The organism is Enterococcus sp. E4-150 (assembly GCF_035726465.1).
GTDB classification, from domain to species: Bacteria; Bacillota; Bacilli; order Lactobacillales; family Enterococcaceae; genus Enterococcus_B; species Enterococcus_B faecium.
In genome coordinates this window covers 173015-230685 of record NZ_JAPRGK010000003.1, presented here as the reverse complement: position 1 = coordinate 230685, position 57671 = coordinate 173015, and the positions used below count along the sequence as shown (strand labels likewise).

General features: G+C 38.7%; 54 protein-coding genes, 1 riboswitch and 1 other annotated feature (1 of these 56 cut by a window edge). Of the genes, 40 read left to right on the top strand and 14 right to left on the bottom strand.

The features are described from left to right. Window positions 1–225: the beginning of a replication-associated recombination protein A gene (locus OZ002_RS04505; protein WP_125179002.1), read on the bottom strand. It extends 1062 nt beyond the left edge of the window; 225 of the gene's 1287 nt are visible here — the first part of the coding sequence; the start codon lies at window positions 223–225; its stop codon lies off the left edge, out of view. 137 nt (window positions 226–362) lie between these two features. Here OZ002_RS04505 and OZ002_RS04500 point away from each other — a divergent pair, with 137 nt between their 5' ends. The 7 genes from OZ002_RS04500 (at window position 363) to OZ002_RS04470 (ending at window position 7546) form a co-directional block, all read left to right on the top strand. After that, the gene (locus OZ002_RS04500) at window positions 363–1034 is read left to right on the top strand and encodes a DNA-3-methyladenine glycosylase (RefSeq protein ID WP_002297596.1); all 672 of its coding nucleotides are present in this window, start codon (window positions 363–365) and stop codon (window positions 1032–1034) included. Continuing rightward, the gene (locus OZ002_RS04495; protein WP_002289091.1) at window positions 1000–1488 is read left to right on the top strand and encodes a DUF3013 family protein; all 489 of its coding nucleotides are present in this window, start codon (window positions 1000–1002) and stop codon (window positions 1486–1488) included. Before OZ002_RS04500 ends, OZ002_RS04495 begins: the two co-directional genes overlap by 35 nt. A 12-nt stretch (window positions 1489–1500) precedes the next feature. After that, on the top strand, window positions 1501–2448 hold the full coding sequence (prmA, locus tag OZ002_RS04490; RefSeq protein ID WP_002301283.1) for a 50S ribosomal protein L11 methyltransferase: 948 nt from the start codon (window positions 1501–1503) through the stop codon (window positions 2446–2448). Continuing rightward, a complete protein-coding gene (locus OZ002_RS04485; RefSeq protein ID WP_002289095.1) occupies window positions 2449–3213 on the top strand; it encodes a 16S rRNA (uracil(1498)-N(3))-methyltransferase in 765 nt (254 codons plus the stop codon). A gap of 232 nt (window positions 3214–3445) precedes the next feature. Further along, the gene (locus OZ002_RS04480; protein ID WP_002289096.1) at window positions 3446–5659 is read left to right on the top strand and encodes a RelA/SpoT family protein; all 2214 of its coding nucleotides are present in this window, start codon (window positions 3446–3448) and stop codon (window positions 5657–5659) included. A gap of 10 nt (window positions 5660–5669) precedes the next feature. Further along, window positions 5670–6116 carry a D-aminoacyl-tRNA deacylase gene (gene dtd / locus OZ002_RS04475; RefSeq protein WP_002289097.1) on the top strand — a complete coding sequence of 149 codons (447 nt, stop codon included), beginning with the start codon at window positions 5670–5672 and terminating at the stop codon, window positions 6114–6116. A 170-nt stretch (window positions 6117–6286) separates the two neighbouring features. After that, complete coding sequence (locus OZ002_RS04470; protein WP_325082897.1) at window positions 6287–7546, top strand: cytochrome P450; 1260 nt, start codon at window positions 6287–6289, stop codon at window positions 7544–7546. An 88-nt stretch (window positions 7547–7634) separates the two neighbouring features. Here OZ002_RS04470 and OZ002_RS04465 read toward each other — a convergent pair whose 3' ends face one another. Continuing rightward, entirely contained in the window at window positions 7635–8582 is a 948-nt protein-coding gene (locus OZ002_RS04465) for an aldo/keto reductase (protein WP_002289101.1), read from the bottom strand. Window positions 8583–8975: 393 nt separating this feature from the next. Here OZ002_RS04465 and hisS point away from each other — a divergent pair, with 393 nt between their 5' ends. The 4 genes from hisS (at window position 8976) to OZ002_RS04445 (ending at window position 15184) form a co-directional block, all read left to right on the top strand. Then, a complete protein-coding gene (gene hisS, locus OZ002_RS04460) occupies window positions 8976–10268 on the top strand; it encodes a histidine--tRNA ligase (RefSeq protein WP_002289103.1) in 1293 nt (430 codons plus the stop codon). A 14-nt stretch (window positions 10269–10282) separates the two neighbouring features. Then, window positions 10283–12052, top strand: coding sequence for an aspartate--tRNA ligase (aspS, locus tag OZ002_RS04455; RefSeq protein ID WP_002289105.1), 1770 nt, complete (start codon window positions 10283–10285; stop codon window positions 12050–12052). A gap of 108 nt (window positions 12053–12160) precedes the next feature. After that, entirely contained in the window at window positions 12161–13036 is an 876-nt protein-coding gene (locus OZ002_RS04450) for a YitT family protein (RefSeq protein WP_002293644.1), read from the top strand. Between the two features lie 264 nt (window positions 13037–13300). Beyond that, window positions 13301–15184, top strand: coding sequence for an acyltransferase family protein (locus tag OZ002_RS04445; protein ID WP_002303199.1), 1884 nt, complete (start codon window positions 13301–13303; stop codon window positions 15182–15184). 74 nt (window positions 15185–15258) lie between these two features. Here OZ002_RS04445 and OZ002_RS04440 read toward each other — a convergent pair whose 3' ends face one another. Continuing rightward, entirely contained in the window at window positions 15259–15543 is a 285-nt protein-coding gene (locus OZ002_RS04440) for a GIY-YIG nuclease family protein (protein ID WP_002304776.1), read from the bottom strand. Further along, on the bottom strand, window positions 15533–16267 hold the full coding sequence (locus tag OZ002_RS04435; protein WP_002299374.1) for a tRNA1(Val) (adenine(37)-N6)-methyltransferase: 735 nt from the start codon (window positions 16265–16267) through the stop codon (window positions 15533–15535). The genes OZ002_RS04440 and OZ002_RS04435 overlap by 11 nt, the downstream gene beginning before the upstream one ends. 128 nt (window positions 16268–16395) lie before the next feature. On the opposite strand from OZ002_RS04435, the gene OZ002_RS04430 reads away from it, so the two are divergent. From OZ002_RS04430 to OZ002_RS04415, 4 genes are all read left to right on the top strand, one after another. Next, the gene (locus OZ002_RS04430; protein ID WP_156249265.1) at window positions 16396–17019 is read left to right on the top strand and encodes a lysophospholipid acyltransferase family protein; all 624 of its coding nucleotides are present in this window, start codon (window positions 16396–16398) and stop codon (window positions 17017–17019) included. A 191-nt stretch (window positions 17020–17210) separates the two neighbouring features. Further along, window positions 17211–18332 carry an exonuclease SbcCD subunit D gene (locus OZ002_RS04425; RefSeq protein ID WP_156249264.1) on the top strand — a complete coding sequence of 374 codons (1122 nt, stop codon included), beginning with the start codon at window positions 17211–17213 and terminating at the stop codon, window positions 18330–18332. Between the two features lie 6 nt (window positions 18333–18338). Next, window positions 18339–21467 (top strand): AAA family ATPase, encoded by a 3129-nt coding sequence (locus OZ002_RS04420; protein WP_156249263.1) that lies wholly within the window; start codon window positions 18339–18341, stop codon window positions 21465–21467. A gap of 18 nt (window positions 21468–21485) precedes the next feature. After that, window positions 21486–24680 (top strand): DEAD/DEAH box helicase, encoded by a 3195-nt coding sequence (locus OZ002_RS04415; RefSeq protein ID WP_156249262.1) that lies wholly within the window; start codon window positions 21486–21488, stop codon window positions 24678–24680. A 145-nt stretch (window positions 24681–24825) separates the two neighbouring features. On the opposite strand, the gene OZ002_RS04410 is transcribed toward OZ002_RS04415, so the two are convergent. Continuing rightward, window positions 24826–25533 (bottom strand): HAD family hydrolase, encoded by a 708-nt coding sequence (locus OZ002_RS04410; protein WP_002307083.1) that lies wholly within the window; start codon window positions 25531–25533, stop codon window positions 24826–24828. A 764-nt stretch (window positions 25534–26297) separates the two neighbouring features. Between OZ002_RS04410 and spxA the strand changes: the two genes are divergently transcribed. The 4 genes from spxA (at window position 26298) to pepF (ending at window position 30890) form a co-directional block, all read left to right on the top strand. Continuing rightward, window positions 26298–26696 (top strand): transcriptional regulator SpxA, encoded by a 399-nt coding sequence (gene spxA, locus OZ002_RS04405; protein WP_002296384.1) that lies wholly within the window; start codon window positions 26298–26300, stop codon window positions 26694–26696. 331 nt (window positions 26697–27027) lie between these two features. Further along, entirely contained in the window at window positions 27028–27681 is a 654-nt protein-coding gene (locus tag OZ002_RS04400) for an adaptor protein MecA (protein WP_002299370.1), read from the top strand. A 226-nt stretch (window positions 27682–27907) separates the two neighbouring features. Next, on the top strand, window positions 27908–28906 hold the full coding sequence (locus OZ002_RS04395) for a competence protein CoiA (protein WP_325082895.1): 999 nt from the start codon (window positions 27908–27910) through the stop codon (window positions 28904–28906). A gap of 175 nt (window positions 28907–29081) precedes the next feature. Further along, a complete protein-coding gene (gene pepF / locus OZ002_RS04390; protein ID WP_002288947.1) occupies window positions 29082–30890 on the top strand; it encodes an oligoendopeptidase F in 1809 nt (602 codons plus the stop codon). A gap of 78 nt (window positions 30891–30968) precedes the next feature. Here pepF and OZ002_RS04385 read toward each other — a convergent pair whose 3' ends face one another. Together OZ002_RS04385 and OZ002_RS04380 are read right to left on the bottom strand one after the other, a co-directional pair. Beyond that, complete coding sequence (locus tag OZ002_RS04385; RefSeq protein WP_002289850.1) at window positions 30969–31646, bottom strand: ClpXP adapter SpxH family protein; 678 nt, start codon at window positions 31644–31646, stop codon at window positions 30969–30971. Between the two features lie 117 nt (window positions 31647–31763). Next, window positions 31764–32339 carry a CYTH domain-containing protein gene (locus tag OZ002_RS04380; RefSeq protein ID WP_002289849.1) on the bottom strand — a complete coding sequence of 192 codons (576 nt, stop codon included), beginning with the start codon at window positions 32337–32339 and terminating at the stop codon, window positions 31764–31766. Between the two features lie 130 nt (window positions 32340–32469). Here OZ002_RS04380 and OZ002_RS04375 point away from each other — a divergent pair, with 130 nt between their 5' ends. From OZ002_RS04375 to mgtE, 4 genes are read left to right on the top strand one after another with little or no spacing between them, the layout of a single operon-like run. Further along, window positions 32470–33174, top strand: coding sequence for a GTP pyrophosphokinase (locus tag OZ002_RS04375; protein WP_002289848.1), 705 nt, complete (start codon window positions 32470–32472; stop codon window positions 33172–33174). Beyond that, window positions 33152–33949 carry an NAD kinase gene (locus OZ002_RS04370; protein WP_002289847.1) on the top strand — a complete coding sequence of 266 codons (798 nt, stop codon included), beginning with the start codon at window positions 33152–33154 and terminating at the stop codon, window positions 33947–33949. Before OZ002_RS04375 ends, OZ002_RS04370 begins: the two co-directional genes overlap by 23 nt. A gap of 1 nt (window position 33950) precedes the next feature. Next, a complete protein-coding gene (locus tag OZ002_RS04365; protein ID WP_058140398.1) occupies window positions 33951–34850 on the top strand; it encodes an RluA family pseudouridine synthase in 900 nt (299 codons plus the stop codon). 17 nt (window positions 34851–34867) lie between these two features. Beyond that, entirely contained in the window at window positions 34868–36229 is a 1362-nt protein-coding gene (gene mgtE, locus OZ002_RS04360; protein WP_002294561.1) for a magnesium transporter, read from the top strand. A gap of 61 nt (window positions 36230–36290) precedes the next feature. Here mgtE and OZ002_RS04355 read toward each other — a convergent pair whose 3' ends face one another. Continuing rightward, on the bottom strand, window positions 36291–36932 hold the full coding sequence (locus tag OZ002_RS04355) for a copper homeostasis protein CutC (protein WP_002299366.1): 642 nt from the start codon (window positions 36930–36932) through the stop codon (window positions 36291–36293). A 108-nt stretch (window positions 36933–37040) separates the two neighbouring features. On the opposite strand from OZ002_RS04355, the gene OZ002_RS04350 reads away from it, so the two are divergent. From OZ002_RS04350 to OZ002_RS04330, 5 genes are all read left to right on the top strand, one after another. Further along, entirely contained in the window at window positions 37041–37907 is an 867-nt protein-coding gene (locus tag OZ002_RS04350) for a methyltransferase domain-containing protein (protein WP_002294559.1), read from the top strand. 220 nt (window positions 37908–38127) lie between these two features. Beyond that, window positions 38128–38631 (top strand): tRNA (uridine(34)/cytosine(34)/5-carboxymethylaminomethyluridine(34)-2'-O)-methyltransferase TrmL, encoded by a 504-nt coding sequence (gene trmL / locus OZ002_RS04345; protein ID WP_002289592.1) that lies wholly within the window; start codon window positions 38128–38130, stop codon window positions 38629–38631. Between the two features lie 48 nt (window positions 38632–38679). Beyond that, on the top strand, window positions 38680–39339 hold the full coding sequence (locus OZ002_RS04340) for a histidine phosphatase family protein (RefSeq protein WP_002294557.1): 660 nt from the start codon (window positions 38680–38682) through the stop codon (window positions 39337–39339). A gap of 19 nt (window positions 39340–39358) precedes the next feature. Next, the gene (recD2, locus tag OZ002_RS04335) at window positions 39359–41947 is read left to right on the top strand and encodes an SF1B family DNA helicase RecD2 (protein WP_156249261.1); all 2589 of its coding nucleotides are present in this window, start codon (window positions 39359–39361) and stop codon (window positions 41945–41947) included. 102 nt (window positions 41948–42049) lie between these two features. Further along, complete coding sequence (locus OZ002_RS04330) at window positions 42050–42277, top strand: hypothetical protein (RefSeq protein ID WP_002289596.1); 228 nt, start codon at window positions 42050–42052, stop codon at window positions 42275–42277. 109 nt (window positions 42278–42386) lie between these two features. On the opposite strand, the gene OZ002_RS04325 is transcribed toward OZ002_RS04330, so the two are convergent. Together OZ002_RS04325 and OZ002_RS04320 are read right to left on the bottom strand one after the other, a co-directional pair. Continuing rightward, the gene (locus OZ002_RS04325; protein ID WP_010726334.1) at window positions 42387–43016 is read right to left on the bottom strand and encodes a response regulator transcription factor; all 630 of its coding nucleotides are present in this window, start codon (window positions 43014–43016) and stop codon (window positions 42387–42389) included. Further along, window positions 43013–44122: a sensor histidine kinase gene (locus OZ002_RS04320; RefSeq protein WP_373413087.1), complete on the bottom strand. Its 1110-nt coding sequence runs from the start codon at window positions 44120–44122 to the stop codon at window positions 43013–43015. The genes OZ002_RS04325 and OZ002_RS04320 overlap by 4 nt, the downstream gene beginning before the upstream one ends. Window positions 44123–44208: 86 nt before the next feature. Between OZ002_RS04320 and OZ002_RS04315 the strand changes: the two genes are divergently transcribed. The 3 genes from OZ002_RS04315 to OZ002_RS04305 are packed head-to-tail and all read left to right on the top strand — an operon-like array spanning window position 44209 to window position 47459. Next, window positions 44209–45141: an ABC transporter ATP-binding protein gene (locus OZ002_RS04315; RefSeq protein WP_156249273.1), complete on the top strand. Its 933-nt coding sequence runs from the start codon at window positions 44209–44211 to the stop codon at window positions 45139–45141. 13 nt (window positions 45142–45154) lie between these two features. After that, on the top strand, window positions 45155–46300 hold the full coding sequence (locus OZ002_RS04310) for an ABC transporter permease (RefSeq protein ID WP_002294551.1): 1146 nt from the start codon (window positions 45155–45157) through the stop codon (window positions 46298–46300). Next, complete coding sequence (locus OZ002_RS04305) at window positions 46287–47459, top strand: ABC transporter permease (protein WP_104765620.1); 1173 nt, start codon at window positions 46287–46289, stop codon at window positions 47457–47459. Before OZ002_RS04310 ends, OZ002_RS04305 begins: the two co-directional genes overlap by 14 nt. 98 nt (window positions 47460–47557) lie before the next feature. Here the strand turns inward: OZ002_RS04305 and OZ002_RS04300 are convergent, their stop codons facing one another. Next, the gene (locus OZ002_RS04300; protein ID WP_002318552.1) at window positions 47558–48523 is read right to left on the bottom strand and encodes a diacylglycerol/lipid kinase family protein; all 966 of its coding nucleotides are present in this window, start codon (window positions 48521–48523) and stop codon (window positions 47558–47560) included. 537 nt (window positions 48524–49060) lie between these two features. Continuing rightward, window positions 49061–49107, top strand: a riboswitch (PreQ1 riboswitch). A 12-nt stretch (window positions 49108–49119) separates the two neighbouring features. Here OZ002_RS04300 and OZ002_RS04295 point away from each other — a divergent pair. Next, the gene (locus OZ002_RS04295) at window positions 49120–49623 is read left to right on the top strand and encodes a QueT transporter family protein (RefSeq protein WP_010829737.1); all 504 of its coding nucleotides are present in this window, start codon (window positions 49120–49122) and stop codon (window positions 49621–49623) included. A 55-nt stretch (window positions 49624–49678) separates the two neighbouring features. Here the strand turns inward: OZ002_RS04295 and cbpA are convergent, their stop codons facing one another. After that, entirely contained in the window at window positions 49679–50323 is a 645-nt protein-coding gene (gene cbpA, locus OZ002_RS04290; protein WP_002294577.1) for a cyclic di-AMP binding protein CbpA, read from the bottom strand. A gap of 161 nt (window positions 50324–50484) precedes the next feature. On the opposite strand from cbpA, the gene rpmG reads away from it, so the two are divergent. The 5 genes from rpmG to OZ002_RS04265 all read left to right on the top strand — a co-directional run bounded on the left by rpmG (window position 50485) and on the right by OZ002_RS04265 (window position 53633). Continuing rightward, on the top strand, window positions 50485–50637 hold the full coding sequence (gene rpmG / locus OZ002_RS04285) for a 50S ribosomal protein L33 (RefSeq protein ID WP_010727345.1): 153 nt from the start codon (window positions 50485–50487) through the stop codon (window positions 50635–50637). Between the two features lie 23 nt (window positions 50638–50660). After that, on the top strand, window positions 50661–50831 hold the full coding sequence (gene secE, locus OZ002_RS04280) for a preprotein translocase subunit SecE (RefSeq protein ID WP_002294579.1): 171 nt from the start codon (window positions 50661–50663) through the stop codon (window positions 50829–50831). A gap of 100 nt (window positions 50832–50931) precedes the next feature. Continuing rightward, window positions 50932–51477, top strand: a complete 546-nt coding sequence (gene nusG / locus OZ002_RS04275) for a transcription termination/antitermination protein NusG (RefSeq protein WP_002294580.1) — start codon at window positions 50932–50934, stop codon at window positions 51475–51477. 76 nt (window positions 51478–51553) lie between these two features. Then, window positions 51554–52441: an alpha/beta fold hydrolase gene (locus tag OZ002_RS04270; protein WP_010829736.1), complete on the top strand. Its 888-nt coding sequence runs from the start codon at window positions 51554–51556 to the stop codon at window positions 52439–52441. A gap of 91 nt (window positions 52442–52532) precedes the next feature. Next, a complete protein-coding gene (locus tag OZ002_RS04265) occupies window positions 52533–53633 on the top strand; it encodes a lactate oxidase (RefSeq protein ID WP_002319574.1) in 1101 nt (366 codons plus the stop codon). A gap of 90 nt (window positions 53634–53723) precedes the next feature. Here OZ002_RS04265 and sdaAA read toward each other — a convergent pair whose 3' ends face one another. Further along, window positions 53724–54596 carry an L-serine ammonia-lyase, iron-sulfur-dependent, subunit alpha gene (sdaAA, locus tag OZ002_RS04260; protein WP_002294584.1) on the bottom strand — a complete coding sequence of 291 codons (873 nt, stop codon included), beginning with the start codon at window positions 54594–54596 and terminating at the stop codon, window positions 53724–53726. A 12-nt stretch (window positions 54597–54608) separates the two neighbouring features. Further along, window positions 54609–55277: an L-serine ammonia-lyase, iron-sulfur-dependent subunit beta gene (gene sdaAB / locus OZ002_RS04255; protein WP_002307114.1), complete on the bottom strand. Its 669-nt coding sequence runs from the start codon at window positions 55275–55277 to the stop codon at window positions 54609–54611. 342 nt (window positions 55278–55619) lie between these two features. Between sdaAB and rplK the strand changes: the two genes are divergently transcribed. The 3 genes from rplK (at window position 55620) to rplJ (ending at window position 57665) form a co-directional block, all read left to right on the top strand. Continuing rightward, complete coding sequence (rplK, locus tag OZ002_RS04250; protein WP_002291638.1) at window positions 55620–56042, top strand: 50S ribosomal protein L11; 423 nt, start codon at window positions 55620–55622, stop codon at window positions 56040–56042. Window positions 56043–56145: 103 nt separating this feature from the next. Further along, window positions 56146–56835, top strand: a complete 690-nt coding sequence (rplA, locus tag OZ002_RS04245; protein WP_002294587.1) for a 50S ribosomal protein L1 — start codon at window positions 56146–56148, stop codon at window positions 56833–56835. A 78-nt stretch (window positions 56836–56913) separates the two neighbouring features. Further along, window positions 56914–57041, top strand: a sequence feature (ribosomal protein L10 leader region). A gap of 120 nt (window positions 57042–57161) precedes the next feature. Then, window positions 57162–57665, top strand: coding sequence for a 50S ribosomal protein L10 (gene rplJ, locus OZ002_RS04240; RefSeq protein WP_002291634.1), 504 nt, complete (start codon window positions 57162–57164; stop codon window positions 57663–57665). The last annotated feature ends 6 nt before the right edge of the window (window positions 57666–57671 follow it).

Genomic DNA, 57671 nt, shown 5'->3' with positions numbered 1-57671 from the left:
ATCTGTAGCGGCGTTTAGCATGCGAAATGCATAGTTAGTAGAGCCGGCGATCGCACTTGCGATACTCGTTTTTCCAGTACCAGGAGGTCCATATAGAATCATGGAAGAGAGCATGCGAGCATCGACCATGCGGCGTATGATTTTTCCTTCCCCGACTAGATGCTGCTGACCAACGACTTCATCGATCGTTCGAGGTCTCATGCGATAAGCCAATGGCTGTTGCATAGGATTTTCCTCCTTCTTGTTTTTACGTCCCTTAATTATATCATATTTAGCAAGATGCCTAGAAAGAACAGCCTTCTGTTGTTTTGTTTTCATAGCTTATCCAACTAATATTGTGTATGATAAAGTAGGTGAGAAAAATGACGGATAAACAAAAGATAGATGAATTTTTTTGGAATAAAACGACGCCAGAAGTGGCACGGGATTTATTGGGGATGTATTTGGAGCATGACACACCAGAAGGAAGATTAGCTGGATATATTGTAGACGCGGAAGCATACCTAGGTCCAGAAGACGAGGCTGCCCATAGCTATGGTTTAAGAAGAACACCGCGTGTGCGGGCAATGTATGAAAAACCAGGTACGATCTACCTTTACACGATGCATACTCATCGGATTTTGAACATCATTACTCAGCCAGAAGGGATTCCTCAAGGAGTAATGATACGTGCAATCGAACCCGCCGCAATGATTGATCAAATGAGTAAAAATCGTGGCGGAAAAACTGGTCCAGATATCAGCAACGGTCCGGGAAAATTAGTGGAAGCATTAGCAATTCCTCAAGAACTTTACGGTCAGTCTATAGCAGATAGTTCGTTACGCTTAGTTTTTGAGAAAAAAAAGACACCAAAAAAGATCAATGCTTTGCCTAGAATCGGTATCCCAAACAAAGGTGTATGGACAGAAAAGCCGTTGCGTTTTGTTGTGTCGGGAAATCCTTATATCTCTTTACAAAGAAAAAACCAAATCGAGAAAGATTGGGGTTGGAGGAAAGAAAATGAAAAAGAAGGATCTATTAACATACTTAGATGAAATAATTGAAAAACAAGTGACAGACTATGATGTAGCTTTAGATTGGGATACAAAAAATCATACGATCGAGATCGTTGTTCGCTTGTTTGCAGAAAATAAAGCACAATTTGAGATTGATGATGCAGAAGGGATCGTTTCGCAAGAACCAATTATCGAATTTGAAGACGGCGTACTTCTTTTTAATCCTCAGAAATCTGTTTTTGATGAACGGAATTATCTAGCAGTAATCCCTTATGAAGGAAAAAAAGGGTTGGCAAAATCAGTAGCTGATTCTTTAGTGGAATATCTAAATGAAGTATTAGCTCAAGGGCAAAGCGATTTGCTTGATTTTTTGGATGAAGACGATGACGAAGCTGTATTCGAGCTTCACTGGGATAATCAGCAACTAGCAGAATTAGTAGAAGTAAAACAGCAAAATGAAGCAGATACTTATTTACCGTACCCAAGTTATTAAGGAGTGACAGATATGAAATGGAATGAAGTAAAAGTAGAAACTGAAAGTGAAGCAGTCGAAGCAGTTGCTAATATTTTGATGGAGGCAGGGGCGAGTGGTGTCGCGATTGAAGATTCTTTAGATGTTGAACATTTTCAGTCGGATCAATATGGTGAGATTTTAGATAAAAATGATTTTACATCGCTGAAAGAAGGCGCACTAGTCATGGCTTATTTTCCGGAAACGACTTTCTTACCGGAAATCTTGCCTTTTATCAAAGATCGTATCACACAATTACCTGAGTTTGGTCTAGCTATTGGAAAAAATAAAGTAACAGTTAGTGAAGTAGAGGAAAGCAACTGGGCAACAGCCTGGAAGAAATACTATCATCCGGTGCGTATTACGCGAATGCTGACGGTTGCGCCAAGCTGGGAAAACTACCAGACAGAAGATCCTCTAGAAAAAATTATCACACTAGATCCTGGTATGGCATTTGGCACAGGCACTCATCCCACGACTTCCTTGACATTGACAGCACTAGAAACAGTCTTGCGTGGTGGTGAAACATTGCTAGATGTGGGAACTGGGTCGGGCGTGCTAAGTATTGCAGCAAAATACCTTGGTGCAAAAGATGTCTATGCCTTTGATTTAGACGAAGTAGCCGTTCGTTCGGCGAAAGAAAATATGGATATGAATGAAATAGCCAAAGATGTCCATGTATCAGCTAACGATCTTTTGACAGGAATCGAGATTGAAAGTGATGTAATCGTTGCGAACATTTTAGCAGATATCATCTTATTGATGATCCCAGATGCTTGGCGTTTACTGAAGCAAACAGGCACGTTGATCGTTTCAGGAATCATTGAAGAGAAGAAGCAAATAGTTCTGGATGCCATGTTAGAACAAGGGTTTATCGTGGATCAAATTTTCCAGCAAAAAGACTGGTATGCAATTATTTTGAAAAAACCAGAGGTGGAATAGATGCAGCGGTATTTTTTAAAAGAATCATATGAATCAAAAGACTATTTTGTTTTAGAAGGGGAAAACTATCACCACATTGTACGGGTTATGAGGATGGAACCCGAGGATGAAGTTTTTTTGGCATTCAATGATCAAATAGCCATTGTTGCAGAAATCACGGAGATTACTGAAGAGGCTGTTTATCTGAAAGAAATTAAAAAAGAAGAAAATCAAAAGGAACTGCCAAGTTCGATTACCATAGCGAGTGGCTATCCTAAAGGGGAAAAGCTGGATTGGATCGTTCAGAAATCCACTGAATTAGGAGCGCAAGCTTTTCTTGGTTTCCCGGCATCAGCCTCTGTCGTTAAATGGGATGCAAAAAAACGTATGAAACGACAACAACGGCTTGAAAAGATTGCTCAAGAGGCAGCGGAACAATCCCATCGGCAGATCGTGCCATCAGTAGAGTTATTGGAAACGAAACAAGATTTATTTGAGCGGCTAGATGATTATGACGTGGTCTTGGTTGCTTATGAGGAATCAGCAAAGCAAGGCGAAAAATCAAATGCAGCCAAAATTCTTAGTGAAACAAAACCAGATAGTCGAATCTTAGCTGTCTTTGGACCAGAAGGTGGATTATCCCGCGATGAAGTCGATTATTTTGTAGAACACAAAGGGATACTTTGTGGATTAGGACCAAGAATCCTTCGTACAGAAACAGCACCTCTTTATTTATTAAGTGCTGCTAGCTATCAATGGGAATTAATGAATCCTTCTTTCAGCTAACGTTCTTCATTAATAAAAGAGTATCGACGGAAAGAATTGAAAAAATAGTCAACAATTTGTATAATAGAAACAATTATTTATACAATGGATACGAAAAATCGTTTGAAAAAGCTTTTAAAAAGCGAACATTTCCGTAAAAAAACGTATAACTGCACGGATTTTGGGACAATTATCAAACAGATATTTGTCCCGATTCCCGTTTTACCGAAAAAAGAAAGGGGGATCGATTCCTGTGACAAAAGAAGAAATTTTAACGGGACCCGGTGTCATAAAGCTCGTTAGTCAATACATGGGTCCCGAACATGTAGCATTTGTTGAGAAAGCATGCGAATACGCGACTGCTGCACATGACGGACAGTTTAGAAAATCAGGCGAACCCTACATTATTCATCCTATCCAAGTCGCAGGTATATTAGCAGATTTAAAAATGGATCCCCATACAGTGGCTACAGGCTTCTTACATGATGTTGTTGAAGATACAGAAATCACTTTAGAAGATCTGAGAGAAGAATTTGGCGATGACGTTGCTATGCTAGTGGACGGCGTAACCAAATTAGGGAAAATAAAATATAAATCCCACGAAGAGCAGCTAGCAGAAAACCACCGAAAGATGCTGCTAGCAATGGCTCAAGATTTACGAGTTATCATGGTCAAATTAGCTGATAGACTACATAACATGCGTACGTTGAAGCACCTGCGAGAAGATAAGCAAAGAAGGATCGCTCAGGAAACTTTAGAAATCTATGCGCCTCTTGCACATCGTCTAGGGATCAGCCGGATCAAATGGGAATTAGAAGATACAGCACTTCGTTATCTAAATCCAAAACAGTATTACCGTATCGTCCACTTGATGCAGACGAAGAGAGAAGAACGTGAAAAATACGTAAGTGGTACTGTTGAAGATATTCGAATAGCAACAGAAGAGCTGGGGATTTTTGCAGAAATCTATGGACGGCCAAAACACATTTATTCAATCTATCGTAAAATGAAAGATCAGAAAAAGCAGTTCAACGAAATTTATGACTTGCTAGCTATTCGAGTGATCGTAGATTCAATCAAGGATTGTTATGCTGTATTAGGAGCAATCCACACAAAATGGAAACCAATGCCCGGCAGATTTAAGGATTATATTGCCATGCCAAAAGCTAATATGTACCAATCTTTGCATACTACCGTGATCGGTCCGGCAGGAAATCCGGTAGAAATTCAAATCCGAACACAGGAAATGCATGAAATCGCTGAATTCGGGGTTGCTGCACACTGGGCCTATAAAGAAGGAAAAAATGAAAAAGTAGAACCAGATGGTATGACGAAACAATTAAGCTGGTTCCATGAGATACTCGAACTTCAAGACGAAAGCTATGATGCTTCTGAATTTATGGAAGGCGTAAAAGGAGATATCTTTAGTGATAAAGTCTACGTCTTCACACCAAAAGGAGACGTTACTGAGTTACCAAAAGGATCCGGACCATTGGACTTTGCATACAGTATCCATACAGATATCGGTAACAAAACCACTGGTGCAAAAGTAAATGGCAAAATGGTGCAGCTTGATTACAAATTGAAAAACGGAGATATCATTGAGATCATGACTTCTCCAAATTCATTTGGCCCAAGTCGCGACTGGTTGAAATTAGTTGCTACTAGCAAAGCAAGAAATAAGATCAAACGTTTCTTCAAAGCCCAAGATCGAGAAGAAAATGTGATCAAAGGCCACGAATCCGTGGTCAAATGTATTACAGATCTAGGATTTACGCCTAAAGATATTTTGACGAAGAACAAACTGCAAGAAGCACTCGATCGTTTTAATTATCAAACAGAAGATGATCTCTATGCAGCTGTAGGGTATGGAGAAGTTAGCCCCTTGACGATGGCCAATCGTCTGACTGAAAAAGAACGTAAAGAACAAAAAATCGAGCAGCAAAAGCAAGAAGCAGAAGAAATCATGAATCAGCCGAAAAAAGAACCTGACAAAATGAAAGTACGTCATGAAGGTGGCGTTGTCATTCAAGGGGTAGAAAACTTACTAATTCGTATCAGTCGCTGCTGTAATCCGATTCCTGGTGATGATATCGTTGGTTATATCACTAAAGGCAGAGGGATATCCATTCATCGTCGAGATTGTCCGAATGTTCAGCCTGACAAACCAAATGTAGCAGAACGTTTGATTGAAGTCGAATGGGAAGATACATCGAATACACGAAAAGAGTATGATGCAGATTTGGAAATTTACGGCTATAATCGTTCAGGCTTATTGAATGATGTACTTCAAACAGTCAATGCGCTAACGAAAAATCTCAACAGCGTTGAAGCACGGACGAATAAAGATAAAATGGCGACGATCCATTTGACGGTTGGTATCCAGAATTTATCCCACCTAAAGAGTATCGTGGATAAAATCAAAGCAGTACCTGATGTCTACAGTGTACGCCGGACGAATGGATAGGAGGACAGATATGAGAGCAGTTGTTCAACGGGTAAGTAAAGCTGCTGTGTCAGTCGATCAGCAAGAAATTGGAAAAATTGGCTACGGCCTACTTGTTTTATTAGGCATTCATGAAACCGATACGCAAAAAGACGTGGACTATCTGGTAAAAAAAATTGCACAAATGCGTATTTTTGAAGATGAACAAGGAAAAATGAATATTAGTGTAGAAGATGTGGGAGGACAAATTTTAAGTATCTCTCAATTCACACTGTTTGCGGATACGAAAAAAGGAAATCGACCAAGCTTTGTGGAAGCCGCACGACCAGAAACAGCTATTCCTTTATACGAATCATTCAATGAAGGAATCAGAAGTCGCGGCATCACAGTCGCTACCGGACAATTCGGAGCAGATATGTCGGTTTCTCTCGTCAATGATGGACCTGTAACGATCATTATTGATTCTAAAAACAAATAAAGTAATCTGGTTTTCACTAGTAAAAACTATGAAACACGTCGCTTAAGTTAGACTGATAAACTCTAACTTAAGTGGCTTTTTTGTCTGCAAAAAGCGCTTCTTTTGTCAGCAGTCGGAAAAAAAGTTAAGCTTAAATTATACAAGTTATTTTTTATAGGAGGTTGCTGAAGATGAAAGAAGTACCAGTAGTAGATATCAAAATCACAGATTTAAAAAAATTGTATCAAAAAGGATACAACATGTTGGAGGAGTTACGCCATGAAGCGGACGCTCCCGTCGTCAAAGCAAAGATTTTCAATAAAGAAGCTATCACGATCTACGGATCATCAGCAGCAAAAGTATTTTATGATCCAAGGAATTTCAAACGAAAAGGTGCTATGCCAAAATTAGTATTGAAGACACTTTTTGGTCAAGGTGGAGTACAGACTTTGGATGGAGCTGCTCATCACCATCGGAAAAATATTTTTATGGATCTAATGACACCAGAAAGAATGGAAGATTATCATCGTATCTTAGATAAGAATCTGACACAAGCACTTGAAGCACAGCATGTTCAATTTGAACTATTTGATTTAAGTAAGATGGTTTTCTTTACATCTATTTGCGAGTGGGCAGGTATCAATTTATCAGCGATTTCTAAAGATGAAGTCGAAAAATTAGCAGAATATCAAATCTCTATGATCAGCGGAACGTTTACTTCTCCGATTGATCACATAAAAGGTGTCGAAAATCGCAAAAAATCAGAAAAATGGGCGCAAGGCTTGATTGAAGAAGCTCGACAAAATCCTGTGGCTGGAAAAGAAAATGTGGCATTATATGCTTTTGCCAATGCCACAGATTTAGATGGTCAGCTTTTACCTCTGGAAGTGGCAGCTGTTGAATTATTGAACATCATCCGTCCAACGGTTGCTCTAACTGTGTGGGCGGCATTGATGGGACATGCACTTTTCAGTAGACCAGATTTGTATCAGCAATTAAAAAATGACTTTTCGACGTTGCAAGATCCGTTTATTCAAGAAATGAGACGCTATTATCCTTTCTTCCCAATGCTACCTGCGATTTCGCTGAAAGAAGTAGAAGTAGATGGTTATCGTATACCAGAAGGCAGTTGGGTTATTTTAGATTTATATGGAACAGACCATGATGAACGAACAGTTGAAGCGCCAGATTCCTTTATGATCAAACGGTATGTAGGGAAAGCAAAAGATATTTCCTATAAAGAAGAATATGAGATGATTGCACAAGGCGGGGGAGATTTTCGACAAATGCATCGCTGTGCAGGAGAATGGATCACTCTTCATAGTCTACGTGTGTTTTCCGATCAGCTAGTAAATAAGTTTGAGTTCTCTGTACCTGAACAAGATTGGACGATTCCATTCAATCAGTTTCCGACTTATCCGAATAGCCGAGCGCTACTTTACAAGAATTAGATTAGCATAAACTTATCGAAAAAAAGGAAGATCAAACAGTGCTGATCTTCCTTTTTTCATATTACTATAAATTGATAAGGTCAATTGATCAAAATCCACGAAATGCTTCATCAATGGTTTGATAATCTTCATTGGATAAATGCAAATCTAAAGCTTGGACATTGTCAGATACTTGCTCTGGACGCTTAGCTCCAGGTATAACTACAGACACTCGTGGATTCTTCATGTACCAAGCTAAAACAAGTTGCGCAGGAGTGGCTTGGTATCTTTTAGCAATGGGGCGAAGTACATCGACAGCGGTTAAAATTTCTCTGAAACGTTCTCCTTGGAAATCTGGGTTTCTTTTTCGAGGATCTCCTTCACCAAATTGTTTTTCCTCACCAAGTTCATATTTTCCTGTCAGCAAACCGGAAGCAAGAGGAAAATAGGGAACAAAACTGATTTTGTTTTTTTCAAGATAAGGGAATAATTCTTTTTCAGCCTGCCGATGGATCAAACTGTATTTATCTTCTACTACATCGACATATCCATCTGCATTCGCTTCTTTCAATTGTTCTAACGTGAAATTTGACACACCGACTGCTCGGATTTTTCCTGCTTCTTTTAATTCATGCAATGTAGCAACTGATTCATTTTTTGGTGTGCTTTCATCCGGAAAGTGGATATAAAAAATGTCGATGTAATCAGTTTGCAGACGTTTTAGTGCATCTTCCACCGATTGTTTGAGAAACTCAGGAGAATTATCAAATGTTCGCCCTTTATTTGGTACATGAGCAGCTTTTGTAGCGATGACGACACGTGAGCGATCATATTCTTTTTCCTTCAGTACCTCGCCAATCAGTTCTTCGGAACGGCCGTTTCCGTAAGCATAAGCGGTATCGATCAAATTGATCCCGCTATTCAAAGCTGTACGAACTACTTGTTTTCCTGTCTCATCTTCCAAACCGTCAAAAAGATTATGTCCTCCAACGGCATTTGCTCCTAATCCAAGCTGTTCTGCGTAGACTTGTGAATGTCCGATTCTTATTTCTGCCATAGCTGGTTCCTCCTTTTTGTCTAGTCTAAAACAAAATACCAAAAAGCTGAACTAAAACGTTTTTGTGAGGGGAAATAGTCAGATATCTCTTGACTTTGAGACTGGTTTTTAGTAGGTTATAAGTAATATCGAATGTCAATGAAAGAGCGAGTAAGTTTTTGAAACTTTACAAGAGAGGATCATCGAGGCTGAAAATGATCTAAAGTTTCATTAGCCTAAAGACACTCTGGAGATGGACGAGTGAAAAGCCGTCCCGCGTACGAGCGTTATTCGTAAGAGGAAAGAGAAATCTTTCAAAATTAGGTGGTACCGTGTATGAATTTCATTCACCCTTGTTCATGATGAACAAGGGTGATTTTTTTATTTACATAGCTAAGAAAGGGAGAGAAAACTATGAGTTTCCAAAGACCAAAAGGAACAAATGATATTTTGCCAGGCGAATCAGAAAAATGGCAGTTTGTCGAAGAAACAGCACGTTTATTATTCAGAGATTATCAGTATAATGAAATGCGTACACCGATTTTTGAACACTATGAAGTGATATCCCGAAGTGTAGGGGATACAACGGATATCGTTTCAAAAGAGATGTATGATTTTTATGACAAAGGGGAACGCCATGTGACGCTTCGACCAGAAGGTACAGCACCAATCGTTCGTTCTTTTGTTGAGCATAAATTGTTCGGCCCAGAGTATGCGAAACCGTTCAAAACTTTTTATATGGGACCAATGTTTCGCTACGAACGCCCTCAAAAAGGACGGTTACGTCAATTCCATCAAATCGGAGTAGAAGCATTTGGATCAGAAAACCCTGCAACTGATGTGGAGAGCATGGTGATGGCACTTGATTTCTTCAAACAGTTGGGGATCACGCAAATCCGGCTAGTCATCAATTCATTAGGTGATAAAGAAACGCGTCAAGCCTATCGTCAAGCATTGATCGACTATCTTTTACCTTTTGAATCAGAGCTGAGTGAAGACTCTAAACGCCGCCTTCATGAAAATCCATTACGCGTATTGGACAGTAAAGACAAACGAGATCAAAAATTTGTGGCAGAAGCTCCATCTATCTTAGATTATCTAAGCGAGCCTGCTCAAAAACATTTTGATACCGTTGTTTCCATGCTGGATGCATTGGCTGTTCCTTATGAAATCGACAGTAATATGGTTCGCGGACTAGATTATTACACACATACGATTTTTGAAATCATGAGTGACGCACCAAAAATGGGGGCACAAGCAACGATTTGCGCAGGCGGACGTTATGACAATCTAGTGGAAGAACTAGGTGGTCCTTCAACACCTGGCTTCGGATTTGCAATGGGTATCGAGCGATTACTCTTGACTATGGAGGCAGAGGAAGTAGTTATCCCTGCATTTAATGAGTTGGATGCTTACGTGGTCGCACTCGGAGACGAAACAAATATCGAAGCATTGAAAGTGGTCCAAGCGATTCGAAACTTTGGTTTTTCAGCTGACCGCGACTTCATGAACCGTAAAGCAAAAGCGCAATTTAAGACAGCAGATAAAGCGAATGCCAAATTAGTATTGGTGATCGGTGAAGATGAGCTTGCTAGTCAAACGATTAATGTCAAAGCAATGGCAAGCCGAAAAGAAAAAAGTTTTCCATTAGAAGAGATATATGAACATTTTGATGAAGTCTATGATGAAATGACTTTATTCGAGTAGGAGGAAAAAAATAAATGGCACAAAGAACGATCTATTGCGGATTAGTTTCCGAACAACAATTAGAACAAACAGTTACATTAAAAGGATGGGTACAAAAAAGACGAGACCTTGGGGGAGTAATCTTTATCGACCTACGTGATCGTGAAGGAATCGTTCAAATCGTCTTTAATCCTGAAATCAACAAAGAAGCATGGGAAATCGCGGATAAATGTCGCAGTGAATACGTGATCGAAGTGACTGGGGAAGTTAGAAGACGCGGAGAAAATGCAGTAAATCCTAAAATGGCCACTGGTGAATTCGAAGTGATTGCAAGTGAAATCGTGATTTTGAATCAAGCAAAAACCCCGCCATTTCAAATTGAAGATGATCAAGCAATCAGTGACGAAATACGTTTGAAATATCGTTATTTGGATCTGCGTCGTCCAAAAATGACTAAAAACATCAAATTAAGAAATGCGACAACAAAAGCGATTCGTCATTATTTAGATGATAATGACTTTCTCGATATCGAAACACCTTACCTAGGGAAATCTACACCAGAAGGCGCAAGAGACTACCTAGTTCCTTCACGTGTCCATGCTGGACATTTCTATGCGTTGCCGCAATCTCCTCAATTGTTTAAACAATTGCTGATGAATGCTGGATTCGACCGTTATTATCAAATCGTTCGTTGTTTCCGCGATGAAGATTTACGTGGAGACCGTCAGCCTGAATTTACGCAAGTAGATATTGAAACAACGTTCTTAACAGCAGAAGAAATCCAAACTTACACAGAGGGATTGATTGCGAAGGTAATGAAAGAAGTTCGCGGTATCGAAGTCACATTGCCATTTCCTCGTATGACCTATGATGAAGCAATGGCTCGCTACGGCAGCGACAAACCGGATACACGTTTTGACATGGAATTGATCGATCTAAGCGATACAGTCAAAGAAGTAGAATTCAAAGTCTTCCAAATGGCTCTTGAAAACGGCGGTGTCGTGAAAGCATTGAATGCTAAAGGCGCTGCAGATCGCTACTCACGAAAAGACATGGATCAGTTAGGTCAATATGTAGGACAATTCGGAGCTAAGGGACTTGCATGGCTGAAAGTAGAAGAAGACGGATTGAAAGGTCCAATTGCTAAATTCATGGGAGAAGCAACAGAAGCAATCATTAAAGCAACAGATGCAAAACCAGGTGACTTGCTGATGTTTGGTGCAGATAAAAGTGAAATCGTCGCTGCTGCATTAGGTGCTATCCGGACACGTTTAGGAAAAGAATTAGGACTAATTGATGAATCGAAATTCAATTTCTTATGGGTAACTGATTGGCCACAATTTGAATTTTCAGAAGAAGAAGGTCGATATGTCTCTGCTCACCATCCATTCACGATGCCAAAAGAAGAAGATATCCCGTTATTGGCTGAAGACCCTGCAAAAGTCTATGCAGAAGCTTATGATATCGTCTTGAACGGTTATGAACTAGGCGGAGGTTCTATCCGTATTCATACTCGTGAGCTTCAAGAAAAAGTACTAGAAACTCTAGGCTTTACAAAAGAACAAATGGAAGAACAATTTGGTTTCTTGTTAACAGCTCTAGATTACGGATTCCCTCCACATGGCGGTATTGCATTAGGATTGGACCGTTTTGCAATGTTATTAGCCGGAGAAGATAATATTCGTGAAGTCATTGCCTTTCCTAAAAACGGAAAAGCAGCAGATGTGATGAGTGATGCACCAAGTATGGTTTCGCCTTTACAATTGTTCGAATTGAATATTGATGTAACGAATATAGAAGAATAGCCGATAAAAAGGTAAAAAGGATTTGTCGAATACGCTTCTTTTGACAACCTTGATTTAATTGAAAAACACTTTATAATGAAGCCATAACATATAAAGCGGGGCTTTTCCATGAAAAAAACATTCGAAAATTGGGCTTATCATGATTACACGACCAAGCTTTCGGTATCTATCGTTTATGCGTTGATCGCATCAGTCGCATTGAATTTCTTTTATCAGCCAGGACATATTTATTCAAGTGGTATTACTGGTCTAGCTCAGATTTTGACGACTTTGTCAAAATCACTGATAGGATTCGAAGTACCGGTATCAACAACTTTGTATTTACTGAATATACCTTTGTTTGTATTGGCGTGGTTAAAAATCGGGAAGAAGTTTACAATTTTCACTTTTATCACAGTCACTTTGACCTCCCTTTGTATCCATATTTTACCGGAAACAGTCCTATCTACCGATCCAATCATCTGTGCGTTGTTTGGGGGGGCTGTGATGGGACTAGGTATTGGGCTAGCGTTGAGAAACGGCCTATCATCGGGCGGTCTAGATATCGTGAGTATCACGATTCGTAAAAAAACAGGAAAGTCGATTGGTTCTATTTCGATCTACTTCAATGCATTGATCGTTTTTGTTGCCGGAATTCTATTTGGCTGGCAATATATGTTTTACAGTACGTTGTCTATTTTCGTCAGTGGAAAAGTAACTGATGTCGTTTATACTAAACAAAAGAAGATGCAGGTAATGATCGTAACGAAACATCCAGAAAAAGTAGTAAATGAAATCCAAAACTGTATGCGTAGAGGGATCACGATCATCAATGAAGCAGAAGGTGCTTATAAGCATGATAAGCAGACAGTATTGATGACGATCGTTACACGATACGAACTGCCTCTACTTAGAGAAGCAATGAAAGCTTCTGATCCACAAGCTTTTGTAAGTATTGCAGAAAACGTCCAGATACTTGGTCGTTTCTATGAGGATGGCATTTAGATCGAGTTTGACAAAAATTCATGAAATACTGCTGTAGACAGACGTTCGTTTGTCTGCAGTTTTTTTCTACCATAGTAGAATCAGCAAAGAAAAACTGCTTTTTTATTTGAAATTTTCTTAAAGTTGAAAAAAAGCATGTTTATTTTTTTAAATTTATGGGATGATAGAAAAAATAGTAGAGAAAGGACACGATTCTACTTGCTATTTTCACTTAATACCCGTATATTACGAATGAAAAAAGTTTATGAAAAGTTGGAATATTGAATGGAAAAACAAAAAAGGTTAAAAAACAGCCGCTACATCACTGGGTTTGATGGGCTCCGTTCATTAGCTGTGGTGGGTGTTATCTTCTATCACCTTCTGCCAACTAGTATGAAAGGCGGCTATTTGGGCGTTCCGATTTTTTTCGTCGTATCTGGTTATTTGATCACGGATCTGCTGCGGCAGGAATGGGAACAAAATGGAAAAATCAATATTTGGCAATTTTATGTCAGAAGAATGAAGAGACTCTATCCGGCACTTGTTTTTATGCTTGTGACAGCTTCGGCTTATATCACTTTGTTTCAGCGAGGGCTGTTAAACAATCTTCGAGGAGTTGTGGTCAGCAGCTTACTGTATGTCAACAACTGGTGGCAAATCAATAACGGTTTATCTTATTTCGATCGATTTGCTAATGAGTCACCGTTTACGCATATCTGGTCTTTAGCAGTAGAAGGTCAAAACTATTTGGTTTGGCCGATCTTATTTGTATTGTTGATGGTATTTGTTCGTAAAAGAAAATGGATCTTTTATACTGTGTTAGGTACATCCTTCCTCTCCGCCATCTTGATGATGATCTTGTATACACCAGGAGGCGATCCAACCCGTGTTTATTACGGTACCGACACTCGTCTGTTTTCTATATGGTTGGGAAGTGCGCTTGCGTTTGTTTGGCCAAGTACGCGTTTAAAGAAAAACATCCCGAAACAAGCGAAAAATATTCTGAATATCGCTGGAGGAATCTCGCTTTTGGCACTGATTCTTTGCTTCTTCTTTTTAGATGATCATTACAATTTCATCTATTACGGAGGAATGCTCCTAGTGAGTCTGTTATGCGTAGTGCTAGTTGCAGTGACAGCACACCCTGGAGCAAGTTTGAATCGATGGTTGACAAATCCAGTATTTACTTGGATTGGCAAACGAAGCTATGGCATTTATTTGTATCAGTTTCCAGTTATGATTTTTTATGAAGCAAAGGTGACTGATATTGCCGATCATGTTTTGTTGCATACTTTAGTGGAAATCACATTGATTCTAATCATCAGTGAACTTTCTTATCGATATGTGGAGCGTCCGCTAGCACGTTTTGATTATGGTCGTACATTCCAAGTGATGAAAGGATGGTTCAGCAAACCGATCATCAGTAAGAGCAAACCATGGGTTGTTCCAGGCACATTACTTGTAGCAATTGCACTCGTTGGTTTCGTTACGGCACCGAAAAACGCTGTAACAGCCGATCAAAAACAACTGCAGGCAAAAATCGCTGAAAGTAAAAAATTAGCAGAAGAAACCAGAAACAATTCAGAAAACACCACTAGTTCGGTTGACCAAGCGATCCTTGATAAGTACGAGTTGTCCAAGGCACAAGGGAATAAGGCACAAAAATTAGAACTAACGGCATTTGGTGATTCAGTTATGTTGGATGCTGCAACGGATCTACAAGAACTTTATCCAAAAGTAGTGGTAGATGGAGATGTCGGACGACAATTATATGCCAGTGTACCTTACATTGAAAAATTAAAGGAACAAGATTTGTTGAAAGACACTGTTCTGATTGGACTAGGAACGAATGGCTCATTCTCGGAAGCTCAGTTTGATAGTGTGATGGATGCAATCGGTGATCGAAAAGTATACTGGGTCAATGTCCGAGTACCGACGAAGCGCTGGCAAAATGACGTGAATGCGATGCTTGAACAGATGACGAAAAAATACGACAATATGACGCTGATTGATTGGTACAGCTACAGTAATGACCATAGTGACTGGTTTTATGATGATCAAGTCCATCCAAATCCTGAAGGGATGACACATTACATTCACTTAGTCAGCGAAGCCTTGCTAGGAGGAAGTTCAAGTACGAACAGCAGTGAGACAAACGTGACAGAATGATAGCTACAAAAAACTTCAGGCAAAAACATTTGTTTTTGCCTGAAGTTTTTTTATATTTATCGTGTTTTTAACATTCATATAGATTCAGGAAGCAAAACGGTTGAGTGTGTCTGTAAATAACGTTCTTTTTGTTTTCGGGTGAGTTTTTTGAATGCAGCTTCTGCTTTTGTTGCTTCGCTTCTTGAAGAAAATACTTCTGCATGGATCATCTTAACAGGTCTTCTTTTTTGAAGACGAGTATATTTAGCACCAGTACCATTGTTATGTTCCTCTAATCGTCTAGAAAGATCGGTTGTATATCCACCATAAAATGTCTGATCTTTACAGAATAACACGTAAAAATAATGTTCATTTGCCATAGAGCATCTCACGAATCTCTACAGTGTATTCTCCATCCATATTGTAAGTGATCAATGGTGGAGCGACTTTGAATCCGTCTAATTTGCCTTCTTTGATTCCTTCAACTAACAAAATATTTGCCTCTTTTCCAGGTTTTGGGTAAACAAATTGGATCCTTTTAGGTGCAATTCGATAGTCTTGCATGACCTGAATGATTTCTAAGAACCGATCAGGACGATGGACCATAGTAAAGCGTCCATTTGTTTTTAGTAGCTTACTTGAAATATCGATCACTTCTTCTAACGTCGTATGGATCTCATGACGGGCGATTGCCAGGTGTTTATTAGGGTTCGTTTTATTTGTTGGCAGCCCTTTGAAATAAGGTGGATTACAGACGACTAAGTCACAAGAATTATGCCGAACGACAGATAAGCTGTCTTTCAGATCGATGGTGTGGACGGTCATTTGTTCATTTAAATGGTTAAGCGCGATACTACGTCTTGCCATGTCTGCTAGACGAGGTTGAAGTTCGATAGCGTCGATAGCCGCCTGGGTTCGTTTACTTAAAAAAAGTCCAACTGCGCCATTTCCTGCACAAAGGTCAACAATCTTCCCTTTTTTAGGTACACGGGAAAAGTGAGCAAGCAGCACAGCATCTAAAGAAAAAGAAAACACTTTGGAACTTTGGATAATCTTGATATCTTCTGCGTATAATTGGTCGATTCGTTCGTCTTCGTGAAGCATGGATTCCCTCCAAAATGAAAAAAATAGTCGCCTGTATTATACTATTTTTATTAAAAAGAACCAAGGTGGCTTGTCAAACCTCTATTTTTTATGCATACTATGACCATAAGAAGGGAAAGGAAGAGACTATGTTTTATCGATTTATGCGCGGGGTAGTTCGAGTACTATTAGCCTTAGTTAATGGAAATGCCCGCTATGAGAATAAAGAAGTTTTACCGCAAGATGAGAATTACATACTAGTTGCTCCCCATCGTACTTGGTGGGACCCATTATATCTGGCGGTAGCTGCAGCACCCAAGGAATTCAGCTTTATGGCAAAAGAAGAACTGTTCAAAAATCCAGTTCTGCGATTTATATTAACTCGATCCAATGCTTTTCCAGTTAAAAGAGAAAATCCAGGACCAAGCGTCATTAAAACACCTGTAAAGATTTTGAAATCGACAAATTTGAGTTTGATCATGTTTCCCAGTGGGACAAGACATGCTACAGAACTTAAAGGCGGAATGGCATTGATTTCCAGAATGTCTAAAGCGAAAATCGTGCCAGCTGTATATCAAGGTCCGTTGACACTTGGGGATCTGTTCAAGCGTCAGAGAGTGACAGTGCGTTTCGGCGAACCAATCGACTTATCAGATATCAAGAAAACGGATAAAGAAGGTATGGCGGAGATCGAACAACGAACACAAGCAGCTTTTGACAAATTGGACAAAGAAGTGAACCCTGATTTCAAATATGAAGTCAAAAAAAAATAAAATGATAAGTTTATGCGTGGGCGGTCTTTTGAATCTACTGTCCTGTTCAGTTCAGACTTTTTCAATGAAAACGAGGGAGAGACGTCAAGTCTGCCCTCTTTTTGCGTTCCAATATGTAAAATAGAAGACAGGTGTCATGTAATGGATCAAAGTGTTATAATAATTAGAAGGACATTTTTTGAGGTGATTGAATGCGTTTTTTACATACAGCCGATTGGCATATCGGAAAAAAACTACAAGGTTATGACTTGATTGAAGACCAGCGTCATGTACTATCTTCTATACTAGATATCGCGAAAGAAGAAAAAGTAGAGGCAATCGTGATTGCCGGAGACTTATATGATAGGAGTGTCCCAGCTGTTGATGCCGTAGAATTATACAATGAATTGATGGTCGATTGGAATTTAAAGGAAAAGATCCCGATTTTTGCTATATCAGGAAATCACGATAGCAGTACGAGACTTTCAGCGGGTACGCCATGGTTCAGTTATTCGAACTATTTTTTGCGAACACAGCTAGCAGAAGCATTTGAACCAGTCGAGTTTAAAAACGTACAATTTTTCTTTCTTCCTTACTTTGAACCAATTGCAGCGAGATTATATTTTGAAGATGACAATATCCGAACGATCAAGCAAGCGGTAGCCAAGGTGATAGATAAAATGCAGGAGCTATTTGATTCAGAAAAAAAACAAGTATTGATTAGCCATTTTTTTGTAATGGGAAGTGTAAAATCTGATTCGGAAACGAAAATCGAAGTAGGCGGGTTGGATTCGATCCCTGGTGAACTACTTACACCGTTTGATTATGCAGCACTAGGACATTTGCATAATCAAGCTGCTTTGAGACAGGATAATGCTCGCTATAGCGGTTCCCCATTGAAATTCTCTTTATCTGAGATCAACCAAAAAAAAGGCGTATGGATCGTTGACCTGACAACAGGCCTGGAGTTGAATTTTAGGGAGATCGAACCCCTGCATGATATTGAAGAAATAACAGCGAGTTTCAAAGAATTGCTGGACCCTGCCTTTTATCAGTCCGTCAATCGGGAGAATTACATCCATATCTATCTCACTGACAGAACGATCATCCCGAATATGATGAACCAGCTTCGGCAAATATATCCTCGTATTTTGGGGATTGAACGGGCAAACGGTCGAGCAGAACAATCAAAGCGCAAACGGAAAGTACTAGAAATGAAAGATCCTCAAAAATTAGCAGAAGCATTTTTTAGTGAAATGACGGAAGAACAGCTAACTGCAAACCAAGAAAAATGGCTCGGAGAAACGTTGCAAGAAATCATGGAAATGGAATGATCAAGAATGAAACCGAAAAAATTACAACTTAAAAATTTTGGTCCTTTTATCAATGAGACCGTAGATTTTTCACGTTTGACAGAAGCACCGCTTTTTTTGATCAGCGGGAAGACAGGAGCTGGCAAAACGACGATTTTTGATGGGATCACCTTCGCACTTTTTGGTGAAACTTCCGGAAGACTTCGCTCTGGAAAAGAGATGCGTTCTTTGTTTGCTACACCAGACGAAGAAACAAGCGTGACTTTTTCTTTTGAACATCAGCAGATGAGCTATGAAATCGAACGAAAACCAGAACAAGTTTTAGCAAAACGAAAAGGAAACGGAACAAAAAAACAGGCAGCCAAAGTAACGTTGACCATTTTTGATGGGAAAGGAAAAGAAATCAAACAAATCACAAAACGTACAGAAGCAGATCAGTTGATCAGAGAACTGATGAATCTCGATGCGAAACAGTTTTCTCAAATCGTTTTACTACCCCAAGGAGAATTCCGTAATTTTTTGGTTTCATCAAGCAGTGATAAAGAGACTGTTTTACGTCATTTATTCGGTACTCAGTTTTTCCAACAGTTCAATGAGCGATTAAAAGAAAAAGCAAAACAACAGCAACAAAAATTGGATCATTTAGAGCAAGAACTGCATCTTCTGCAAAAAAGGTTTGTTTTAGTCAAAGAAGAGGAACCAGCAGCAGGGTTTGAAGCCGTTTTATCCCAATGGACAAACCATCAGGCAATACTCGAAAAACAAATCACGGAAGAAAAAGAAGCTCTAACGGAACTTCAGGAAAAACAAAAGCAACTAGAAAATTCCTACTATCGTTTTGAAAGCTTGAAAAAAAGTTATGAAGAAAAAACGATATTAATAAACAAGCAAAAGGAATTAGCTGCTCAAAAAGACGAAATAGAGGAAAAGAAACGATGGATTGGGTATTATGAATTTACGCAACGATTAGTCGAACCAATCCAGCGCCTACAAGAAATAAAAGCTGAAAAAATAGAACTGTCACAAAAAAGTAGTGAGCAAACAAAGAAACTAGCGATGACTACGCAGAATTATGAAGAGTGGCAAAAAAATGAAGCAAACCGCGTACGCCGACAAACAAAAATCAAAGAAGCTGCTCAAAAACTGCAAAACAAACAGATGATGGTGCCAATTGTCGAATCCTTACGTAGTAAAAAACAAGACGCAGAACAATTAACAATTTCATTGGATAAAGAAGAATTGAATGCCGAGAAGCTGTATCAAAATCTCGCTATCTATCAGGAAAGAACTCGAATTCTTCAAGAAAATTTACTGGATCAGGAAAAACTGCAAGAAGATCGTCTTGCTTTTGGACAGTTAAAATATCTAGATGAAAAGCAGCAAGAAATAGAAAAACAAAAAGCAAAAGACACTGGGTCGCTCGCACAGATAAGAGAAGAACTCAAAAAAGCAACTGAAGAAATAACAAAAAATAGTCAGCTATTGAAAGAACAGACAGAACAAGCAGAACAGCTGAAAAGCCAATGGGCAAAGCAGCAAATTGCTCGTCTTCAGCTTTTTTTGCGTCCAGGGGAGCCATGTCTTGTTTGTGGATCAACGGAACACCCCATACAACAATTAAAACACGAACAGCCAAACAAGGAAGATATCTTAAAAGTAGAACAACAACTGGCAGAAGCTGAGTCTGCTGTAGAAAGAACTCAGCAAATCATTGCCAAAAGTGAAGCACATGAAAATAATCTTCAACAACAATTATCAGATTTAGAACAAAAAATCATGGCAACGAATATACAATTGGCTGAACAAGAAGAACACTTGCGACAGGCTTTGAAAAAGGCATTTCCTGAGATAACAGAACAAAAAACAAAAACAGCTCTTGTAGTAATCGAACAATCTTTAGATAGACGAAAAAGCAAGATGGCCAATACAAGAATAGAGCTGAAAGAAATAAGACAACAAGCAGAAAAGCTCGAACAACAATTAGCTGTCTACAAACAGCAGCAGACAGAAAAAAATAATCAGCTCCAGCAACTGCAAGGAGAAATCAAAAGTTTAGAACAACAATTGCAAGATACGGATAGTAACTGTTTAGAAGAGGAGATACGACGACTTGAAAAACAGTTAGAAAAAGACTCGAATCAACTAGCTGTTGAGCAGAAAGCAGGAGTGCAATTGTTGCAAGATCTTCATACGCTTCGGACACAGCTTGATCTTCAACATGAACAAATAGAAAAAATAGATGAAAAAATAGAAAAGGAACAAGAAAGAATAGCTAAAAATTTAGAAAGCCAGTCGTATTTTTCAACAATTGAAGAAATCTGTGCATTTGCACAACAGCAAGCACAATATAAAGAAAACCAACGTACAGTTACTTCTTATCATGAAGAGCAATTAGTGACAGCTGACCGGCTGCGTCAATTAGAAAATATCCAGCTAACTGAGACATTCCCAGATACAGAAGAGATCAGCCAACAGTTAGAAGAAATAAGACGTATGATCGAAATAAAGCAAGAAAAGATATACGGTTTACAAGAACAAAAAATTAGTAATCAAAAAATCTACGATGAATGTCTTTCGATTTATCACACAAGCCAGACGAAATTAGATGAGCTTACGCAATTACAGCAGCTTTCGCAAACATTCAACGGAGAAAATCCTAAGAAGACTAGTTTGGAACGGTATGTGCTTCAGGTTTATCTTCAAGAAGTGTTACAAGTAGCAAATGATCATCTCCAACGTTTAACGAAAAATCGTTATCAATTTGAGCTAGCGGATACCATTGGCAGTTATCGAGGGAAAACCGGATTAGAAATCAATATCTATGATGATCAGGCAGGTATGTCTCGAAGTGCGCATACCCTGTCTGGCGGTGAGAGTTTTATTGCAGCACTTTCTTTAGCATTAGCTCTTGCCGATGTGATCCAGACACAAGCTGGTGGTGTAGCAATCGATGCATTGTTTATTGATGAAGGATTTGGGTCATTAGATGAAGAAGCTTTGGAAATGGCAATGGAAGCTTTAGAAACGATCGAAAGTGAAGGAAGAATGATCGGCATCATTAGTCATGTAAGAGAATTGAAAGAACGAGTATTACAACAAATAAGAATTGATACAGAAGGTAGCGGACAAAGCAAAATACGCTATCAACTTGGATAAAAAGGGAGATTGGTAACTATGAAATGGAGTATTCCAGAAAAAGTCATTGCACGTGGACGTCAATACTTGCAAGAAGGCCGAGTGTTATCGGTTGTCCCTGACCAAGAAGAAAACGTGTGGCATGCAGAAGTCTTGGGCAGTGAATTGTATATGGTTGATTTGGATGGTACAGCAAAAGAGATAGATTACTGCCAATGTCCCTATTGGGAGGAACATAAATATTGTAAGCATACAGTTGCTGTGGAACTTTATTTACGGTCGAAAAATCTATCTCGTATCATGAAAAAAGACCAGCCAATGCTAGAACCGGTAAAAGCAACAAGTGAGGGAGAAATCATTGCAAAAGGTTTTTCTCGTCTAAAAACACAAAACAATCCTCAAGCGGTGCAACCTTTGATTATTGAATACCAAGTAGAAACGATTGAGACTAATCAGTATCACCCAGAGCTTTCTATTTTGGCACTTTACTTGCGTATCGGTTCATTGGCATCACCGAAAAAAACATATATCGTAAAAAACATCTATGATTTTTTACAAGCTTACGCAGAAAAAGAAACTTACACTGTTAATAAACAGTACCAGTTTCGTCTAGATAAACGGGCGTTTCAAAAAGAAGATCAAAAAATACTCACGCATCTTGCAGGAAGTGCTCAGACGCATCAATTATTAGGTGCGAACGGCTTACAAGTCAAAGGAAAACTAGATAAAAGATATCTGCTTCTCCCAGTAGAACAAGCCCGCTTCCTGTTAGAGCAGATGAATCAGACTACACGTTTGCATCTGCAGATAAATGAACAAAACGATCAAGGAATACAATTTTCCGATCAAAACAAACCTTTATCATTTAAAGTGGAAAAATTTGGAGAAGATTATTTGCTGCAAGCATTGAATGATTTTGATTTTTTCTTTATGCATTATCAGTGGGGAGTTATCCAAGGGACATTTTATTCTCTGACGAAATATCAACAAACGGTTTATCAAACTTGGAAACAATTGATTCGCCGATTGGAGAAACCAGAAGTAGTGTTCAAGAAAAAAGAATTACCGTCTTTGTTTAAAGAGATTATCCCTCTGCTGTCAGAGATCGGCGACGTAGCTATTGCCCCTGTAGTAGAAGAGGAAGTAGCAGATATCCCCGTCGAATTTATTTTCTTTTTCCGAAAAGCAAAAGGAAAAATCCAAGCTCGAGTCGATTTCGTCTATGGCGAAGTCATCTATTCGACTGACCCGAAGCATGAGGTCTCGACAGAACAGGCTTTTCAGGTGTTACGTGACACAGTAGAAGAGAAACGAGTACTTGATCTATTCAGAATGTATCGCTACCAGAAAAATGAAACTGGTTATGAACGTCCATTGCCAAGCGGGGAAGAACTATATGCATTTTTCCGCACAGAACTATCTGTCTTCCGTCAGTTTGGTGAAGTCAGACTTGGAAGAAAATTGCGAGAGTTGTATTTAGATGCGCATAAACATCAACCGAAAATCGAAGTAACCGAGACCGGTTCATGGCTCGATATTCGATTCGATGTGACAGGGATAGAGGAGCAAGAAATCGATCATGTCCTGCAAAGCTTGCTGAGAAATGATGCTTTTTATACATTAGAAAATGGTCAGGTTCTTTCTTTTGATTCAGAAGAATTTCAACAAACAAGCCAAGTGTTGCAACAATTACGGGAATCGATACGTACAGAAGAAGGAACGATCCATGTACCTAAAAATCAAGGATTGATCATTCAAAATCAATTGGAAAAAAGCAATGCTACTTTTAGTGAATCGTTCCAAACGATGGTACAAGATCTCATTCATCCAGAAAGATACCAGGCACAGCTTCCCAAAGGATTGAATGCAACGATGAGAGATTATCAAAAGCAAGGTTTTCGATGGTTGAAGATGTTAGGTCATTATCAGTTTGGCGGTATTTTAGCCGATGAAATGGGACTTGGGAAAACACTACAGACAATTGCCTTTTTACTTTCGGAAAAAGAAGAACGGAAAAGCTTCTCTGCTTTGATCGTAGCGCCTGCGAGCTTAATTTACAACTGGCAGGCAGAGGTGAGAAAATTCGCCCCTTCTTTAAGTATCCAAGTAATCAATGGGAATAAAAAAGAACGTGAAGAATTACTGGCTAAAGACACAGATATCCGAGTGACTTCTTATGCCAGCTTAAGACAGGATCTAGCTAATTATCAGTCGCAAAAAATTGATTATTTGATTCTTGATGAGGCACAAATGGTCAAAAATAGCAGTACGAAAACTGCACAAGCATTGAGAGAATTAGCTGTACCTCAGCGGTTTGCACTGAGTGGGACACCAATCGAGAATAATTTAGAAGAATTGTGGTCATTGTTTGCAACGATTATGCCAGGATTTTTCCCGACTAAAACAAAATTCAGGGAACTTGCCGCAGAAGAAATTGCGCAAATGATTCGACCGTTTATTTTACGGCGAGATAAACAAACTGTGTTGAAAGACTTGCCGGAAAAAACAGAGATGAATCTATATTCTGCACTTACAGAAGAACAAAAAACTGTTTATTTAGCTTACTTGCGTCAAATGCGTGAAGAAATCACATCAATGGATTCTGAAGCATTCAAGAAAAACCGGATCGGGATACTTGCTGGTCTGACAAGACTGCGACAAATTTGCTGCGATCCTCGTCTGTTTATTGAAGATTACCAAGGCGGTTCCGGCAAGCTCGAACAAGTAAAAGATCTACTGGTAGCTGCCAAAGAGAACAAACGAAGAGTTTTGCTGTTTTCTCAATTTACAGGGATGCTGACTATCTTGCAAGAAGAGTTAGCCGAGCTAGGGATCTCGACATTTTATTTAAGAGGCAGTACGAAACCACAAGATCGGTTAAGTATGGTAGACGCATTTAATGCTGGCGAAAAAGATGTTTTTCTGATTTCCTTAAAGGCTGGGGGAACTGGATTGAATCTCACGGGAGCAGATACGGTCATCTTGTATGATCTTTGGTGGAATCCTGCCATTGAAGAACAAGCTGCTGGACGTGCACATCGGATCGGACAAAAAAATGTGGTAGAAGTGTGGCGTATGATCTCTGAAGGAACGATTGAGGAACGCATGGATTCACTCCAGCAAGAAAAACGCGAACTGTTCCAAAAAGTGATCCAAGGTAATGAAGAACAGTTGACGAAACTGACTGAAGAAGACATCCGCATGATTTTAAGTGTAGGAGAAATCGAGGAGTAAGAGACTCGAAAAAGCGTTCAGTAATGGGTAAGAAAGTCTTTCTAAAGAAGCGATTGTTTATTTGATTTAAAAAATAGCAAGGAGGCTGGGATTCCATTTTATCCCAGCTTCCTTGCTATCATTTTTTTATTTCTATTTTTAAAGGTTATACAAAGATTGTCTTCATTGTCTCTAACAGCTGATCAAAAGAAGAAATCTCGATATCGCAAATTGGAGTCTGTTCAATATTGCGTTCTCGATGGTTGAACCAAAGCGCTTGCCAGTTAGCACTTTTTGCACCTAGAACATCATTGTCGTAATTATCGCCAACGTATAAGGTCTCTTCTGGAAGCATATGAAATTCTTTCTCAGCCAGCTGAAAAATCTCTTTTTCTGGTTTTTGGAAACCTGTTGCTTGAGAAATGAGCATATTGCGGGAAGGAATCCAATTGTTCAATTGAAGTTGCTTCAGTTTTTTTGTCTGATGGTCAGTCGGCCCATTTGTGATAATTCCTAATGGGACATTCTTTTCCTTCAAGAAATCGAGGGTTTTTTTGACCTCCTCATGCAAGCAGATATTATCAAGTTCTTCCTCGTAAATTTTTTGAAATAAGAGGCCATCTTCTTCCGTAATATGAGGGTAGTCTAAATCTTTTAGTGATTGGCTGATCCGATGTGCTCGCATATATTCTAGTGTCCAATCTCCTGCCATTACTTTTGGGAAGTTTTCATCACTATGATGGCGGAACCGGATATATAGTGGATGCATATCTGCATCTGAAACAAGCGGAACGACTCTTTTGACCGCGTTTCGAAATGGCTGCTGCTGATCATACATCGTATCATCAACATCAAACACAACTGATTTAATCAAAATTTTACACGCCTTTCGGTTTTCATTGATTTTTTCACAAATCCTTGACTATTGTAACAGAAAAAATTGTCTAAAAAAGCTGATAAATAAAGGTTTTTCTTACTATATTTCTATTTCCTTGACAGAATAAGGTTTTTATATTTCAGTTTTTTTCACTAAAAATCGTGAAACACGTCAATAAGTTTGATGAACAAATTAATCATTATGGTAAAAGTCGATTGATTTATTTTAATGCAATCTCTGTGGAATTTTCGAAAGATTTATTTTTTTAATACAGTCTCAATATAACTATTCAAACATAAAATAACGTTATTTGATTTATTTGTTTATAGTAAATTTTATTTAGTAATCATTGCTTTAAAATACTACGCTTATATAACAGAGAAAATAAGCGTTATGATAAAGAACAGTATTATTTAAAATGACAGAAAACATTATTATTAAAGAAATAAAAAACATAAAAAATCTTAAGAAATCGGTTTCATTTAGCTTTTGAGATGAAATAATAGTACAGTTTTATACGCTGTTTCATATGTTTGAAAAATTTGAATTAGATTTGAAAACTCTAATTTTTAAATGATAAAAAAAGCGAGAATGCTGGTTTTACTGTATATTAACCTTAGATAACTTTCATTTTTTTAAAAAAATTATGAAAAAAAGGTAGCTATTTAAAAGTTGATTATGTATAATAGAAACAGATGGAAGATTATTATGATCTTCTGTTACAAAAAAGTGATTCTTATCACGAAAAGGAGTGGTGCACGTTGTTAACATTATATACTTCCCCAAGTTGTACTTCCTGCAGAAAGGCTCGTGCGTGGTTGCAAGAACATCAGATTCCATTTGTTGAACGTAATATTTTTTCAGAACCATTGAACAGTTCTGAATTAAAAGCGATTTTACAAATGACAGAAGACGGAACAGAAGAAATCATCTCGACACGTTCCAAAGTATTCCAAAAACTGAACATGGATTTAGATGATCTGCCGTTACAAGAATTATTGGAACTTGTGCAAAACAATCCTGGATTGCTTCGCCGTCCAATCATGATTGATGATAAACGTCTGCAAGTTGGTTTTAATGAAGATGAAATTCGTCGGTTCCTACCGCGCGATGTACGACAATTAGAATTACGTCAAGCACAATTGATGGCTGGATTATAGAAGGATAATACGAAACTTGGAAAAGACTATTACAAAGATAGTTTTTCCAAGTTTTTTTGTTTTTACAAAAAGTATTCTTGATTAGATGTATAAAAAGGTAGTAGAAGATGATGATTGCACGAAAAATAGAGAGGGAAAATTAGCTGAAAAGTCGGCTATATAGTATTCGTCTGCCAAAAATGTTATAGTTAAATAAGATAGCTTGAAAGGTTGAAAAATCCGCTGGTTTTATTAAATTCACTTAACAGCGAGATTTTTTTTCTTTACATTTAAGCTGATTTCGCTACAATGAATCTATATTAAACATTGTGGCAAAGTGAGGTGTAGCAAAATGGAAATGGAACATATTAATGAAAATACGATCCGTGTACTAATTGGTCATGAAGATTTAGAGGAACGGGGCGTTTCATTTTTGGATTTACTTGGCAATCACAAAGAAATCGAAAATTTCTTTTATAGTATTTTGGAAGAAGTTGATATCGAAGAGGAGTTCCGAGGAAGCGAAGCTGTCACTTTCCAAGTTTTGCCAAAAGGAGACGGATTAGAACTGTTTATCAGTAAAAATCTTCCGGATGAAGAAATTTCTCAATCAGAAGATTCTACTGTTGATTCAGAAGATGTGAGTGACTTTCTTCGTCAGCAGATTATTGGCAGCGATCCGGAGGAAGAATTATCTGGAAGCGCCCTAGAAGAACAGGAAAGACAAGCAACTTTTGCTTTTGAAGATTTTGAACAAGTGATCCAACTTGCAACAGATGTCGAACTAGAGTCTGCTTGGACTGATTTGTATTTATTCGAAGAGCGCTATTACCTAGTCGTTCACTTCTGGATGGAAAATCTCAACCAAGCGGATGTAGAGAATCAGATTGCTCGAATTTTGGAGTTTGCTGAAAAGAGCGATCGTACACCAGAAACATTGAATGAATATGGAAAATGTCTGATGGCGCGTAATGCTATCGAGCGAACGAAATTTTATTTTGTATAAATCAGCATTATAGTAAGAGACTGTGACAAAAATTGTGTCGCAGTCTTTTTTTCGTATAAATAGTGTTCAAAAGCTTGCATCTGCGGTAACAAGCCCAACCAAACGAAAAATATTGGGAACTATTTTTGTTTAGCTGTTCTTATTACTTGATGCAGAATAGCTTTTTCACGCCCTCTTTTTTCGTGTAAATAAATTCTTAGACGTAAATAAGTTCAGAGGGAGAAAAATGCTGCTTGCAATGAATGAATATAATAAGTGCTGTTTTGCTAAACATGCAGAAAAAGGAAAGAAATATTATTGTCGTGGCTGTCGAAAAAGAGTGATTTTGAAAAAGGGAAAGAAAAAATGTGCTCATTTTGCCCATCAAAAATCAGATAACTGTTCGGTCTTTAGTGAAAGAGAATCAAAAGAGCACTTACAGTTAAAGGAATGCTTCATGAATTGGCTGGGACAGTCAGTAGAACCAGTATTTTTGGAAGCCTATTTGCCGAGGTTGCGGCAAAGGCCGGATATTTTGTTGGCGAATCTAGCAATAGAAATCCAATGTTCTAGACTGTCTCACCAGAGATTTATTGAAAGAACCCAAAATTATTTGAATAACAGTTACCAAGTATGGTGGATACTTGGGAATTCTTTTCTTGGACAATCGCAATTCTCATTGATAGAAAAAAGTTGCTGCTACTATAATAGAAAAAGAGGAGTGCATTGCTGGAAAGCTGTTCTCAAGAAACAAAAGCTTTATTTGTATCATCATATTACAGAGACTGTATCAGGGCATATTTCCTTTTGCAGTAGCTGCTGGACTTTTTCTAGTAGGGACCTTAAAGAAATATTCACTAGTAACGAAATTAAAATGAACCAAATGAAAAAAATAGAAAAAGTGAGTGAAGATGGGAAGAAATGGCTGACACGCCAACTTATTCACAAGCAAAAGAATACAGTATCCATACAAGAACAATGCTACTTGCGTCATAAACATCTTTTGCATCTATCATCGTGGATCTATCAAAAAAGTCGGTTTTTCTTTTATTTACAAGAACAGGTTTTTCTTTATCGAATGTTGTACGAAGAAGCCTTGGAAAACCAGAAAGTTCCTGATTTCAACTCATGGCTTTGCCAAATAAAAGAACATAAAAGGGAATGGCTTTTTCCTATGATTGATGAAGAGATGGTCTATCAGCAGTTTTTTAACGAATGCATACACTTGTCTTCTTTGAAAAAATAGTAAGTATAAAAATAGGCTAGGAATCGGTTTTCTATGTAAAACAAGATTTAGTTATGCTAAAATTGATGGAAGCAGACACATGAATGAGTAGAAAAGTTAGATGCTGTGACATGTGGATGTTAGACTATGATCTATTTTGATAGATAGAGCTAAGGGAAGAAAAGGAGTGGATTTCATGGAAGTAAAGCAGTTGCCAAAACGAGAAGAATTGCCTGAAAATTTAACTTGGGACTTGACCAAGATCTTTTCAAGCGACCAAGAGTTTGATGAGAAATATTTGGAATTATCAGAAGAGTTAAAACAATCTGAAAAACACAAAGGAACACTTGATCAAGGCGCTTCTCAATTTTTAAATGCGATTGAATTCGTATTGAGGGTTTATCGCCAAACTGAAGTCATTTATGTATATGCGCACCTTAAAAACGATCAAGACACTGGAAATACAGATTACCAAGCGCTTTATGCAAGAGCAAGCAGTCTGTTTTCGAAAGTTAGTGAAGCCGTTTCCTGGTTTGAACCAGAAATATTGCAATTGTCAGATGACCAGATTTGGCAATATTTCAAAGAAGAACCAAAATTGGAAGTCTATCGCCATTATATCCAGCAAATAGTAGATAATCGAGCCCATGTCTTATCTGCTGAGCAGGAATCTCTTCTTGCTGGAGCAGGTGAAATCTTTGATGCTTCAAGTGATACATTTGCTGTTTTGAATAATGCAGATCTAGTTTTTCCAACGATTGAAGGAGAAAATGGTGAAATAGTCCAATTATCTCATGGCGTGTATGGTCAGTTGCTAGAAAGCACGGATCGAAGGGTACGCGAAGCAGCATTTAAGGGATTGTACAGTGTTTACGAACAATTTAGAAATACATTTGCTTCTACTTTAGGCACACATATAAAAGGACATAATTTTAAAGCGAAAGTCCGTAATTACAGCTCTGCCAGAGAAGCGTCTTTGAGCAATAATCATATTCCTGAAAGTGTATACGATACTTTGGTAGACGTGGTAAACAAGCATTTGCCTTTGTTACATCGATACATGGAATTACGGAAACGTTTATTAGAAGTGGAAAAACTGCACATGTATGATCTTTATACACCGGTCTTAGGGGAAGCTCCAATTACCTTTACGTACGAAGAAGCAAAAGAAAAAGCTTTAGAAGCACTGAAACCAATGGGTGAAGAATACATGGCCATCGTAGAAAAAGCATTCTCTGAACGTTGGATCGATGTTGTCGAAAATAAAGGGAAACGAAGCGGTGCTTATTCTTCGGGAAGCTATGACACAAATCCATATATTTTATTGAATTGGCATGATACGCTGGATCAGCTATTTACGCTTGTCCACGAAATGGGACATAGTGTTCATAGTTATTTCACTCGTTCGAACCAGCCTTATGTGTACGGCGACTACTCCATCTTTTTAGCAGAAATTGCTTCGACAACGAATGAAAATATCCTAACGGAGTATTTATTGGAAACAGAAAAAGACCCTCGTGTACGGGCTTATGTACTCAACCATTACTTGGATGGGTTTAAAGGAACAGTTTTCCGCCAGACACAATTCGCTGAATTCGAGCATTTCATGCATACGGAAGATGAAAAAGGTGTGCCATTGACTAGTGAATACCTAAGTGATAGTTATGGTAAATTGAATGCAAAATATTATGGTCCAGCAGTCGAAGAAGACCCAGAAATTAAATTCGAATGGTCACGGATACCGCATTTTTATTATAATTACTATGTTTTCCAATACTCGACTGGCTTTTCTGCTGCTTCAGCACTGGCGAAGAAAATACTAAACCAGGAACCAGAGGCACTAGAGAACTACTTGGCTTACCTAAAAGCAGGTAACAGCGATTATCCTGTGGAAGTAATGAAAAAAGCAGGAGTTGATATGACACAGGCTGCATATATCGAAGATGCAATGTCGATGTTTGAACAACGTCTAAATGAATTAGAAGAATTGATCGATCGTTTATAAGGCTTTCTATTTTTGATTTTCTCGAATAGAAACGAAAAAAATACGTCGGCTCTCTTGTAAGGGAGTCGACGTATTTTTTTAATTAGAAAGCAAGTGTAAATGGCTAGTTCTTGAATGGAACTGAGAATCATTTGTATGTAAATGTTCACCATTAAAAACTTGATATGAGTTATCTGTTGTTTTACACAGCTCTGTGATTCTCCAAAGGCTACTTGTACCTTTTACTTCTACTAAAACACCAAAATCACGGTCGCAGGCATAATTGTAAACGACTGCAGAAGGGTGTTTTGTGATGCCCATTTCCCGAGCAATTTTTTGATCAGAAAAGAATACTTCTTTAACGAAGTCAGACTGCCGATCTTCTTTAAACATATTCAAATCGCCGCCGATTTCTTCAAATATGGATTCAGCAAGTTCTTGAGAATATGGTATGTCATTACAGCCGACTGCTTCTTGCAATTTGATCAAAAAACGGCGGCCTTTTTTCTTTCCTTGAAACTGCGCCGCTTTGCAGTCTAATGCTGCAGAATAAGTCATTGAGAATAAGTGATTACGTTCCTCAAGATTGTTCTGAGAAATTCCTTTTTGTTGCATGACATCCCCAATTGTCTGCAAATTGACCAAAGGAAGAAAGCGAAATTGCATCTTTTCTTTTGATGGTGTCCCGTACTCTTCTTCGATAAATTGTAATAACTGTTGTTCCATTTCGAAACAGTATTCCCCTAAAGGATTAACAAATAAATAGATTTCGATCATATGAATCTCCCCCAAAATAGATTCTATACAACTAGTGACTAGATTCTTTCACATCCTATAACTTAACAGAAAAAAGTAAAAAAATGAACTCAAGTGCCTTGTGAAAATGAAAGGTTTCTAATTTTTAGCTTCAAGCATACGTTGGATCTTGTTTTTAGCAGGACGATAAGGTAAAGAAAAACGTTTTAAAAAATTTATAAAAGCAATTTTTCCCACAGATGCATCCCCTACCTCTAGTTCCAGTTCAAAATCGTGTAGATTGTCTCCCCAGCTTTCATCAATAGCTAAAAGTCCTTCTTCAATAGGAAATTCAGCCCGTTTTGTTGTAAGCTTTCCGGTTTGGATTAATGAAGCAGGATCGATATTCAAATCAGAAAGTTTTTGAAAAACTGCGCCTGAACGAGGCAGACGTTTTTCGAAGATAAATGCTTCTGCTTCTTCTGTTATAAAGGTATCCGTTGTTTCGAGACGCCCTTTTTCAGCAGGTGTTTTTAATGTATATTCAGCTTGATGACCAACGAAACGGATCCGTAGGCCACAATTTTGTTTCTTCAGCTGTTCATCAACGGTATCGAAATAAATATTAGTCTGTACACGGAAATCTTTATCTGTTAATTGATAGTGAGCGATGAATATCTCGTACTCTTGCTTTGTCAGCATAGATTTATATTCGATTTCAAGCATTTGTGTCATTTGATCGACTCCTTTTTGTCTATTTTGCCTAATTTTCTTTTTTTGGTCAATGCATAAATCAAGAGTACGAAAAAACTTTGCATATATGGTAGAATAAACAATGAATGTTAATGAAGTAGAGGTATCAGCTATGGAACGAGATTGGGAAGCATTTTTAGCACCATATGAACAAACTGTATCAGAATTGAAAGTGAAACTGCGGGGGATCCGCAAACAGTTCCGTGAACAAAATCGACATGTCCCGATTGAATTTGTCACTGGGAGAGTCAAGCCAGTCGATAGTATTGTAACAAAATCACAATTACGGCATATTCCAATGGGACGTTTAGAAGAAGAAATGTCTGATATTGCCGGGTTAAGGATCATGTGTCAGTTTGTAGAAGATATCCATCAAGTTGTTGAGATCATCCGTAAAAGAAAAGACATGAAAGTTCTCCAAGAACGAGATTACATCACAAATAAAAAAGCAAGTGGCTACCGTTCTTATCATCTGGTGATCGAGTATCCTGTACAGCTGATCAGCGGTGAGAAGAAAATTTTGGCGGAAATCCAGATTCGGACTCTTGCGATGAATTTCTGGGCAACGATTGAGCATTCGCTGAATTATAAATATCAAGGCGTTTTTCCAGAAGAAATGAGTGAACGACTTCAGCGTGCGGCAGAAGCTGCCTATCAGTTGGATGAAGAGATGTCCAGTATCCGTGAAGAAATCCAAGAAGCACAGCGGTTATTCTCCCATGGAAGAGGAAAATCAGATGATGTCTACTATCGAACGCTTTTGAAGAAAGAAAGCGAAAGAGAGGAGGCAGGGGATGAAAGTAGCGATCGTTCATAATAAAGAGGCAAAGACTATAGAAGTGACAGAACGTTTGAACGCACTTTTAGAACAAGCAGGGATTCAACGAGATGATCATGAGCCAGAATTGGTCATCTCAGTCGGCGGAGACGGCACATTATTGTCGGCGTTCCATCACTACAGTCATTGTCTGAATGATGTGCGTTTCTTGGGCGTGCATACAGGTCATTTAGGGTTTTACACGGATTGGCGGGATTACGAGCTGGAAGAACTAGTAGACAGCTTACGAACGAACCGGGAACAAAGTGTTAGTTATCCCTTGCTGGATGTTCGGATCAGTTATTTGGATGAAACACCGGACCAGCATTTTTTAGCACTGAATGAATCAACGATTAAACGGGCCAATCGTACGATGGTAGCCGATGTATACATCAAAAACGAGCTGTTTGAAAGTTTTAGAGGAGATGGATTGACGATTTCTACGCCTACTGGTTCGACAGCATATAATAAAAGTGTCGGCGGTGCTGTGATCCATCCTAGTATCAATGCCTTTCAGTTGGCAGAGATTGCTTCACTGAATAATCGAGTGTTTCGTACTTTGGGTTCTCCGATCGTGATTGCCCATGATGAATGGCTAGAAATAAAATTGGAAAATACAGAAGATTATCTTGTAACGGTTGATCAATTGAATGTCGCAAAAGCAAATATCCGCTCAATTTATTATCGAATAGCAGAAGAACGGATCCATTTTGCTTCTTATCGACATATGCATTTTTGGCATCGTGTGAAAGATGCCTTTATTAGTGAGGATTGATATGCAGTTTACATGGGATTATGAGAAAGATCATTCTCAGCAAGTAAAATATTTTTTAAAAGAAAAAGGGATCTCAAAGGGTCTGTTAGCGAAAATAAAATTTCAAGGCGGTCAAATCAAAGTTAATGATCAAGTAGAAAATGTCTTGTTTTCTCTAGCTAAGGATGATAAGGTAACCATTGTGATTCCTGCTGAAGGAGAACATGAAACCGTACTTTTGGATGAAACACCGATCGATATCGTGTATGAAGATGAACACGTTCTGGTAGTAAATAAACCAGCAGGCGTTTCGTCTATTCCTGCCCAATACCATCCAAATGGGACAATGGCTAATCGTGTAAAGGCTTATTATAAAAAACAAGGTTACGAAAACCAAGTAATCCATGTGGTGACGCGACTAGATCGGGATACATCTGGTTTGATGCTTTTTGCAAAGCATGGATTTGCGCACGCAAAATTAGATATGCAACTTCGTGAAAAGAAGTTTGTGAAAAAATATCAGGCCTTAGTCAGTGGAAGGCTTTCAGATTTATCGGCACATGGACATATCGATTTGCCGATCGCCCGAGATTATTCTTCGCTATTGAAGCGAATGGTCTCTGATGAAGGACGTTCGGCACAGACTGAGTACTGGATAGAGAAGCGACTAACAGAAATCGCGTTAGTTGATATCCAGCTGCATACAGGAAGGACACATCAAATAAGAGTTCATTTTTCCACAATTGGCTGTGCCCTGCTCGGTGATGATATGTATGGCGGGCGAATGGATCTGGGAATAAAAAGACAAGCCCTTCATTGTTATGATCTGCGTTTTTACCATCCATTTACAGAAGAGTTGCTGGAGTTCAAGCAGCCTTTAGCCGCAGACATGGAGGCAGTTGTGAGACGGTTTGAAGAATAAGGCGAGGTGAGATTGGTTTGGATGAAAATCAAGAATTAGAGGAAAGATTTGCCCAGTTGACTCAAGATTTAAGGGAAAATAATATTCAGGCATTCAGAAACAGTTTTTTAGAGATGCATATCTATGAGCAGGGGCAATTCTACCAATCTCTTACAGAAGAGAACAGGCAGCTGATCTATTCCTATCTGTCGCCTAAAGAATTAGCGGATATGTTCGATGTGATTGAAGAAGACAACGAACATATGAAAGAATACCTAGATGAAATGCGTCCTAGCTATGCAGCTGATATGCTTTCTGAGATGTATACAGATAATGCTGTTGACTTGCTTAATACGCTGGATAAAAAGCAAATTGCTAAATATTTAAGTTTGATGTCGGCAGACGATGCCAGTGAAATCAAGGAACTTCTCCATTACGAGGATGAAACAGCTGGCGCGATCATGACAACTGAATTTGTTTCGATCGTAGCCAATCAAACTGTTCGCTCTGCGATGTACGTGCTGAAGAACGAAGCAGATGTAGCTGAAACAATCTATTACATCTATGTCGTTAATCAAGAAGGCCAGCTAGTAGGGGTTATTTCTCTGCGCGACCTAATCGTGAATGATGACGACGCAATGATTTCTGATCTGATGAGCGAACGAGTGCTTTCAGTTCATGTAGGCGACGACCAAGAAGATGTGGCACAAACATTTAGGGATTATGACTTCTTAGCTCTTCCTGTTACCGATTATGATGATCATTTGTTAGGAATCGTCACAGTCGATGATATCATCGACGTTATTGATGATGAAGCTGCTAGCGATTATTCAGGACTTGCCGGGGTCAATGTGGAAGAAATTAATGAAAATCCAGTAAAGGCAGCGTCTCGACGTTTGCCTTGGCTGATCACTCTGTTGTTTTTAGGTATGTCGACCGCTTCTTTAATCAGTCACTATGAAGACTTGGTAAGTGAAGCGAGTATTTTAGCAGTCTTCATTTCGCTGATTACAGGAACTGCCGGTAATGCTGGAACCCAGTCGCTAGCTGTGGCTGTTCGTCGACTTGCGATTTCTGATGAGAAAGATCATGGATTTGTTCGACTTGTTTTGGCTGAAGTCTTGACCGGCGTTGTCACAGGAGCTGTTACGGGGATCACGATTTTTCTAATCGTAGGTTTTTGGAAACATAATTTTATCTTGGGGTTTGTCATAGGGATGGCTATGCTATTTGCAATCACAGTGGCGAATCTTGCAGGTAGTTTAATCCCGATGCTAATGGATCGTCTAGGATTTGATCCAGCAGTAGCAAGCGGTCCCTTTATCACGACTTTGAGCGATTTGACGAGTGTACTGATTTATTTCAATATTGCTTCTTTATTTATGGGCTATTTTATGTAAAAAAACAAAAACATTTGCAATAAGCATTATGCCTGTTGCAAATGTTTTTTTGTTTATAAGATTATAACTGAAGATCCACGATTTTGGTTCCGTGTACTTCGCTTACGTTCAATTCTTTAGCTACATGTGCTGCATTCTCTGCAGTGACACCACCACCAGGCAAAATGATTAAGCGGCCATCTGTATAGGCAATCAATTCCTTAAGCCGTGGGAAATTTTCTACAATAGTTTTGTCAGCAGGACCGCCATGAGTCAAGATACGGTCAACACCATGTTCTACCAGCCAATCGATTGCTTCGAATTGCCGATCTTCAGGAATACTGTCAAAAGCCATATGGAAGGTGATCTGCAACCCTTCTGCTGTTTCGATCAATAGTTCTAAGGCCTCTTCGTCTAGCCAGCCTGAAGGAGTAAGACAACCAAATACTACGCCATCCGTCCCTAATTTCTTTGCTTCAATCAAATCAGTATGCATGATTTTCAATTCGATATCGTTATAGACGAAGTCGCCCCCTCTAGGACGAATAATCGTCATTACGGGGATATCTTTTTCCCCAGCATAACTTAACGTTTCTTCGATCACACCAGTACTCGGGGTTGTGCCACCGACCGCTAAGTTGTCACACAATTCGATCCGATCGGCTCCTCTAGAAATTGCTAGAGGAATAGATGTGTAGTTTTCAGCGCAAAATTCTTTGATCATCTAATCTTCTCCTTTATCTTTCACTTTCTTCTAGGCATTGTATCATATTTTTAGCAGTTGCCAAAGTGAGCATCTAACGGTAAGATAAAACAGAAATGAGGGGGAACTATGTTAAAAAAAATCGACCGAGGACGCCAGTTTTTGGCAGAAAATCATCAGCTGTTCCGCTGTCCGGTTTGCCAAGAAGAAGTAAAAAAGTCTGATAATGGCTTGATATGCAAAAATAATCACCGTTTTGACCTTTCCAAAAAAGGAACACTTTATTTTTTATCCCATGCGGTTAAAACAGAATACGATCAAGGAATGTTCGTTCCAAGGCGTAGAATGATCCAATCTGGCATGTATCAGCCCGTTATTGAGACTATTGCGCAGCATTTACCTGAAGAAGTCTCGCTATTAGATGTTGGCTGCGGAGAAGGTAGCTTCTTGAATGAACTTTCAAAATTGAAAAAGATTCAAAATGCTGTTGGATTTGATATTTCAAAAGAAGGAGTCTACGCAGCTACAGAACAATCTGCCGAAGCATTTTGGTGTGTAGCTGATTTGACCAATTTGCCGTTTGCTGATCAAACATTCAACGCGGTTTTAAATATCTTTTCGCCTTCTCATTACCAAGAATTCCAACGTGTACTCTCAGAAGATGGAGAAGTGTTGAAGGTGGTGCCACAAGAAAATTATTTAAAGGAACTACGTCAGGCTTTTTATCCGAATCAACCTGAAAAACAGAGTTATTCCAATGAACGTGTAGTAGCCAAGTTTGCTGAAGCAATGAAATTAACTGAACGTCAGCGTGTAACCTATGAATTTGAGATACCAGAGGAAAATCAAAAAGACCTTTTGGCCATGTCACCTTTAGAGTGGCAGGTAGAAGAGCGAATCAAAGCAGACTTATATAAGAATCCTTTGAAGAAGATTACAATTGACATAGAATTATTAAAAGGAACTAAGAGAAAACGTTTTTCTAGCAGTTTTTAATGAGTAGAGGTTGCAAAAAAAAGTTGAGGGTGTTATATTAGCAACAAGTTGTTTTTTCATTGGTTTTTATCAGGTTCCTGTTCTGATAAAAGTTAGTGAGAAGAGCTTCACTAACGTAACGACTCGCAGTGACTGACACCGAGTTGATACGTTTTTTTTTATGCAAAAATCAAATTGTCAGAAAATAGAAACGAACATAAATATGAGAGGAATGATCCTGATGAATCATATCGTTTTATTTGAACCATTAATCCCTGCAAACACTGGAAATATTGCCCGTACGTGTGCAGCCACGAATACTCCGCTTCATTTAATCGAGCCACTAGGTTTTTCAACTGATGACAAACATCTAAAACGGGCAGGGTTGGATTATTGGAATGATGTAAATATTACTTACCACAGTAATTTAGAAGCTTTTTTAACATTTTTAGGTAATCGTAAACTACATTTGATCTCAAAATTTGCCCATAAAGTATATAGTGACGAAAATTTTGCTGATGGAGAAGAGCACTTCTTTTTATTTGGAAAAGAAACAACCGGTTTGCCAGAAACATTTATGCGTGAAAACGAAGAAAAGTGTTTACGCATCCCTATGAATGATGAGCATGTCCGCTCATTGAATTTATCGAATACAGCTGCAATGATAGTGTATGAAGCACTTCGCCAGCAAGGATTCCCTAATTTAGAATTGACGCATCACTATGAAAATGACAAGCTGGATTAGACAGTTTATTATAGAGTAAAATAAAAGAAAGACAGGAGTTTGCTGCGTATGGAACTATATTTTACCCGACATGGGAAGACACAATGGAATCAGGAAAGACGTTTTCAAGGGAGCAATGGCGATTCTCCGCTTTTGCCACAAAGTTACGAAGAAATCAAAGCATTTGGGAAAAAGGTAAAATATGTTCCTTTTAAAGCAATTTATTCCAGTACAGCAAAGCGAGCACGTGATACAGCAGAAGGTATCAACAAAGAGCTTGCTCGTCCGGTAGAGATTTTTTATACAGATAAGCTAAGAGAACTAGGGCTGGGTACTTTAGAAGGTCAGTCGATCGATGAAATGTACCAGAAATATCCGGATAATCTGCCGAATTTGCGTAATCATTTAGATCTGTACGATCCTTCTCCTTTTCACGGAGAAACGATTGAATCGGCAATCACACGTATCGAAACTGTTGTAGCAGATGCGGTTGCCCAACATAAAGATGGCCCACTTTTATTCGTAGGACATGGAGCTTCTTTAACTGCAGCCATTCAATGGATGACAGGAAAAGAGCTAAGTGAGTTGCGTGAAATGGGTGGATTGTTCAATAGTAGTTTGACGATTTTAGAGACTGAAGAGCCTTGCAGATTATTGCCATATGAACTGAAAGTATGGAACCAAACAGATTTTTTAGGAACTGAAACAGCACCAGAACCTTTATTATAGAAGAAGGAGGCGGCTTCCGATGCAGCCAGAAGAAATGCCTTATTTCGTTGGTACAGTTGCCGCGATTTTTTTTCAAAATCCTAGTAATTTTTACAAAGTGCTTTTGGTACACATCAGTGAAACCACAGCTGATTACCGTGAAAAAGAGATTGTAGTCACCGGAAGTTTCGGCGATATTCAAGAAAATGAGACTTATCGTTTTTATGGAGAATTAGTGGATCATCCTAAATACGGAAGGCAGCTTAAACTCGAAAGATATGAGCAAGAAAAGCCAACAACTGCAAATGGGATCGTAGCGTATCTTTCCAGCGAAAAATTCCCAGGAATCGGGAAGAAAACAGCAGAAAAAATTGTAGAATTGCTGGGAGAAGATGCTATCGAAAAAATCATTGCTGATCCTTCGGTATTAAAACAAATCTCCGGTTTGACGAAGCCAAAAAGAGAAATGCTTGCTGAGACGATTCGGCTAAACCACGGGATGGATCAAGTGATCATGGGACTGAATCGTTACGGGTTCGGTAGTCAGTTAGCTTTCAGTATCTACCAGGCCTATAAGAACGAGTCTTTGGATATCATCGAAGAAAATCCGTACCAGCTAGTCGAAGACATAGAAGGAATCGGGTTCAAACGTGCAGATAATCTAGCCGAACAAATCGGTATTGCAGCAGATTCACCGAGAAGAATTCGAGCAGCTATCTTGCATCAGATTTTTCAGCATGCAGTTCAAACAGGAGATACATACGTACCGGCGGAGACATTGCTTCAGCAAACGATCCGTATTTTAGAAACAAGTCGCCCAATTGAAATCCAGCCTAATCAGGTTGCTACTGTAATTATCCAACTTGTTGAAGAAGGAAAGATACAACAAGAAGAGACTAATCTTTACGAAAACAGTTTGTACTTTTCTGAATGGGGGATCGGTAATTCGATCCAGCGCCTTCTCAGTCGTAAAAAAGAAATCCATTATCCTGAAAAAGAAGTGCAGAAGAATATTCGGCGTATCGAAAAAATATTCGGCATACAGTATGGACCTTCGCAAGAACAAGCTATCGCTGAAGCAATCCGTTCCCCTCTATTTATTTTAACAGGAGGACCAGGTACGGGGAAAACTACTGTGATCAACGGAATCGTCAATCTTTTTGCAGAGTTGAACGGACTGGAATTGGATCCTTCAAAATATACCCAAGAAATTTTTCCTATTCTACTTGCAGCACCAACTGGCCGAGCAGCTAAACGAATGAACGAAACGACAGGTCTGCCTGCCAGTACGATCCATCGTCTTCTGGGGCTGAATGGACGGGAAAAAACACCTTCAGTCAGTACGAAAGAATTAGAAGGCGGACTTTTGATTGTTGATGAGATGTCTATGGTCGATACATGGCTGGCTAACACATTATTCAAAGCGATTCCGACGAATATGCAAGTTATCTTAGTAGGAGACAAAGATCAGCTTCCCTCTGTCGGTCCTGGTCAAGTACTTCATGATCTTTTGGAAATCGAACAAATTCCCAAAATGGAACTCAATCAGATTTATCGGCAAGGTGATGGTTCTAGTATTATTCCTCTTGCCCATGAGATCAAAGAAGGACGTCTGCCAAAAGATTTCACAAAGAATCAAAAAGATCGTTCCTATTTCCGAAGTGATGCTTATCAAATTGAACCCTTGATCTCTAAAATTGTGGAAAAAGCGAAAAATAAGGGATTCCGTGCACAAGATATCCAAGTATTAGCACCAATGTATCGGGGACCTGCAGGGATCGATGCGTTAAATAAAATGATGCAGGAGATATTCAATCCAGGGAAACCTGGAAAAAAGGAAGTACATTGGAACGACACCGTTTATCGGATAGGAGACAAAGTCCTCCAATTAGTCAATACTCCCGAATTGAATGTATTCAATGGAGATATGGGAGAAATCACGGGTATCATCTTGGCAAAAGATTCTGAAGATAAAGTGGATGAATTAGTTATCCAGTTTGATGCAAATGAGGTCACTTATAAAAGAAACGAATGGAATAAAATCACTCTTTCTTATTGTTGCTCAATCCATAAATCACAAGGCAGTGAATTCAAGATGGTTATTTTGCCCATGGTCCATCAATATCAGCGAATGCTTCAGCGTAATTTGCTCTACACGGCAGTGACCCGCAGTAAGGAACTGTTGATTTTGTTAGGGGAAGAGCAAGCCTATGTCACTTGTGTAGCGAATGAATCAGCAAGCCGGATGACTACGTTGAAATCAAGGATCATAGATAATGATAAAATGAATATCACTCTCCGGACCAAACTAGCAGCTTATGAAGATTCTTTGGTCGGAAATGATCCATTTGAAGATGGGAACTATACAAAAGAGCCACGGGTTGTAAAAGAAAAGCTACCTGTAGAAGATGACAGTGGGACGAATGAATCGAAAAAACAAGTAACGGAAACAGTGGAACCAGATCTGTTTTCTTCATTTGTTGGAGAAGAAAAGAAAGAAGAGGTAGAACCTGCTGTTTCTAAAGATTTCGTTCTTACAGCAGAAGTGATCGATAACCAGTTAGTAGATCCGATGATTGGTATGGAAAACAGTTCTCCCTACGATTTTATACCGGCAAAAAATGCTTGATTTTAAAGATGAGAAATAGCTAAAAATGATCGTTGGTTAGCGTTTTCTTTTGTTTTTTCAGTGTGATATGCTAAGCTGAAATCAAAAGGGGGGCGTTACTTTATGGCTAAAGAAACCGAAGATAAATTAGCGAAATTAGCAAAAGAATCTGGCAATGACTTTAAAAAGTTAGATGAGATGGAAAAAGAATTCAAATTGAATGAAAGTCCTGATGTAGAACGAGACGATCGTGAAGAATCAAAACTAGAAAAAACGTTAGACAAGGCGCCTATTTTTCCGCCTAACACGCCGAACAATCCAACGAATCCTGGCAGCCCTGCGAATCCTTGATTCTTTCAATCGTGAGGAAATGGTTTGCGGGACAATTGAATAGAAGATGTGAAAAAAACCTGAATGATGCGAAGGAGCATCATTCAGGTTTTTTTGTGTTAGATAAGACTTATTGCAAATGCTGATAAAAATAGATAGCCAATTGCGTGCGATCCCGTAAATCTAGCTTTTCTAGTAATTGGCTGATGTAATTGCGAACAGTGCCGTCACTCAAGTACAAGGCATCTGCAATTTCTTTATTGTTTTTCCCGGCAGCTACTTCTTTGATGATTGCAAGCTCACGTTCACTAAAAGAAGCATAAGCATGACTATCAATCGTCGGTTTATTCTTCAACATTTGAGTGAAAGTCTCGATGATTTCATTACCAAATACGGCCTGTCCATTATAAGCGGATTTGACAGAAGGAATAATCGCTTGCAAGTTCTGTTTGATTAAATACCCTTTGACACCGATGGAAAATGCTTCGCGGATGTATTCTTCATCTTTGAATGTCGTCAAAAGCAAAAGGATGGCTTTGGGAAATTTAGCCAAAATTTCTTTGGCAGCATCGATGCCCGTTTGTTTAGGCATGCGGATGTCCGTCAGCAAAACATCGGGACGATGGGTTTCGTATAAGACTAGCGCATCCTTGGCACAATGACCAATGCCTAACACACGGATCTCTTTCGTGCTTTCTAAAATGGTTTGTAACGATTTCGTCACAAATGGATCATCATCAATAATGACTACTGTTATCATTGGTGTCCCTCCCTTGGTAAAATGATCGTTAACTGAAATTGCTGGTTTTCTTGGAAAATATGGACTTGTCCCTTTTGTTCTTGAACACGTTGACGCATCGTTTTCAAACCAATACCGGGAGCAGAATTTTTTTGTGGGCTGGTGCCATCATTCGTGATTTGCAAGCGATAAAAGGCCGGCAACGTTCGAAAATGTAAAACAACGGTTTTGGCATGACTATGTTTGATACTGTTGGTTAAGGCTTCTTTGATGACCATTAAGAAGCAGTTTTGCTGCGTTTCATTCAATCCTTCAAACAAGTTTCCTTCAATCGTAACAGAAGAAGGAAAATCAGCGATCAGAAACTCTAAGGAGTGTTGAAAAGAGATCGATGTCTCATGGAGGTCATGGACACTTTGACGAATCCGATCCATCCCAGTGTGAACGGTGGCACTTAAATTTTCTAATGGTTCTTTTAGTTTTGGTTCTTGATTGATCATTTCAAGCGCACCAATTTGTAAAATCGCACTTGACAGCAGATGACCGACATTGTCATGGATGTCTCGGGCAATTCGGTTCCGTTCTTCCACAATTTGCAAGGCTAATTGTGTTTCTTGTGACAGGGCCAATACTTTATTTTGTTCCGATAACTCTTGTTGTTTTTCCCAATGAGTATCTTTGGAGACAATGTACTTTTTCTCAAGATCGGTCGTTCGTTGATCTTTTTTTCGTAAGTAAAAGGAAAAAAACAGCAAAATTACGACAAAGGCGACCTTGATGGGGGGATGATTACCAACCGTCGAAATCAACAAAAAACCTAACAAAAACAAGTAATCAAGGTGGCTTTCTTCAGGGGCGATCACTCGCATCGTCGCTGGCAGAAACAGGACAAGATCAGGTAAAAAGGCACATAAAAGAAATAGAATAACTTGGAAAATCCAATTTGGCTTTGTAGGCAGTAAATAACTGACACCAGTGAATAAAACGGCGATCAATAAATAGATAACTTGCATAGCAACGAATCCTTGACTTACCAGCAAAAGCAATGAGATAACCAGTAGAAAGCTAGTTTCGTTGAGTAGCCGAGATTTATGCATAGCAGACTCCTTCATTGTGACAAATGTCATGTGTGGTTTAGCCAATCGTCACTAGTTTCTTTTCTTGCACTTTATTATAGTCAGATCAACAAGAAATTTGGAAGGAGTTTTTCATGATGATTATCGAAATTGATAAATTAGTCAAACGCTATGGAGATTTTGTAGCATTGAATCATTTTGATCTGCAAGTACAAGAAGGAGAAGTCTTAGGTCTGTTAGGACCAAACGGCAGTGGGAAATCGACTGCCATCAACTGTATGCTTTCTTTGTTAAATTATGACAAAGGAACCATTAAATTGTTCGGGACAACAATGACTCCTGAAAATTATGCTGTCAAGGCAATGATTGGGGTCGTTCCTCAAGACGTTGCGGTCTTTGACGAACTAAGTGTGCAAGAAAATATCGATTATTTTTGCGGTTTATATGTTTCCGAAAAAGAGAAAAGGAAAGCCTTGATTGAAGAGGTGATTCAATTAGTGGGATTAGAAAAATATGTTTCGTTTCGTCCAGGAGAACTTAGTGGTGGCTTGAAACGTCGGTTGAACATCGCATGTGGGATTGCCCACAAGCCGCGGTTAATTTTTTTAGATGAGCCGACAGTAGCTGTAGACCCCCAAAGTCGGAATAAAATTTTAGAAAGTATCAAGGAGCTGAATCGACAAGGAGCAACCATTGTCTATACAACACATTACATGGAAGAAGTAGAAATTCTTTGCGACCAGATCGTGATCATGGATCAAGGACAGGTGATTGCTAAAGGAACCAAAGAATCTCTAAAAGATATGGTACGGACGGCGGTTCGTTTGACGATCGACATCCCATTACTCCCAGAAAACGTGTTGTCAGCGATTCAGCGAACAATAGCTTCTGATGGAATCGCTTATAAAAAAGGTCAGCTCCAAGTAACAACTACTGAACTAAATACAGTATTGTTGCCGATTCTTACAATCTTACAAGAAGAAAAGATCAGTTACGGAAAAATAGCAACCAAAGAAGCGTCCTTGAATGATGTCTTTTTAGAGATTACTGGCAAGGATTTGAGAGACTAGAGGAGGGGAAATAATGTTTTGGCATTTTTATAAATATCGCACAAAAATACTGCTGCGAAATAAATCCATGTTGTTTTGGACATTGGCCTTTCCAATTCTTTTAGGATTGATGTTTATGGCGGCCTTTGGCGAGATTGATCAAGGTGGCAATCTCGAAACGATTAATACTGGAATTGTAATCAAAGCGGATCAAACAGCGCTTTCGGAAAATTTTACCACAGTCTTAGAACAAGTCGAAGTCAATGATAAACCATTATTTGAAGTACAGGAACTATCGGAAGTAGAAGCGAATGAAAAGCTAAATGCAGATGATTTGGCTGGTTTTTATCTCATTGATGGTTCATCTGTTTCGCTCCATGTGGGTCAAGCAGGAATGAGTCAGACGTTGATGAAAAACGTCATGGATCAATTTTTACAGCGTATTGGTATAATTTCGAGTAAAGTGGCAGAAGTGGAGAACGTTGATCTCGCGCCCATCATGACTGTTTTTGAACAAGAAGTATCTTTTCAAGAAGTTCATGCAGGTCGTAATATGAGTTTCAAAAGTTTTTATTTCTTCACTCTGATTGGAATGGCGATTCTCTACGGGACGATGTGGGGGGTCCGCAATGTACAGGATCAGCAAGCAAATCAATCGTCAAATGGTATTCGCTTGTCCTTGATTCCTAGAAAGCAATCGTTAGTTTCAATCGCTAATTTGGCAGCAAGCTTTACGATTGTTTTGACAGAGATTTATATTATGTTAGCTGTCTTTCGTTTTATCTATCAAGTAGACTTTGGTGAACGTTGGCAATGGTTGATGATTGTTACCGCTCTGGGGTCGTTGTGTGCGATTTTGTTAGGTACATTGGTTGGTAATTTGATACCAAAAATGAATCTGGTGCAAAAGGATAGCATCTTGATTTCAGTGACGATTGCGATGAGCTTTTTTGCTGGTATGATGGGGTCGGAACAAGTGAAGTATTGGATTGATCTTCATATTCCGATTGTTGGTCAATTAAATCTCGTCAACTTGATCAGCGAAAGTTTGTATAAACTTTATTTCTACACTGATTTGGCTAGTTTTTATACCAATCTTCTATGGTTGATCGGATTTATTTTCCTTTTTGCGTTAGGAAATGCTTGGATGGAAAGAGGGGTGCGTTATGACGCTTTATAAAACGATTTGGACATTGCTTAAAGCAAATAAATCGAATTTACTGATAGGTGTAATTATCACTGTTGTTGCCACATTCTTTTTTGCGCAAAATATTGATGTTGAAAATACCTCTCTGCAAGATGCGAAAATCGCCTTGATTAGTGAAGAAGAGTCGCCTGTAGTCGATGGCCTTCGTAAATATTTGAATGACAAGGAAACAGTCGTTACATTGGATGGAACCTCACAAAAAGAAATCGATGATGCTCTTTATTTTAATCGTGTAAACATTATCTTACATCTGCCTGCAGACTTTACCGAACAAGTCGAAGTAGGAAAGATGCCGACGATCAAGATACAGAGTCGCCCAGATGCCTTTTCTAAAACAGTTGTTACACAGCAAGTGAACACCTTTTTGCAAACACTGATTCTGTTTCAAGAAGAAGATAAAACAATCGATGCAGCTATGGAACAGACACAAATGGCACTCTCGGTTACTGGAGAAGTTGAGCTAAGTGCGGGATATAGTCAGCGGATGAAAAAGCTGTTGACGGGCACAACCTTTAATTTCTTGTCTTATGGGTTGTTTCTATCCATTTTTAGCGGTTTCAGCGTCATCAATCTAGCGTTTAATCGCAAAGAGATCAGTAAACGAAACCAGAGTGCGCCCATTACCAAACGAAACTTGAATCGCAAAGTAACCTTTAGTTTGATTAGTTACTCGCTGCTGTTGTTCAGTGGCTTCTTACTTCTAATGGTTCTGTTAGTGATCCACACCTCGTGGGATATAACGGTATGGTATCATATTTTAAATACTTTCTTGTTTTTATTGCCGGTCATTAGCTTTTCGGCTTGTATCACTTCATTGGTAAAAAACTCAGAAACCAGCAGTGGGATCAAAGATATTTTTATCACAGGCAGTTGCTTTATCGGTGGGGTGTTTGTACCAGCAGAATACTTGCCAGAAATGGTTAGCAAAATAGCGGCATTCACACCAACATATTGGTTTGTTCAAAATAATAACTTGATCAGTGAAACACTCAGTTACAATCAAACATTTGCAGAATCTTTTTGGTTCAATGGTTGTGTCTTAGTTGCTTTTGCTGCGGTGTTTTCAATGATCCAATTTATTTTGGGTAAAGAAAGAAACTATCGATGGCAACCCAATTGGGCAAAGAATTAACTGCATAGTAAAAAAAGGACTGTGACAAAAGTCGTGTCACAGTCCTTTTTTCCGAATAAACGGTGTTCCAGATGTAGCTTCTGACAAAACCTCTTTTATTAACACCAAAACAACTGTTTAGTTGTGGTTATTGTGATATCAAAAGGTCGTTTTTCCATTTCTTCTCCATCTTCTTGACCATGTTGCGGTGTTGTTGAAACGATACGTAATCTGTTTGTTGTGTAGTGATGGAAATATTTCGATTTCAATTGTTTTTTCTGTATAAGTAAAAGAATGAGCCACAAGATTTTAAAGAAATTGATTCGTTCGACCACGACAAAATCAATGACTGGTTTAGACGCATCAGCAGTTGGAACAATCGCGATTCCTCCGCCAAAAAAAGGATGCTTCGTTGCTGTACATAAAAATGCGTTTGAAAAACTTAATTGTTTTCCTCCTGCATCTACCAGAATTGGAAATCCTTTTTGAGTGAATAAAGCACGGAGAATAGAGAATAAATACGAAAATGATCCTAAGTTGTATTTGTTCAATCGCTTTTTTGTGGAAGAATGATTTGTCGCATGGACGATAGCTGCATCTAATCCTATACCGAAATTATTAACAGCTATTCCTTTTTTTTCACTTATTTTTTCTTCATAAGCCATTATGTGGACTTTTTCTGGTGATTGAGCTGCTAAAATCAGCTGAAGTCCTTTTTTGGGATTTTTTGGAAGGCCTGCCCCTCGAGCAAAATCATTTCCAGAACCTGCTGGAATATAAGCAACTGGGAATTCTACTTCCATCTGATAGAAAGTATCAAGTACCTGATGTAAGGTGCCGTCACCTCCTACGATGATCAAAAGGGGGAAAATATCGATTGTTTTCTGTTCTTCTTCTATCCAAGGAATCAATGTTTCTTTTGCCAAAGTTTCAGCAATCTCAGCATCGTGTCCTTTGTATTCACTATAATGAAGTGTATAGTCAATATGCTTATTTTTTAATACCGGTAAAATTCTTTCTGCTACTTTATAGCCATTTCCGCTGCCTGCCGATGGATTGATCAATATATGATAATGGAATTTCATAATTTCCTCCTGCTATTCAATAAAACAAGATATTTTAATACTCCTGTTTGCTGGTTAACCAATAATTAGCAAGCTTTTTCTATTTTTTGAATGAAAGAAACTTGTTTTTTCAAAAAAATCTGTTACAAAATTAATTCTTGGTTATTATAGCAGAAGTCTAGGAAAATGAAAAAGGTCCGAAGACCGAAAAACACAAAAAAGCCTAGCAAGCGCATGATCCATTACTTACGTAAGGAGAAGTTCCAAGGTTCGGCATGTCCACTTAGATCTTCAGCTGCTTGCTAGACCGTTCTCTAGTAAGAGGTTGCTCAAATTCCCACATCCTTTTTTATTTATTTAAGTTTCACAACAATTCTGTTCTTGCAGATCCTACTTCGTCTGCTTTACTGGGAATTCTTATGACCCCTTACACTTACTTTATACCATATCCCACGATTTTTAGCAAACGTTTACATTATTTAAGCTTTTGCTTTTTTAAAAGCAGATAAGACGGATTGAAATAAATGAAAAGTCTGTTATAATTATTGTTTGTTTCACATAACCGCGGTTCATCAACCATCCCGCGTTAAAAAAACTAGGAGAAAAGAGGAGAGAAAATGCAAAAAACGAAAAGCAGACAACGGTTATCCGTAATCGTTGTAAATGGCATCATCATGGCTCTTTATCTAGCGTTAACTATTTTAGTTGCGCCTGTATCCTCAGGGCCGATCCAGTTTCGTATTTCAGAAAGTTTGAATCATTTAGTTGTCTTTAACCGTAAATTGCTTGGGGGAGTTTTAGGCGGGGTCATCGTCTATAATGCCTTCTTTGGTTTTGGTATCATGGATGTGGTTTTTGGTGGCGGCCAAACATTGCTTTCTTTAGGCCTGACAGCTTTATTGCAAAACAAAGTGAAAAATGTAAAGATGCGTTTAGTATTGAACACGATCTTCTTTACCATCAGCATGGGACTGATTGCTTATATGTTAGTTCCAACAGGTGGCCAAGCATTTTGGACAACCTATGGCACGCTTGCATTAAGTGAGTTTATCGTCATGGCTGTTTCAGCACCATTGATGTATTATTTAGATCGCGCGCTTGATTTTGAAAAGCGTGTCTAATTATAAAAAGCGAAAAAAGAAAGCAGATTAGCTGTTTTCTTTTTTCGCTTTTTGATTATGCTTCTTGGTTTTGCAAATTTTCAATTTCTACCACTTTATAATTCTTTTTCTCTAAGTGGTTGACGATCGTTTCACATACTTTCGCTTCAGTGTTAGCCGGTAGCGTGATCAATGTACGTCGAATGTATTCGTCTTTTTCGATATCAAGAGTAATACAGCTGGCAATGCTGCTGTGTTTTGAAATGATTTTTGCAATAGCAGCCAAATCTCCTTGCTTTCCTGTGGAGGCAATTGTCAGTACATAGCTTCCTTGTTCTACGCTCCAAGATTGAGAGAGCATATTAAGCAACGTACTATGTGTCAAAATACCATAAAAATGATTTTCACTGTCAAGGACAGCAATATAAGGAAGCTCTTTGATCGTAAAGAATACTTTGAAGAAAGAAGTATCCAGGTAAATGAACTTTGTAGCGTTTTTCAAAAGATGAGTGACAGGAAGCGTCATATCACCGCCATTTGCTTTATGACGATAGATATGCATTTTGTAAATGTTTCCACGGAAAATATTACCTGAAGAATCTAAGATCGGCACACAACGGTATCCGGAAGTTTCTAAAATTTTTAATGCTTCTTCTAATGTACTAGTCTCTGTAACGGTTGTCAGATCTTTTTTCTTATATACAAGTGTTTTTAATAGCATCGCTATACCTCCAATTGTCTCATTTTAGCTTAATTTCAAATTAATCATATCATAATTTTATCCAAAACAATAGATAGTTTATTTCACAAATTGACAAGTAAAAAGTTACGTGATACTGTTATGAAGTATAAGTCTGATTCTCAGCAAGGGGGCAGAAGTAAATGGCAAAGAAAAAAGCAGCACTCGCTTGTTCCATTTGTGGGTCTCGCAACTACACAAAATCAGTCAGTGAAGGAAAAAGCGGCGAACGTTTGGAAATCAATAAGTTTTGTAAATATTGTAATCAATATACATTACATAAAGAAACGAAATAAACAGTAGCAAGGGAGGTTGTCTCATGAAATTTCTAAAAAGCGTAAAAGATGAAATCAAACAAGTAACTTGGCCAAGCAGAAAACAACTCCGTAAAGATACGTTAGTAGTCATCGAAACTTCTATTATTTTCGGATTGATGTTTTACGTAATGGATACAGCCATCCAAAGTTTATTTGGCTGGATCTTAAAATAACTCGCTAGCCACAACGTACTTTTAGTGCTATAATGAAGCGAAAGAAAAACTTCGGGTGTACTGAGGTTTTTTTATTTTACAATGAAATGAGGAGCCTTCAATGGAATCTTTTGAAAAAAACTGGTATGTCTTGCATACATATTCAGGATATGAAAACAAAGTAAAAGCAAATATCGAATCTCGTGCGCAAAGTATGAAAATGGCCGACTTTATTTTCCGTGTCGTTGTTCCTGAAGAAAAAGAAACTGAAGTCAAAAATGGGAAAGAAAAAGAAATCGTTCATAAAACATTCCCAGGATACGTACTTGTTGAAATGATCATGACAGACGCTTCATGGTATGTTGTCCGCAACACACCTGGTGTGACAGGATTCGTTGGTTCACACGGAGCCGGAAGCAAACCAGCACCATTACTTCCAGAAGAAGTCAATCATATCTTGCGTTCTATCGGTATGAGCCTGCGACAAAATGATCTAGAAGTAGAAGTTGGCGAAGTCGTGAAAATCATCGAAGGCGCATTTGCTGGATTAGAAGGACAAGTAACAGAAGTTGACGGAGAAAAAGAAAAATTGAAAGTCAACATCGATATGTTTGGACGTGAAACCAGTACAGAACTTGATTTCGATCAAGTAGATAAAATCGATTAATAAAGAGACTTGAAATGTTGATCATATGATTGGCCTTTCAAGTCTTTCTTTTTTCTATATGGAAAGGAAGAGGTGTATGACAGAACCAATCAAAAATTTATGCAAACGTGCAACTGCAGCAGCTTTAGTCCTTATCAGTTTGTTTGCGTTAAGTGGTTGCCAGACGACGAAGATAAATACTACTGAAGTTTCTGATAAAGAAAAAACGGCAGAATCCAGTAAAGTGATAGAAAAAACCACTATTCCAACACTTTTTTTCCACGGCTACAGCGGGACAGAAAATTCCTTTAAAGGGATGTTGCGGCGTTTGGAAAAAAATCAGCAAGCAGTAAAAGAATTGGTTTTAACAGTAGGAACAGATGGACAAATACAAGCAACAGGAGATTTGTCTGGAAAAGCAGACAATCCGATGGTCCAAGTATTGTTTGAAGATAATAAAAATAACGAGTGGAATCAAGCAGAATGGATCAAATCTTGTCTTTTGTATCTGAAAGAAAACTACGGCATAGATAAAGTCAACATAGTGGGGCATTCCATGGGAGGAGTTAGTGCACTACGCTATTTAGGAACGTATGGACAGGATACGTCATTGCCACAAGTTCAGACATTAACAGCAATTGGCGCGCCTTTTAATGATTTTGTCGATGACAGTGCGCAGTCTCTGACAGATGAGTTAGCAAAGGGGCCTGCTGTCGTTTCTAACCGCTATCAAGATTACCAGCAAATGATCGGTAATATTCCTATAACCACTCGATTTTTCTTGATTGCTGGTCAACTAGATGAAACAGACTTGAGTGATGGAACAGTACCGTTAAACAGTGCATTAGCGGTCTATGCGTTGTTGAAGCAACGCGGAAATGAAATAGAGGAAAAAGTAGTGACAGGTGAAAATGCCTCTCATAGTATGCTTCATGAAAACCAAGAAGTAGATCAGCTTGTAAGTCGATTTATTTGGAAAGAATAGCGATAAAAGTATCTGAGAGTAAATGTTTGCTTACTTTTTGTAAGTTTAGTATGATTTATATGTAATCAAGAAGATGAAAGAAGGATCTACTATGACTTATCATACAAGTAATGAAGAACATCCAATCGATATTGTAAACATTGCCTCACTAGAAGGTCGTGTAAAAGAGCGCATGGAAGCAGGAGCTTTTGGCTATATTCGCGGTGGTTCTGAAGATGAGTGGACGATGAAAGAAAATACGACTTCTTTTAATACAAAGAAAATCATGCCACGGATATTACGCGGAATCGACTCAGCCGATTTGCATACATCTGTTTTCGGAATTGAATTAGATACACCGATTATCCAAGCGCCATCAGCGGCCCAAGGATTGGCACATGAAAAAGGGGAAGCTGATACAGCTAAAGGAGTAGCTGCTGCTGGATCAATCTTTTCCATCAGCACTTATGCAAATACGACAATCAAAGACGCAGCCGATGCAGCGCCAGGCGCACCGCAGTTTTTCCAATTATATATGAGTAAAGACGACAGATTCAATGAGTTCATTTTGAACAAAGCAGTAGAAGCAGGGGCTAAAGCTATCATTTTAACGGCAGATTCAACGCTCGGTGGTTACCGTGAAGAAGACGTCATCAATCAATTCCAATTTCCATTACCAATGCCTAACTTAGCTGCGTATAGCGAACAAAGTGCAAGTGGTAATGGCGAAGGAAAAGGAATCGCAGAAATTTATGCAGCTGCAAAACAAGGCTTGACACCAGATGACATCAAAACAATCAAAGAAATCACCCATCTTCCAGTTATCGTAAAAGGAATACAATCGCCAGAAGATGCAGTAATCGCTATCTCTGCAGGGGCAGATGGTATCTGGGTATCCAATCATGGTGGACGTCAATTAGATGGAGGTCCTGCTTCCTTTGAAGTATTGCCAAAAATTGCCGAAGTAGTCAACAAACGTGTACCAGTGATTTTCGACTCTGGTGTCCGTCGAGGAGAGCATGTCTTCAAAGCTCTGGCAAGTGGTGCTGACTTAGTTGCGATTGGCCGACCAGTGATTTATGGGTTGAATCTAGGTGGGGCAGAAGGAGTAACATCTGTTTTTGAACACCTGAACAAAGAATTGTCGATCACGATGCAACTTGCAGGAACAAAAACGATCGATGAAGTAAAAAATACGAAATTGATGGATTAATAAAAAACGAAGAGAAGGGCAATTAGTCCTCTCTTCGTTTTTTGTTATGAAGATAACTAATCTCTTAATACTCGAAATTAAGGAGCTTTATCACGCCCTCTTATTTAAAATCTCTTCCGCAAGTCGTTTAGCAGTTGGCGTAACAGCTAAGCCACCTTCTGCTGTTTCTTTGAAAATCGACGGCATTTGACGTCCGACTTGGTACATTGCAGCAACGACTTCATCCGGCGGAATGACACTTTCGATACCCGCTAATGCCATATCAGCAGAGATAAAAGCTTGAGAAGAGCCTAAAGCATTACGTTTGACACACGGGACTTCAACTAAGCCTGCAACGGGATCGCAAATCAGTCCCATCATATTTTTCAATGTAATGGCTACTGCTTGTGCTGCTTGATGAGGAGTCCCATTTTTTGCACAAACCAAAGCTGCTGCTGCCATTGCACTTGCAGAACCAACTTCTGCTTGACATCCCCCTTCTGCACCACTGATAGAAGCGTTGTTTGCGATAACTAACCCGAAAGCGCCAGCGGTAAATAAGAATTCCAATTGCTGTTCATGTGTCAAATCAAGCCGATCTCGGACAGCCATCAGCACACCAGGAACAACACCCGCGCTTCCGGCAGTCGGTGTAGCACAAATCAACCCCATTTTTGCATTGACTTCATTAACAGCTACAGCATTGCGTACAGCTTTTAAGATTGTTTCTCCACTTAAAAAGTCTGCCTCATTTAAATAATCATCTAATTTTTTTGCATCACCACCGGTAATTCCTGTGACGGAGGTAACACCTTCTTTTCCCTCGTTGATTGATTGTTCCATTACTGAGAGGTTTTTTTCCATAATCTCGATGATGTGACTACGGGAACGGCCACTCATTTCCATTTCAACTGCAATCATCAATTCTGCTACACTTGGATAAGCTTTTGCTTGATCTACTAATTCTTCAATCGATAAAAACATTTTTTTAGCTCCTTAATCGAAATAATTTACGCTGTCGATATTTGGCAGCTGTTTGAGTCTTTTTACCGTTTCTTCAACTTGAGGATTATCTACTTCAATGATCATGATGGCACTTTCGCCTTTTGATTCCCGTGTCACTGTCATAGTACCGATATTTGTATTGGTCTCAGAAAGTATACTAGTCACTTTAGCAATCATACCTGGAACATCTTGGTGGACAACGATCAAGGTAGGAGTACCCATGCTTAAAGAAATTTTGAATCCATTCAATTCAGAAATCTGGATATTGCCACCGCCGATCGAAATGCCGGTGACTGAAAGCTTTCGTGTTCCTTTTTTTAGAAGCATCTTTACAGAGTTTGGATGTTCGGCTTTTTCACTCTTAGGAACAAACAAGACTTCCATACCGGCTTCGTATGCCAATTTCAAAGAATCAGCTAAACGTTCATCATCGGGTTCCATCCCTAACAGACCGCCAACTAATGCAATATCTGTTCCGTGCCCCCGATAGGTTTTTGCAAATGATTCATATAGATAAATATCTACAGAATCAGGTTGTTCGCCAAATATACTACGTATGATTTTCCCGATTCTAGCAGCTCCGGCAGTGTGAGAGCTACTTGGACCAATCATCACAGGTCCAATAATATCAAAGACACTTCTATACCTTAAATCTTTCATTTTATCCACCTCATTTTGTTATGTAGGAATCTTTGTACAAGGGTCTAAAAAAACGTGTTATTGTTTGCTTTCATCTGTTGAACCATGCTAGCGCAAGTGTAACATAAAAGAAGAAATGGGAACGAAAAATTGTTGTTTTTTTAGAATAAATTTAGCGTTTATTCAAGCAAAATGTAAAAATAGCAGAAAAAAATCTTGAAAAAACAAATAAATTTGCTATACTGTATCAGTGTGCATTGTTTTGCACATTATTTGTCTGGATTTTTTCAGATCAGATAAAACGTGGGAGGAGAAATATGCATCTCCAATTAACCACATCACGGACTTAAGGAGGTATGTCTCGTGGCAAAGAAAGTAGAAAAAATCGTTAAATTGCAAATTCCTGCAGGTAAAGCAACTCCAGCTCCACCAGTAGGTCCTGCACTAGGTCAAGCGGGTATCAATATCATGGGATTCACAAAAGAATTCAACGCTCGTACAGCTGATCAAGCAGGTTTGATCATTCCGGTTGTTATTTCTGTATACGAAGACCGTTCATTCACATTCGTTACAAAAACACCGCCAGCTGCTGTTCTATTGAAAAAAGCAGCTAAAATCGAAAAAGGTTCAGGCGAACCAAATAAAAATAAAGTTGCGAAAGTTTCTAGCGATCAAGTAAGAGAAATCGCTGAATTAAAAATGGAAGACCTAAACGCAGCTAACGTTGAAGCAGCAATGCGCATGGTTGAAGGAACTGCACGAAGCATGGGGATCACTGTAGAATAATCTATACACCCTAAGACAGCAGCTTCTCAGTTGGCTCTATATTGAAAGATATAGAACACGTGGGAGGTACAACCGTTATAACCACAATCAAGGAGGAACCAAAATGGCTAAAAAGAGCAAAAAAATGCAAGATGCATTAAAAAAAGTTGATTCAAGTAAAGTTTATCCTGTTGCCGAAGCAGTAGCTTTAGCAAAAGAAACAAACATTGCAAAATTTGATGCAACAGTTGAAGTTGCATACCGTTTGAACGTAGACCCTAAAAAAGCAGACCAACAAATCCGTGGTGCTGTTGTATTACCAAACGGAACTGGTAAAACACAAACTGTTTTAGTTTTTGCTAAAGGAGACAAAGCAAAAGAAGCTGAAGCAGCTGGTGCAGATTTCGTAGGTGACGACGACATGGTTCAAAAAATCCAAAACGGATGGTTTGACTTTGACGTAGTTGTTGCAACACCTGATATGATGGCTACTGTAGGTCGTCTAGGACGAGTATTAGGACCAAAAGGCTTAATGCCAAACCCTAAAACTGGTACAGTTACAATGGACGTAACAAAAGCAGTAAACGAAGTGAAAGCTGGTAAAGTAACTTACCGTGTGGACAAAGCTGGAAATATCCATGTACCAATCGGAAAAGTTTCATTTGACGATGAAAAATTAGTTGAAAACTTTGCAGCAATCCATGATGTATTGCTAAAAGCTAAACCATCAGCAGCTAAAGGTCAATACATGAAAAATGTAACGATCACAACAACATTTGGACCTGGTATCCATGTTGACCAAGCTTCTTTCTAATTAAATATTAGAATGTTGATTGATCCAACTGAAAAATAATTCTTGACTCAACTAGTTTAGCATGCTAAGCTAGTTGAGGTTAATAATTAACTTGTACCGAAGACAGTAGGTGGCATCAAGCCTTAATTTCCTACCGAGGACGTTTATTGAATATATTCAATAGTCCCTCTATGTCTGCGGTGGCATAGAGTTTTTTATTGTGAATCACTATGAACGAAGTGAATAGATGATGAACAATACTGGTTGAGCAAAGTAACTATAAAAGTGATTTGCCTTTTCAGTGCAAAAAAACTCTTCCATCAAAATTCAGGAGGTGAAACTCAAAAATGAGTGAAGCAATTATCGCAAAAAAAGCAGCAATCGTTGATGAAGTAAGCGAAAAATTTACAGCAGCTGCATCAGTAGTAGTCGTTGACTACCGCGGATTAACAGTTGATGAAGTAACACGTTTACGTAAACAACTTCGTGATGCTAACGTAGAAATGAAAGTTATCAAAAATTCTATTCTTTCACGTGCAGCTAAAAAAGCTGGCCTTGAAGGCATGGACGAAGTATTCACTGGACCTACAGCTGTTGCATTCAGTAACGAAGATGTAGTCGCACCAGCGAAAATCATGGACGAATTTGCTAAAGAAGCAAAAGCATTAGAAATCAAAGGCGGTATCATCGAAGGTAAAGTCTCTTCATTGGAAGAAATCACAGCATTGGCAAAATTGCCAAATCGCGAAGGACTTCTATCTATGTTGCTATCTGTACTACAAGCGCCAGTCCGCAACGTGGCTTACGCTGTCAAAGCAGTGGCAGACAAAGAAGATGGAGATGCAGCTTAATTGCCG

What these genes read in the sequence shown, in the direction of transcription:
- OZ002_RS04500 (WP_002297596.1), top strand. Translation starts at nt 363, where the DNA reads ATGACGGATAAACAAAAGATAGATGAATTTTTTTGGAATAAAACGACG.
- OZ002_RS04495 (WP_002289091.1), top strand. Translation starts at nt 1,000, where the DNA reads ATGAAAAAGAAGGATCTATTAACATACTTAGATGAAATAATTGAAAAA.
- prmA (WP_002301283.1), top strand. Translation starts at nt 1,501, where the DNA reads ATGAAATGGAATGAAGTAAAAGTAGAAACTGAAAGTGAAGCAGTCGAA.
- OZ002_RS04485 (WP_002289095.1), top strand. Translation starts at nt 2,449, where the DNA reads ATGCAGCGGTATTTTTTAAAAGAATCATATGAATCAAAAGACTATTTT.
- dtd (WP_002289097.1), top strand. Translation starts at nt 5,670, where the DNA reads ATGAGAGCAGTTGTTCAACGGGTAAGTAAAGCTGCTGTGTCAGTCGAT.
- OZ002_RS04470 (WP_325082897.1), top strand. Translation starts at nt 6,287, where the DNA reads ATGAAAGAAGTACCAGTAGTAGATATCAAAATCACAGATTTAAAAAAA.
- OZ002_RS04465 (WP_002289101.1), bottom strand. Translation starts at nt 8,582, where the DNA reads ATGGCAGAAATAAGAATCGGACATTCACAAGTCTACGCAGAACAGCTT.
- hisS (WP_002289103.1), top strand. Translation starts at nt 8,976, where the DNA reads ATGAGTTTCCAAAGACCAAAAGGAACAAATGATATTTTGCCAGGCGAA.
- aspS (WP_002289105.1), top strand. Translation starts at nt 10,283, where the DNA reads ATGGCACAAAGAACGATCTATTGCGGATTAGTTTCCGAACAACAATTA.
- OZ002_RS04450 (WP_002293644.1), top strand. Translation starts at nt 12,161, where the DNA reads ATGAAAAAAACATTCGAAAATTGGGCTTATCATGATTACACGACCAAG.
- OZ002_RS04445 (WP_002303199.1), top strand. Translation starts at nt 13,301, where the DNA reads ATGGAAAAACAAAAAAGGTTAAAAAACAGCCGCTACATCACTGGGTTT.
- OZ002_RS04440 (WP_002304776.1), bottom strand. Translation starts at nt 15,543, where the DNA reads ATGGCAAATGAACATTATTTTTACGTGTTATTCTGTAAAGATCAGACA.
- OZ002_RS04435 (WP_002299374.1), bottom strand. Translation starts at nt 16,267, where the DNA reads ATGCTTCACGAAGACGAACGAATCGACCAATTATACGCAGAAGATATC.
- OZ002_RS04430 (WP_156249265.1), top strand. Translation starts at nt 16,396, where the DNA reads ATGTTTTATCGATTTATGCGCGGGGTAGTTCGAGTACTATTAGCCTTA.
- OZ002_RS04425 (WP_156249264.1), top strand. Translation starts at nt 17,211, where the DNA reads ATGCGTTTTTTACATACAGCCGATTGGCATATCGGAAAAAAACTACAA.
- OZ002_RS04420 (WP_156249263.1), top strand. Translation starts at nt 18,339, where the DNA reads ATGAAACCGAAAAAATTACAACTTAAAAATTTTGGTCCTTTTATCAAT.
- OZ002_RS04415 (WP_156249262.1), top strand. Translation starts at nt 21,486, where the DNA reads ATGAAATGGAGTATTCCAGAAAAAGTCATTGCACGTGGACGTCAATAC.
- OZ002_RS04400 (WP_002299370.1), top strand. Translation starts at nt 27,028, where the DNA reads ATGGAAATGGAACATATTAATGAAAATACGATCCGTGTACTAATTGGT.
- OZ002_RS04395 (WP_325082895.1), top strand. Translation starts at nt 27,908, where the DNA reads ATGCTGCTTGCAATGAATGAATATAATAAGTGCTGTTTTGCTAAACAT.
- pepF (WP_002288947.1), top strand. Translation starts at nt 29,082, where the DNA reads ATGGAAGTAAAGCAGTTGCCAAAACGAGAAGAATTGCCTGAAAATTTA.
- OZ002_RS04385 (WP_002289850.1), bottom strand. Translation starts at nt 31,646, where the DNA reads ATGATCGAAATCTATTTATTTGTTAATCCTTTAGGGGAATACTGTTTC.
- OZ002_RS04380 (WP_002289849.1), bottom strand. Translation starts at nt 32,339, where the DNA reads ATGACACAAATGCTTGAAATCGAATATAAATCTATGCTGACAAAGCAA.
- OZ002_RS04375 (WP_002289848.1), top strand. Translation starts at nt 32,470, where the DNA reads ATGGAACGAGATTGGGAAGCATTTTTAGCACCATATGAACAAACTGTA.
- OZ002_RS04370 (WP_002289847.1), top strand. Translation starts at nt 33,152, where the DNA reads ATGAAAGTAGCGATCGTTCATAATAAAGAGGCAAAGACTATAGAAGTG.
- OZ002_RS04365 (WP_058140398.1), top strand. Translation starts at nt 33,951, where the DNA reads ATGCAGTTTACATGGGATTATGAGAAAGATCATTCTCAGCAAGTAAAA.
- OZ002_RS04355 (WP_002299366.1), bottom strand. Translation starts at nt 36,932, where the DNA reads ATGATCAAAGAATTTTGCGCTGAAAACTACACATCTATTCCTCTAGCA.
- OZ002_RS04350 (WP_002294559.1), top strand. Translation starts at nt 37,041, where the DNA reads ATGTTAAAAAAAATCGACCGAGGACGCCAGTTTTTGGCAGAAAATCAT.
- trmL (WP_002289592.1), top strand. Translation starts at nt 38,128, where the DNA reads ATGAATCATATCGTTTTATTTGAACCATTAATCCCTGCAAACACTGGA.
- OZ002_RS04340 (WP_002294557.1), top strand. Translation starts at nt 38,680, where the DNA reads ATGGAACTATATTTTACCCGACATGGGAAGACACAATGGAATCAGGAA.
- recD2 (WP_156249261.1), top strand. Translation starts at nt 39,359, where the DNA reads ATGCAGCCAGAAGAAATGCCTTATTTCGTTGGTACAGTTGCCGCGATT.
- OZ002_RS04330 (WP_002289596.1), top strand. Translation starts at nt 42,050, where the DNA reads ATGGCTAAAGAAACCGAAGATAAATTAGCGAAATTAGCAAAAGAATCT.
- OZ002_RS04325 (WP_010726334.1), bottom strand. Translation starts at nt 43,016, where the DNA reads ATGATAACAGTAGTCATTATTGATGATGATCCATTTGTGACGAAATCG.
- OZ002_RS04320 (WP_373413087.1), bottom strand. Translation starts at nt 44,122, where the DNA reads ATGACATTTGTCACAATGAAGGAGTCTGCTATGCATAAATCTCGGCTA.
- OZ002_RS04315 (WP_156249273.1), top strand. Translation starts at nt 44,209, where the DNA reads ATGATTATCGAAATTGATAAATTAGTCAAACGCTATGGAGATTTTGTA.
- OZ002_RS04310 (WP_002294551.1), top strand. Translation starts at nt 45,155, where the DNA reads ATGTTTTGGCATTTTTATAAATATCGCACAAAAATACTGCTGCGAAAT.
- OZ002_RS04305 (WP_104765620.1), top strand. Translation starts at nt 46,287, where the DNA reads ATGACGCTTTATAAAACGATTTGGACATTGCTTAAAGCAAATAAATCG.
- OZ002_RS04300 (WP_002318552.1), bottom strand. Translation starts at nt 48,523, where the DNA reads ATGAAATTCCATTATCATATATTGATCAATCCATCGGCAGGCAGCGGA.
- OZ002_RS04295 (WP_010829737.1), top strand. Translation starts at nt 49,120, where the DNA reads ATGCAAAAAACGAAAAGCAGACAACGGTTATCCGTAATCGTTGTAAAT.
- cbpA (WP_002294577.1), bottom strand. Translation starts at nt 50,323, where the DNA reads ATGCTATTAAAAACACTTGTATATAAGAAAAAAGATCTGACAACCGTT.
- rpmG (WP_010727345.1), top strand. Translation starts at nt 50,485, where the DNA reads ATGGCAAAGAAAAAAGCAGCACTCGCTTGTTCCATTTGTGGGTCTCGC.
- secE (WP_002294579.1), top strand. Translation starts at nt 50,661, where the DNA reads ATGAAATTTCTAAAAAGCGTAAAAGATGAAATCAAACAAGTAACTTGG.
- nusG (WP_002294580.1), top strand. Translation starts at nt 50,932, where the DNA reads ATGGAATCTTTTGAAAAAAACTGGTATGTCTTGCATACATATTCAGGA.
- OZ002_RS04270 (WP_010829736.1), top strand. Translation starts at nt 51,554, where the DNA reads ATGACAGAACCAATCAAAAATTTATGCAAACGTGCAACTGCAGCAGCT.
- OZ002_RS04265 (WP_002319574.1), top strand. Translation starts at nt 52,533, where the DNA reads ATGACTTATCATACAAGTAATGAAGAACATCCAATCGATATTGTAAAC.
- sdaAA (WP_002294584.1), bottom strand. Translation starts at nt 54,596, where the DNA reads ATGTTTTTATCGATTGAAGAATTAGTAGATCAAGCAAAAGCTTATCCA.
- sdaAB (WP_002307114.1), bottom strand. Translation starts at nt 55,277, where the DNA reads ATGAAAGATTTAAGGTATAGAAGTGTCTTTGATATTATTGGACCTGTG.
- rplA (WP_002294587.1), top strand. Translation starts at nt 56,146, where the DNA reads ATGGCTAAAAAGAGCAAAAAAATGCAAGATGCATTAAAAAAAGTTGAT.
- rplJ (WP_002291634.1), top strand. Translation starts at nt 57,162, where the DNA reads ATGAGTGAAGCAATTATCGCAAAAAAAGCAGCAATCGTTGATGAAGTA.